Below are 54,438 nucleotides of genomic sequence, written 5' to 3' on the forward strand. Positions count from 1 at the left end.
GGCGATCCCGACAGCGGTGCCCGCCGACGCCGCGATCCCCGTCATCCGCTGGGGCCAGTTGGTCGAGGTGACCTTCTGGTCGACGGTGCACGAGAGCAGCGGCACGGTGCTGCGCCTCCTGGAGCACCACGACGTCGTCAACGGCGCCGGACGCATCACCTACGCGCTGCACCAGGGCACACCGGACGAGCTGGGCCACGCGATCCCGCTCGTCGAACACCCCGATGTCGCCCACCTCGCCGAGCTGCTCGACGAGACCGGCTCGCAGCCGACCGGCCTCGACCGGCTCGACGTGGTCCGGATCCCCAACGCCGGACCGCAGAGGCTCTGGCGCAAGCTGGGGCCGCTCAAGTACCACGGCCGCTCGGACATGGACGGAAACGAGCCGGTCTTCGACCAGATCGACGGCTCGTGGACGTCGTGGATGCGGGACATCCGCAACGGCGCCGGCCGCATCACCGTGCCGGAGTACATGCTCCAGTCCAACGGGCCCGGACACGGGGCGACCTGGGACCCCGACCGCGAGGTCTACTCGGCCATCAACGCCTTGCCCGACCAGGGCCTTGGGCTCACCGTGTCGCAGTTCGCCATCCGCTACGTCGAGCACAAGGCGACCATCGACGCCCTCATGGAGGTCGCGATGCGCCACGCCGGGCTGTCATCGCAGACCATGGGCGAAGAGGGCGACGTCGCTGTGACGGCCACCGAGGTCCAGGCCCGCGAGCGGCACAGCTTCGTGACCCGTGGGGATCGGATCACCACCTGGGGGCCCGCGCTCGCCGACTACGTCGAGCTGCACCTCGCCCTGGAACGCATCCACTTCGCCGGACCGGACGAGGAGCGCCCGAACGTCGAGTTCGGCGACAGCGTCACCGAGTCGCCGGAGCAGGTGGCCCGCACCGTGCAGCTCCTCGACGCCGCCACCGCCGTGTCCATCGAGACCAAGGTCCGGATGGTGCACCCCGACTGGGACCAGACGCAGATCGACGAGGAGGTCGCCCGGATCAAGGGCGACCAGCCGGCCCCCATCGAGGTCGGGGGTGCCCTCGGTGCCCTGGCCGGTAACCAGCCGCCACCGGCCGAGGGCGAGGGCGACGAGGAGGAGCCACCACCGGCCGAGGAGCAGTAGCGGATGGCGCTCACCGGAGACCAGATCGAGGAGATCAGCCGGGGGGCGGTCGACCTCTACCGCAACGCCGAGTCGGCGATCCTCGACGAGGTCACGCGCAGGCTCGCCGCTGGCCAGGACGCCCCCGACTGGGCCGTGACCCGCCTCGGTGCTCTCGCCTCGCTGCGGACCGCAGTGGAGCGGATCCTCGGCCTGGTCGCTGGCGAGTCCGCCGGCCGCCTGCGGGAGCTGCTCGCCGACGCGTACCGGACGGGTCAGGGCATCGCCACCCGCGACCTGCCCGCCCAACTGCTGCCCCGCGATCCGGACGCCGCTGCGGCTGCGCGGGCGGCCGGAACCGTACCGCGGATCGCCGTGGTGGAGAACCTCGCCGCTGCGCTCGTCACTGACATCGAGGCGAAGCACTCCAGCGTGCTGCGGCGGGTGCTCGACGTCTACCGGACGGTCATCGCCCAGGCGACCGGGGTCAGCGTGGCAGGTGGCATGACCCGACGGCAGGCCAGCCAGTGGGCGTACGCGCGGCTCGTCGACCAGGGCGTGGTGTCGTTCACCGACGCGGGCGGGCGCCGCTGGAGGCTGTCCAGCTACGTCGAGATGGCCACCCGGACCGTCACCCAGCGCGTCGCCGTACAGGGCCAGACGGACCGGCTCACCACGCTGGGCGTGGACACCGTGATCGTGTCTGACTCGCCCCGTGAGTGCCCGCGCTGCCGTCCGTGGGAGGGCAAGATCCTGAGCATCTCCGGCGGTGTGCGTGGCCGGGTGGCGCTGCCCAGCATGGTGGGCGACGGCACGGTGACCGTGGACATCGCCGGGAGCGTCGACGAGGCGCGGGCAGCAGGGTTGCAGCACCCCAACTGCACGCACAGCCTCCGGTCGTACCTGCCCGGCGCGACCCGACGCCCGACCCAGCCCACGCCCAACCCGGCGGGTTACGCGGCCAAGGAACGCCAGCGGGAGATCGAGCGTGGCATCCGCCGGTGGAAGGAGCGCCAGACCGCCGCCCTCACCCCCGAGGCAGCGGCAGCGGCCGGCGCGAAGGTCCGCCAGTGGCAGGGTGCGATGCGCGACCACCTTGCCGCCAACCCGGAGCTGAAGCGGCTGCCGTACCGCGAGCAGATCGGCGCCGGCAACCAGCCCCGCCCCGGACCCACCCGGGCCGCCACCCCACCGGCCACCCCCGCCCCGAGGCCCTCCCTCGCGGACCGGGTCGCGACCGGCGAGAAGAGCAGAGACCCCCTCGGCGGCGGCGTCATGGCAGACACCTACCGCGTCCGCCTCAACGACGGCACCAGCGCCGTCTACAAGCGGGCCAAGGACTCCTCCGGCCGTCCTGCCGTCGAGCAGCAGGACGCCGAGGAACTGGGGGCACTGGTGGCCCGCGCGGTGGGTGTGCGTGCGCCGGAGATCCACCGCGCGTCGCGCACCGAGGTGTACATGTCGTACCTCGACGGCCAGGTCTTCGCCGAACTCGACGATGCGGCAGCGGGCGCGTTGCAGCGCAGCGATGAGGGAGCCCGCCTCGGCCTCGCCGACCTGCTCATGGGCAACACCGACCGGAACAGCGGCAACCTGCTGGTCGACCGTGGCCGCATCGCCGCGATCGACCACGGTGGCGCCTTCGAGTGGCACCCCGAGTACAACCGGCCGAGCGGGACGCCGCAGTTCCGGGACGACTGGTGGTCCGCCTACGGCTCATCCGACACGGAGCAGTGGCACGCCAACCCACTCTCGGCCGACGACATCGCTCTGCTGCGCCAGCGTCTCGACGACTTGCGGGCAGAGTTCGATCGGCTCGGCCGAGCCGACTGGTGGGCCGCGATGATGGAGAGGCTCCGCGCCCTTGAGGCGCACGCCACCGGCCAAGGACTCCTCTCATGATCATCGAATATCGCGTGGTCAGCACCGGGAAGGTGCTCGACCGCATCACCGGCGACAGCGTCGACGAGCTGGTGTACGAGACCGGGCAGGCACGTGACGTGGTTGCCCAGATCACGCGCCGGCTACCCGATCGGCAGCGCATGGCTGCCCTCGCGTCCTGGTCGAACGGATACGTGCAGCTCGTCGCTACCTAGGCCACCCCGGCAAGGCCGGGGTCAGCAACACCCACCTCGACCAGCCTCAAGGAGGCCACGTCATGCACCGCACCCGACGCCGCACCCTGCTCGCCATCGGCGGTCTGGCCTACCGTGGCCCGGCTCGCCGGGACGACCCGGGCGGCCCTACCGGCAGCGGCTCCACCGAGGGTGGCAGCGGCTCCACCGACGAGGGCGGCCAGGGCAGTGAGGGCGGCCAGGGCGACGACTCCGGCAGCAAGACGCCGGAGATCAAGGGCGAGTTCGACCCCGAGCGGCATGCTCGGGCGCTCGCAGCCGCTCGCGAGGGCGAGAGGAAGGCCAAGGCCGAAACCAAGGTCGAGCGGGAGCGTGTCGCCGCGATCCTCAAGGCTGCCGGGCTCACCCCCGACGGCAAGGAGGACCCGGCCGAGCAGCTCAAGGCCGCCCGTGAGTCCGCCGACAAGGCGACCGCCAAGGCCCGGCAGACCGCCGTGGAGCTGGCCGTCTACAAGTCCGCCGGCAAGGCCGGCGCGGACCCGGACGCCGTACTCGACAGCCGCGGCTTCCTCGCCGCCGTCGCCGACCTCGACCCCGAGGACGGCGAGTTCAACGACAAGGTCACCGCCGCCATCAAGGCCGCAGTGAAGAGCAACGCGAAGCTCGCCGCAGGTACCGCCGGCCAAGGGTCCGGAACCGGTCGCCAGGGAGCCGACCACACCGGAGGTAGCGGCGGACGTAGCCGCTCGACCTCCCTCACCGACGCCGTCAAGCGCAAGCTCGGCGGCTGACCCAACCGGAGGTAGAACCTCATGCCTGTAACCCTGGCCGAGGCGTCGAACAACGCGCAGGAGGACTTCGACGCCACCGTGATCGACGAATTCCGCAAGGAGTCGACGATCCTCGACACCCTCACCTTCGACGACGCGGTCAACCCGGCCGGCGGCGGCGCCACCATGACCTACGGGTACCGGCGGCTCGCCACGCAGGCCACCGCGGCGACCCGTGAGCTGAACACCGAGTACCAGGCCCAGAACGTCACCACGACCAAGCACTCAGTCGAACTGGCGGTGATGGGTGGCGCGTTCACGATCGACCGGGTGATCGCCCGGATCGGTCCGGCCGCATCCGGTGCCGTCGCGCTGAACATGGCCCAGAAGGTCAAGGCCACCAGGACCCGCTTCGCCGACGAGGTAATCAACGGGGACACGAACGTCGACGCCCACGGCTTCGACGGACTCGACAAGGCCCTGGTCGGCACGTCCACGGAGTTCCGGCCCAGCGCGGTGACGAACTGGTCCGACCTGGACACCGACGCCAGCGTGAAGCACAAGGCCCTCGACGATCTCGACGAGTTCCTCAGCCTGCTCGACGGCACCCCGACGATCCTGCTCGGCAACCGGCGGCTCCTGGCCAAGGTCCGGGGCATCGTCCGCCGGACCGGCATGTACGTGCGCGACCCGATCCAGGGGCTCATCGGGGCGAACGGTCGGCCGATCACCCGCGAGAGCTACGGCGGGATCATCTTCGCGGACCCGGGCGACAAGGCCGGATCCAGCTCGCCAATCATCCCGGTCGAGACCCGCACCGTGGGGGTTTCGACGACCAACCTGACCGACCTGTACGCCTACCGCGTCGGTCTGGACGGCTTCCACGGTGTCACCACCGTCGGCTCGCAGCTCGTCGCGACGTGGCTGCCCGACTTCTCGACGCCGGGTGCGGTCAAGTCCGGCGAGGTGGAGCTCGGCCCGGTCGCGGTCGCCCTCAAGGCGACCAAGGCGGCGGCCGTCTGGCGGAACATCAAGGTGGCCTGACATGCAGCGATACAAGATCACCGCACCGGTTAAGACGGCCACCGGCACGGTCGCCGGTGTCGCCCTGGTCGACGGCCAGGGCGACACGGACAACGAGGGCGCTCTCGCGTACTTCCGCCGGCACGGCTACAAGGTCGAGGAGATCACCGAGGTGCCCGCGCCGGCCATCGAACCGGCACCGGAGGTCCCGGCGGAGCCCGACGGCGGGACTCCCGAGGGCCAGGGCCCCGTGCTCGCCGAGCCGCCTTCCCGGTCGGCTTCCAAGGCGGCATGGGTTACCTACGCCACCTCCGAGGCCGGCGGCAACCGCTTCTCCGTCGAGGACGCCGAGAAGCTCACCCGCGACCAGCTCGCCGAGAAGTACCTCGGCCCGAAGGAGGACTGACCGATGACGGTCCACGGCGAATACACCGGCGTCGTCCGCGACCACCCCGCGCTCGGCGGCATGCCGGCAGCCCCGGTCGCCAACGTGGCCGCCGCGAACGCGGACGGCACCTACGGCACCGAGGAAGCCGCGCTGATCAACGAGCTGAAGACGAAGGTCAACGCGCTACTCGCCTCGCTGCGGGCTGCTGGGGTCCTGAGCGAGTGATTCGTGGGGGCGGTCGCGTCGCACCGGCCGCCCCCGCCCAACCCGGGAGGAAGGCGCATCATGGCAGCTCAGGGCGTCGTCCCCGGTGGAGACCCCGGCAAGCTCGACCGCGACAACAGGCCGACCGGCGTACTCGCCGGAGTGCTGCTTCGGCTGATCCTCGACCACAACCCGGCCACCGACGAGCCCGACATCCTCCAGGTCGGCCGGAACCTCACCGGTACGCCGGACGGCGACGAGTTGGCCTTCTGGCTCAACGAACTGGGCTACGTCCGCCTACAAGCGCTGCTGTCCCGGCTGTGGGAGCACCTCCTCGTGCTCATCACCAGGCCGGGAGCATCTGGCCTCATGCTGCGGCTGGAGCGCCGCGAGGCCAACGGGACCCGGACGTACATCGGCGGCATCGACCCTCTGGCCCGGTGGATCACGAGCCTCCAGCCGTGGACGCCGATCACCGCGATCGACCCGGGCGCGACCGGCCGCTACTCGATGACCGTGACGGCCGGTGTGGCGCCGCTGAGCGCCTGCTGGGACGCGGACGCGACCGCCAGGTTGCAGGGCCGGGTGTACGTGCCAGCCGGATCAGTAGCCGGTGACACCCTGTTCACGCTGCCCAGCGGCTTCGCCCCGGTCACTCACAACCGTCTGCTGCCGATCCCCACGAACACCGGAATCGCGGCCCCGTGCGAGATCCTCACCTCCGGGGCGGTGGTGATCCGGCGGACGCAGGCCGGAGAGATGCACCTCAGCTTCGATGATCAAACTTTCAAGCGGGTGACGACATGACGGTTGTGCAGGGCCGCAGTTCCACGCTGACGGCCACCTACCGGCGCGGCGACGGAACCCCCGTCGACGTTGACGACGTCACCCTCACCATCGCCCCGGCCGCTGGCGGCACCCCCGTGCTCGGCCCGACCGGGACGGGCATCGGCCACCCGGCCACCGGCGTCTACGCCTACATCTGGGCGGTGCCGGTCGACCTGGCCGCCGGCAGCTATCTGGCGCTGTGGGAGGGCACGTACCTGGGTGCGGCGGCAACCGCGCAGGAGATCGTGACGGTCCGCGCCGCACCGGTGGTGGGCGCGTACGCGAGTGTCGACGACCTCAACGAACTGCTTGGCCGCACCCCGCTGAACGCGGCGCGGCTGCTGGTGCGGGCGAGCCGGGACGTGGACCGGGCGCTGCTGTGCGCGGTGTACGACGCGACCGATCCGGCCGTGGTCGAGGCGCTGCGCGAGGCGACGTTGGAACAGGTCGCGAGCGGGCTGGATTCGGGTGACGTGACCGGCACCGGTGCTGCCCCGCCGACGAGTTCGTTCTCCGTCGGCAAGGTCAGCGTCGTGCGCGGCGGGCAAGGCGCGGGCGGATCGTCTGCCCAGGCCAGCAAGATTGGGTCGCTGTGGCCGCAGGCGTGGCAGGTCCTTCAGGCCGCCGGCCTGACCGGACACGGGCCGCAGACGTGGTGACGCCGTGAACTGGGCCGAGTTCATCGCCGCGCACATCCCTGCACCGGCGATCGTCACCATCGAGCCGTACGCGGGTGCCGGGGCGTACGGCGACGTCTACGGCGCACCCGTCGAGGTGACGCCGTGCATCGTCGAGGAGACGCGGCGGATGGTGCGGGTACAGACGCAGGACGCCGCCGGCAGCGAGCAGGTCAGCTCGACCACGGTGCTCGCCCCGCTCGATACCCCTTGCCCCGCCGGGAGCCGCGTCACCTGGAACGGCAGGACCGCCACGGTCCTGGCCGTCGCCCGCGTCGAGGCCCACGGCCTGCCCCTGCCCGAGCACCTGGACATCTCCCTGGAGTGAGCGTGGCCGACGAGGTCCGGATCGAGTGGGACGGCGACAAGGTCCTGGCCGCCCTGAAGGGTGCGAGCTTCCAGGGTGCCCAGCTCGCCGCCGAGCATCTGCTCCAGGTCTCCAGCGGCCTGGCACCGCACGAGGAGGGCGACCTGGAGCGCAGTGGCGAGGTCAGCGGCGACCCGGGCACCGGCGCCGTGGCCGTCTCCTACGACCGGCCGTACGCCGTCCGACAGCATGAGGATCAGACCCTCAGGCACGACCAGGGCCGGAAGGCGAAGTACCTGGAGGACCCGATGGGCACTGAGCGGGCCACGATGCTGGCCATCATCGCCAAGACCGCCGGCAAGCCGCTGGGCGGCACCTGATGGCCGGCGAGGGCTGGACCTCCCGCCTACTCGTCGGCCTCGCCGGGCACCTCGACGCCGCCGACGTCGGCACGTACCGGGCCGCCGACGCATACCAGCCAGACGAGACGGCCATCGTGATCCGCGGGGTGCCGCAGGCGCCAGACCGGCTGATTACCCTCGCCCCGTACCCGATCGGATCGGCCACCCCCGGCCTCGCGGACCACCAACTGGCCGTGCAGATCCGGATCCGGGCTGGCCGGGATCCGCGCGAGTGTGACGACCTGGCCGACGCCGTATTCGACCTGCTCGACGGGGCGTCCGGGCTCGTGTTCGGCGGGATCGCCGTGGTGCAGATCTGGCGCCAGTCGTACACCTCGCTCGGCGACGACAGCAACGGCCGCTGGTCGCGGTCGGAGAACTACTACCTGGACGCGATGCGTCCGACCAGCAACAACTCGAACTGAGGAGCACGCCGTGACCCAGCCCACCGACCGCACGACCCTGCTGGCCCGGCGTCTCCGGGTCGACATCGACATGGGCACCTTCCCGGCCGTCAACTACCAGGAGCTGGTCGGCCGCCGAGAGCTGAACCCGATCAGCGAGACGCGCGCCCAGGACGACGAGGGCTACGAGGACGACGGTGCCGCCCGCGAGGCCACCACCGGTTACTCGTGGCGGCTGGAGCTGAAGCTCTCGCACTCGACGAACGCGGCTGGGACGTCGCTGAACCCCGTGCACGCCTTCCTGCGACAGAAGCACCTCCTCGCCCAGACGCAGAACGTCGCCGCCGGCGAGTTCGGGGTCCGCTGGTACGACAAAGACGGCCTCGCCAGCGGCGAGGAGTTCGCCGGCCGCTGCTACGTCAAGCAGTGGTCCCGCGATTCCAACGCCAGCCCGGACCTGGAGGTGGTGACCGTCGTTCTACAGGGCCAGGGCCAGCGCGTCCCGATCACCAACCCGAACGCCGACCTCACCCCGGCGATCACCGGCCTGATGCCGGCCACCGGCGACGATGGCGGGGGCTACCACGTTTCGATCTTCGGGCAGCACTTCAGCGGAGCCACCGACGTCGACTTCGGCGCCAACGCGGCCGACGACTTCACGGTGGTTTCCGACAACCACATCGTGGCGACCGCGCCAGCCGGCACCGCCGGCACCGTGCGGGTCACTGTGGAGACACCGGAGGGTGTCAGCCCGAACGTGCCCGCCGACGACTTCGTGTACACGGCCTGATGGCGGCCCGGCTCTCCGGGCTCGGGAAGTACTTCGCACCCGGCCTCGTCCTGGCTGATGTACCCGGCCGGGACGGGGTCGAGCGCGAGTACACCGTGCCCCTCGCGTCCGCCGAGCTGGGACTCTGGTGCCAGACCATCGCCAACGCCACCATGCAGATCCACCGCGCCAGCACGCCGGAGGACATCCAGCAGGCCGTCACCCTCATCGAGGACCTGCCCGAGATGGACGACCGGACCTCGCTGGAGCGGCGGGTCCTCGGCGACGCCTACGAGCAGATGGTGGCCGACGGGGTTTCCCACCAGCACATCGCCTACTGCGCGGCCACCACGTACGCGTGGATCCTCGGCGGGGACGAGGCCGCCGAACGGTACTGGACGTCGGGGGGCGTTCCGGGGGAAGCGGTCGGCCCGGCGATGAACCGGGCCGACCGCAGGGCCAACCAGAAGGCCGGATCCTCCCCGACCACGAGTACGGGCGAGGCGACTACGACCCCGCATCTGGCCTCTGGAGCTGGTACGAACTCCCGGAGGGGCGGACGGGGTCGGGGACGTCGTGGGGGGAGATCCTCGACCACTGGGAGCTGATCGAGGCCGACATCCACTCCGAGTACGGGGTGGACCTCGACGAGCCGGGGATCCTCCAGCAGCGCACCTGGCGGTGGCTGTCGGCCCGCATCGCCGGGCTGCTCTCGGCGGACACCCGGTTGGCTCGGGCACTGTCGCCCCCGCCGGAGATGCCCGTCAGTAGGTAGGGCAGATGTGCTTCTTGACCGCCGCGAGGATCTTCTTAGCCTTCGCGTCGCCGAACCCATTCGGGTGGTCAGGGCCGGTGAATCGGGCGTTGACGAACATCAGCAGCTTTGCCTCGTCGTCCGGCCACTCCTTGATGCTGGAGCACTGGTCACGACCCCGGTTGATGATCCGGTCGGGGTCCTTATCACCCACGATGTCCGGGTCGATCTTCGTGAGTGCGGCCAAGTAGGCGGCGGCGGTCTCCTCGTCCGGCTTCGGCGGTATGCCCGCTGCCGCTGCGGCCTTCTCGACCGCGTCGGAGCTGATGACGCTTGGCGCCGCCGCCTCGGGGGTGGCGGTCTCGCTGCTGCCGCAGCCTGCCAGCGCAATCAGCAGCACCGCTGCCGCCGCTACTCGCCGTGCTTTCACTCGGACCTCCTGTATGGGGCGGGGATGACCGAGGCACGGTACCCGCCGGCTAGTGGCCGGGCCGTCCGCAATCCGACAGCAGGAGGTGATCATGGCTCTCAAGCTCGGCACCCTGGTCGCCTACCTGCGCGCCGACGACACCCACCTCTCCCGGGGTCTCGCGGCCGTGGACGGCAAGATGCGCCAGGCTGGCCAGAAGGCCCGTCAGTACGCGCCGATCGTCGGCGCCGCACTGGCCGCCGGCATCGGCGCCGGGTTCGTCAAGGGCCTGGACCTGGAGGAGGCGCAGGCCAAGCTCACCAACCAGGTCGGTGACCCGGCGCTGGCGGAGCAGCTCGGCAAGGTCGCCGGGCAGGTCTACAGCCGGGGCTTCGGCGAGAGCGCCGCCGAGAACATGGACGCCGTCCAGGCCGTGGTGAGCAGCAAGCTCGCCAACATCAACGACGCGGGCGCCGTCGAGCGGATGACCGTGCAGGTCCAGGCGTACGCGAAGACGTGGGGCACCGACGTGGCCCAGGCCGCGAAGTATGCAGGCGTCGTCCTCGGGTCCGGGCTGGTGGCGGACGCCGAGGAGGCGATGGACCTCATCACCGTCGCGTCCAGCAAGGTGCCACGCGAGCTGCGCGAGGACGTGCTCGACGCCGCCGACGAGTACAGCCAGTTCTTCCGGACCTTGGGTTTCAGCGGCGAGCAGGCGTTCTCGATCCTGGTCAAGGGTGCCGAGAAGGGCATGTACGGGATCGACAAGGCCGGCGACGCGATCAAGGAGTTCACGCTCCGGGCGACCGACATGTCGAAGTCGTCCGTCGAGGCGTACGAGTCGATCGGCCTCGACGCCGAGAAGATGTCGAACCGGATCCTGGCTGGCGGCAAGACGGCGAAGGGTGCCTTCGACCAGATCGTCACCGGACTGCTGGGGATCAAGGATCCGACCGAGCAGGCCAACACGGCGATCGCCCTGTTCGGCACCCCCATCGAAGACCTCAACGTCCAGGACATCCCTCAGTTCCTCAAGAGCCTGAAGGCGGGCGAGAACGCTTTGGGGGACGTCTCGGGAGCCGCCGACCGGGCCGGTCAGACCCTGGAGCAGACCAACAAGCAGAAGCTGGAGGCATTCAAGCGCCAGGTGCAGTCCGCCCTGATCGACAAGGTGGGTCAGGCCGTCCCCTACCTGGAGAAGGTGGGTAAGTGGGCCCTCGACAACGCCGGCACGCTGCTCACCATCGGCGCGGTCATCGGGGGGCTGGCGGTCAGCATCTACGCCGTCCGGGGTGCCATCGCGGCCTGGAACGCGGTGACGGTGATCTGGACGGCCGTGACGAAGGTTGCGACGGCCGCGCAGTGGCTCTGGAACATCGCCATGGCGGCGAACCCCATCGGCCTGGTCATCGTCGCGATCATCGCCCTGGTCGCCGGCATCTGGCTGCTCTGGGAGAACAGCTCCGCCTTCCGCGACTTCTGGATCATGATCTGGGACGCGATCGTCGCTGCCGTGATGTGGGCCGTCGACGGAGTCGTCTTCATCGCCACCTGGCTGTGGGACAAGCTCTCCACCGGGGCGAAAGCCTGGTGGGCGCTGTTCTCCGGCGTGTGGCGCAAGGCCGGTGAGCTGGGCCGTCGAATGCTCGACTGGATCATCGATAAGGCGATCGCCTTCAACAAGTTCATGACCGGCCTGCCAGGGAAAATGGCCGGGAAACTGCGGTCGCTGTTCGACCCGCTCAAGAGCGGATTCAAGAACGCCCTGAACTGGATCATCGGCCGGTGGAACAACTTCAGCCTGACCCTCGGCGGCGGCTCAATCATGGGCATGAGCATCCCGTCCGTGACGCTGAACACGCCCAACATCCCGTACCTGGCCAACGGCGGCCGCATCATCCGTGACGGCCTCGCCGTAGTCGGTGAACGCGGACCCGAGCTGCACCACCTCAAGGCCGGCGCCGCAGTGCAGCCTCTGGCCCCCGGCAGCCGGTTCGGTGCCGCAGCCGCGGAGTTCCTGCGGATCCTGCTCACCGGCGAATTCAAGATCCGAGGCTCCGACCTCGTATTGGTGCTGCGGGAGCAAGTGGCCACGAAGGGCGGCAACGTGCAACAGGTCATCGGCAGCAACAGGTAGGAGGCAGGGTGTCGTACGCGACCGGTGACAGCCTCAAGGTCCGGATCCGGATCGCGTTCGGGGCCGTGATCACCGACAACCCGAGCACCTGGACGTGGACCGACGTCACGCAGTGGTGGCACGTCCCGGACGACGTGACGATCACCTGGGGCCGATCGTCCGGCGCCGAGCAGGCCGAGCCATCCACGCTCTCGTTGACGTTCAAGAACGACGGCCGCTTCACCGCCTACGACGCTCGATCGCTGTGGTGGCCGCACGTCCGCAAGTGGACGCCCATCACGTACGACATCGACCTCGGCGACGGAGCAGGCTGGCGCAACCGGTTCAGCGGCTACGTCCGAAAGTGGCCGCTGACCTGGCCTGGCGGGTCGGATCGGATGGCGCTGGCGAAGATCGCGGCGGTGGGGGTGCTGGGTCGGCTTGGCCGGTCTCGGTTCCCGCTCCAGTCCGCGCTACGCCGCTACCTGCCCGGCACCAACCCGGTCGCGTGGTGGCCCCTCGAAGACGGCAGTGAGTCGACGCAGGCCGCGTCGGGCATTCCCGGCGGCCGGCCGATGCGAGTGCGGGTCGGGCAGATCCAGTTCGATGCGGACGGCCCGCCCGGGGCGGCTGGCGCCGCGATCCCGTCGACCGACGTGGAGTCCACCATCTCCGGTGACGTGGTGGGCGCGAGCGCGACAGCCTGGCAGGTCGCGGTGTGGTTCCGGGCCTCGGTCGATGCGCCCGGCAGCTACGCGGGTGTGATGCCGGTCCGCGTCGAGACGCCGAACATGTACTTCGAGCTGTTCGGCCAGGCCAACACAGCCAGCACCGTGGTGGTGGGTCTGTTCGGGACAGGGCCGTCGGAGTACCTGTCGTCCACTGGCCCGACGCCCCTGGACGGACGTTGGCACCTGGTCCAGTTCCGGGTCTCGCAGGTCGGGGGTAACGCCGCCGTCGTCCTGGTCCTCGACGGTGTGCAGGTCGCGTCGAACACGTTCACCGGCTACACGGTCGGCCCGGTGACTCGCATCGACACGCTCGGCAAGATGCTCGGTGGCGTCGGCGCCGTGTTCAACGTGCGCGACGTCGCCGTATCGCACATCAGCGTCCACAACGGCGCGTCTGTCGTCAGCCAGTACGTCGCCGGCACCGGCTACACCGGGGAAACATCAACCGCCCGCCTGGCCCGCCTTTGCGCCGAGCTGGGGGTGCCATTGACGGTCACGCCCGGCCCGGACCCGGCCGAGGCGATGGGACCGCAGCGGCCGGCCACCGCGATGACGCTGTGGCAGGAGTGCGAGACAGCCGACGTCGGCCTGATCGACGAGGCGGGGTGGGGGCTCGGCTACCTGGCCCGGTCCGCCCGCTACAACCCCGCCCTCGCACTGGCCTTGGACGCCGCGCTCGGCCAGCTCGGCGAGGACTTCGAGCCGGTCGACGACGACGACGCCCACCGCAACGTGTGGGTCGTAGAGCGGGTCAACGGTTCTTCGGCCGAGGCCCGCGACGACGACTCGATCCGCTACCAGGGTGAGATCGGCACGTCGGTGCAGGTCAACATCGCATCCGACCTGCGGCTGGGCGACCACGCCGGCTGGCGACTGCGGATGACCACCCCGCAGGAGCCGCGGTATCCGGCGCTGTCGTTCACCGTGTCCGCCCGCCGGGAGTTGTCCGCGCAGTGGGTGCAGTGCCGGCCGGGTAGCCGGGTGCAGGTGCTTCACCCGCCGCCGCAGCATGTGCCCGGTGGCGTGGACCAGTTGATCGCCGGGGCCACGGAGGTGTACCGGGGCCGGCGGTGGTGGCAGGTCACCCTGAACGTGGAGCCGGCCAGCCCGTGGCTGGTGGCGGAGGTGGACGGCGGACAGCGGGTCACCAGTGAGACGAGCACGCTCGCCACGGGGTACGCCGCGACCGGCACGGGCACGCTGTCGCTGGCCTTCAACGCCACGCAGGGCCGCTGGACGACCGACCCTGCCGACTTCCCCCTCGACCTCCGCGTCGGTGGCGAACAGGTCCGCGTCTCGGCGATCACCGGAACCTCCAGCCCACAGACCGCCACGGTCACAGCGCGGGGCCTGAACGGGGTGCAGAGGTCCTGGCCATCGGGCGCCCAGGTGGACGTGTGGGATCCGGCGGTCGTGTCGCTATGAGGAGTGTGTGATGGGCCAGTTCCCTGCTGGAGCACGGATCCCCACAGCCAAGCTGAACGACCGGCATGTCCAGGCACGCCAGTCGGCCGGTCTCCAGAGCATCGGCAACAACTCCGAGACCATCCTGAACTGGGATGTCATCGACAGCATCGATGGAATCACCTGGTCCGGTGGCACGGCGGTGGCGGTACCGATCTCGGGCCTGTGGACGGTGAGCTGCACCGTCCGATGGACGGGCAACGCCACCGGATACCGCCGGATCGCGATCTACGTCAACAGCACGCTGTTCGCCGACCAGGCAGCACCGGCCATCCCGGTCAATCACCCCCTGAACGTCGCCTTCACCGCGTACCTGGCGGCCGGGCAGACCATCGACGCGCGGGCCCTGCAAACCAGTGGCGGGTCGCTGGGCTTCGCCGTCACCAGCAGGACCCCCAACCTCATCATCACCAAGCAGTAGGAGGCCCGAATGTCGTGGACGCCGGTCGGTGAGGGCCGCTGGACGTGGTCCGCTGACGACGATGTGCACCTGCTGCTTCATGAGGCGGGGCTGCTGTGGGAGCTGCATGTGCTGTACGGGCGGGCGCACCTGCACCGCTACGTGCCGAACGGCCCGGTGCTGGCCGTGCAGCCGTTGGATGACGCCACCTGGCGGGGCACGCGGCAGCTTTCGCCGCCGCCGTCGAGCGAGGAGGAGGGCTGGCAGGCGCTGGCCGCCGCTGCTGCGGAACCCGAGCCGGGCGAGGAGCCGTCATGACGCGTGCACCCGCCAACCTGCTGGAGGTCCGCAGCCTCCTGCTGAAGCACCTCAACCGTGACCCGAACCGGGTGCGTGACGAGGACCTGGAGCCGGCCGAGGTCGGGATCGTCGGCGACTCGGCTCACCGCGGCGGCTACCACTGCGGCGAGGACCGGGTGGTTCCGAACGACTACTCGGTGGTCGAGTCGTCCCGGGATCGGACCGGTCTGACCTTGGACGCCGCCGCGCTGGACGTCGGCATGTTCGAGTGGCGAGACGGGCTCGGCCGCCTACACAACCTCCAGACCTTCTCGGTCTGGTGTGTCGCCCAGTGCGTCGCCGGCGCGACGGACACCCGGGACATTCGAGAGATCATCTACAGCCCGGACGGCAAGGTGGTCCGCCGCTGGGACCGGCTCGGCCGGCGCTCGACCGGCGACAGGAGCCACCTGTGGCACACCCACTTCAGCTGGTTCCGTGACTCGATCAAGGCGGGGCGTGACCAGACGCCGCTGTTCCGCCGGTACCTGACCACCATCGGCCTGCTGACCTCGGAGGACGACGTGAGCGACTACGTACAACACGGCGACCGGAACCAAGGGGTGTACCGGCTCCAGTATCGGCTCAACCGGCTCGGATTCAGCGTCGGACCGAAGGGCGCCGACGGCATCTATGGCGACGCGACCACGGCGGCGGTCGTCGCATTCGAGAAGTCGCTCGACAAGGACTACAAGGGCGACGGCAGGTCGGTCAACGCCGCCACCTGGACCCGCCTGGACGACGCCCGCGCCGTGCAGCTCATCCGGCAGCACGCTCCCCAGCCGCCCGCGCCGAGCATCGACTACGCCGTGCTGGCCCGGGCTCTCGACCTGCACGGCCTCGCCGCAGCGGTGCCGGTGCCGACGCTGGCCGCCCAGCTCGCCGCGTCCCCCGAACTGGCGTGGGCGCTGACCAACGAGTTGCTCACGCGACTGACCAAGCGACTGGTCGCGGTCGAGCCGGCGTCGTGACGGCAGCGTCCGACGCCGCTCGTCCGCCCGCCGGAGACGGAGGCAACTTCCTGTTGTGGCGAGAGGTGGACCGCCTGGACCGGCGTGTCGATGAGCTGACCGTGCGCGCAGAGCGGCTGATCTCCGAGGCACGCGCCGAGCTGGCCACCGACATCGACCGCACCGCCACCCGCCTGGAACGCCTCGACGAGCACGGCTCACGCGGCGTCGAGGCGCTACGGCTGGAACTACGCAGTCTGCGCAACGACCTGGAGGCGCACGAGGGCATGCACGCCCAGGCGGCCCAGGAACAGAAGGCGGCGCGGCGGTGGACGATCGGCCTGGTCGCCGGTCTGATCGCCCCGCTGTACCCGCTGATCATCACTGCGGTCGTCCGGTGACGGCCGCGACTTCGAGAGTCTCAGGAGGGTTCGACATGCAGAGCAACACCCCCAATCCCGACAGCACCGAGCCGGTGATGTCGGCTGGTGCCATCACCGCTGCGGTGACCGCCGTGCTGACGCTGCTGGTCGCGTTCGGCCTGGACCTCACCGAGGGGCAGACGACCGCGATCCTGGGCGTGGTGGCGGTGGTCGGGCCGATCGTGGCCGCGTGGTGGGGTCGCCGGTCGGCGTACGCACCGGCCACAGTGGCGCGTCTGCTGCGCCGGTAGACTCCACGGCGCGGTGCCGGCGGTACGCGACCGACGGGACCGACCACGTGCAGACGGCCCCGCTCTCCCTGGTGGGAGGGCGGGGCCGTTCGGTGTGTCCAGGCAGGCGAGGCGAGGGAAAGCGGTTTCCGGTGGGGTAGGGCTGGGGATCCCCCTCCGGCTCAGTAGTAGTCGACCCAGTCGGCGGCGGCCCGGGTCGTGCTGCACGTGGCGTCCGGTCCGCTGTGGACCACCTCGCCGTTCTGCGTGCAGTAGAGGTAGCCCGGGCCGATGACGTCGTGGCCGCAGTCGGCGCAGGGGCCGCTGTTCTCGCAGTCGGGGCAGGTGGGGGCGGTCTTGTGGATCTCGGCGGAGCAGAACTTGCGGCCGGGGGCCCAGGTGTAGGTCTCGGTCATCGTCATCGTCGCCATTTCGGTTCCTCCCTCGCTTGCCTGTACCCATAGTCTAGTGGGTACCCACTAGACGCGCAAGTGGGTACCCACTAGATTTCTGGGCGGGGACCCACTAACCTGGCCCGCATGACGCTCCCCGACCCCATCGCGGCCCTCGCCCACCTGCCCACCGACCCGGCCGACCGGGCCCGCGCCCTCGGTGCCGCCCTGGAGGCCATCCCCGGCTTCCAGGCAGCTCTCCGCGCCGAACGCGCCGAGGCCGTCACCGAGCTGAAGCAGGGGCGCACCTGGGACCAGGTCGGCGAGGAACTCGGCCTGCACCCGGCCCGGGCCTCCCAGATCGCTCGGGGAGTCACCGGCGGCACCAAGCGCAAGCCGGCGGCCGAGGAGTAGAGGAGCGCGCTTTCCTGCCCCACGTAAACGCCGGCGGCCCCGCTCCCCTCGCAAGGGGCGGGGCCGCTTCGCGTACGCGGGTCAGCTCGCGGCGGCGATCCGCTCGGCCCGCACGTCCCGGATCCGCCGCTTCGCCGTCGCCTCGCTCACCTCGAACTCGTCCATCACCTGCCGCACGATCTCGGCGTACGGGTGGCCACGGTCGAGCATCCGGCCGATCACGTCCTCCGGCGTGGCCGGCTCCTCGTCGACCAGCTCCAGGTCGAGTTCCTCGTCCCGTTCCTGGGCTGGCTCGGCGGCGCGTACCCGGCGGCCGTCGCGTTCCACGATCCGCCCCCACCAGCCGGTGTCACGACCGGTGTCATCGGTGTCAGACACCTCGCTGACCTGCGGTTTGACACCAGAATCGATGTCACCGTCGTCGGCGGGGGAGGGGAGGGCCCCACGCTTCTCCAGCCACCCGTAGTGGATGGTCGCCCCAGCGATGTAGAGAACGGCGACGACGAGCAGGGCGACCGGGCCACCCCAACCTCGGGTCGCCTCAGCGGCAGCAGCAAGGGTCAGCATCAGGCGGCTCCGAACAGGAGGGCCGGCAGAGGTGCAACCAGCCAGGTGAGTAGGTCGATCGATCCCCGGGTCAGGTCACCGACCAGGCCGCCCGGCAGGTCGGACAACATGCCGAGGAGGATCGCGGCGATCCACAGCCGGGTGTTGATCCGGTAGAGCGGGCTCTGCGGGAACGTGAGAGTGGCGAATCGGCCGAGCTTCTTGCTGGCCTTGACCGGCAGGAGGCAGCCGATGGTGTAGATCCACAGCAGGCCGACGAGGGCACCGAGGATCGCGTTGATGGAGGCGCCCGCGATGTAGGCGCCGCCGGTGGCGTCGAGGAGCTTCTCGATGAACGCGGTGGCGGTCCCGACGGTCCACTGGTCGAGTGGCGACTCGTTGAAGCCCTCGTAAATCGCGGGGACGGCGAGGAAGAACGCCAGCCGGTCGCGCAGGCTGTTGGGGCCGACGCTCATGTAGTCGACGACCAGGGCGAGCAGCAACAGCACGGCCACGGCGGTCGGGGACATGGTGTGTTCCACTACGCCCCCGTCCAGTCGAGGATCTTGACGCCGGTGGCGGCGTCCCGGACCTCCAGGCGCGGCGAGTCCATCGGTTCGTTGGCGTCCAGGGCCGCCCGGGTGAGCGTCTGGAGCTGCTGGCTGAGGATGGTCGCGTACCCGGGGATGGACAGGTCGAGGATCACGACGTGTCGCCGGTCGTGGAGGACCTCGTACTGGCCGTCGAAGATGTGAAGCCGGTAGGGCAGAGCGGCCATCAGGCGTCCATCTCCTGGTGCGCGAGGACGGGGAAGAGGCCGAGGCCGAGCAGCACCATGGCGCCCGCTGCGGCCCAGGCGATGCCGGTCTCGCCGGCCAGGATGGCGGCCAGCGCGGCGACGAGGGCACCGAGGACCGTGCTGGCCAGGGTGAGGGCGATGGGCGTCCAGGGCACGTAGCGGGCCGGGAGGACGACCGGGTCGATGTGGGCGGCGCGCATCTCGGCGACGCGGGTGGCGACGGCGGGCAGGTCGGTCGCGGGCACGGTGACGGTGCGGCCGGCGAGTGCCCGCGCGGGCGAGTCGGGCGGCACGGTGCCGCGGATCAGGTGGGGCATGATGGGTGTCTCCTTCGGGAGGGGCCCGGGGCGCGGCGTGCTGTCCAGGCGTGAGCCGCGCCCCGGGCGACTACTGGGCGTTCTGGCGCTTCCACTGGCCGGCGTACGTCTTGCCGACCCCTGCGAGGGCGGCCAGAGCGCGGTCGGACGGTGCCCGCCCGTGCTCGGCCAGGTAGGTGTCGTAGGCGGCCCGAGTGCGCTCCGCCTCGGTGCCCACGGGCACGGCCCGGGGTGCCCGCCGACGGACGGCTCCGGTCACGCGGGCAGCCACCGAGGTTCGCTTCACGCGGGCGGTCGCGGGCACCTCGCCGCTGCCCGCCGGTACCGGGCTCGCGGGCACCTCGCGGGCAGGGCTGTGTCGGGCGATCCAGTCGGCCGGGATCTCGTCGGGAATCTGCGCGGCGATGCCCGCGGGCATCCGGATCCCGCCGACCTCCCGCAGCTCGCCCACCTGGCGGCCCAGGTCGCTGGCGACCATCCGCGCCGACAGGCGGGTCTCGTCCATCAACTGGCGCTCGGCGGCGGTCGGCAGGACTGCCGGACCGCGCTGGATCTCCTCGATGAGCCGGCGCATGACGGCGGAGTCCGGCCGAACCGACGACACCACGACGTGGGCGACCGCGTACCGGCGGCGGGCCGCGTCGATCACCTGCTCCTGGGTCTGCTCGGCGCGGGCGGTCAGCATCCGGGCGCCGAGCCAGGACCAGGGCCACCGGCCGCCCGCCCACCGCATGGCCCTGGCGAGGCGACGTACCTGCCACTCCTCGTGCTCGTCGCGGACGTCCTGCTCGGCCGGGGCGAGCGCGCCGACGGCGACGAGGACAGCGCGGGGGGTCCAGCGGAACCGGGACGGCGTACCCGAGCGGCGAGTGACGCGGAGCAGGGCCAGGTACCAGAGGCAGGTGCCGAAGACCACGACCACGGCTCGGCCCACGACGGCCCCGAAGGTCTGCCCGGCGAGGACCGCCAGGACGCCGCCGAGGATGGAGAAGAGCCAGAAGAACGGGCCGGCGGGGCCGAACCCGACGTTGGGCTTGCCGTCCTTGTCCTTGCCCTTGCCGTGGTCGTAGATCATGCCGACCGTCACCCAGGTCGCGGCCTCCAGGAAGACGGAGAAGGCGGTGGCCTCGTGCTCGGGCAGCTTGAAGACTGTGGTGCAGAACTCCCAGGTGCCGGTGACGACGGCCCAGGTGACACCGGCCTGCACGACGACCTGGCCGAGAAGCAGCTTGAAGTTCGGGGCGGCCCCACGGATGGCGCGGACGACGGTCGCGACGAGGCGGAAGACCGCGATGAGCAGGGCCACGATGAGGGCCGCCGCGAGTCCGGCCGCGACGACGACCAGCCAGGGCTCGGTGGCCCAGGTGGCGGCAATCCAGGCGGTGAGGTGCTTCATGCCGGTCATCATGACGCGTCTGTCGCGTCTGGCGCAACTGTCGCGACATGGCTAGCGTGTCGAGCGTGGCTATGACTGGCGTGTTAGTCGTGCGATCATCCGGAGGCAGACATCGGCGGCCGGGGGAGCGCGACTTGAGTAGCGGCGAGTGGATGAGCGTCCGAGAGGCAGCCGCCGCCCTGGAGGTGTCCGACCGCACCGTGCAGCGATCCCTCGCGGACGAAGAGCAGCGCGCAGAGGAGTGGGGAGCCGAGGGCGAGGGCTGGCGGTACAAGCCGCTGTCTCGCCGTGGCATCTACCAGCTCCGCCGGACCGAGGTGCTGAAGAAGGCCGGCAAGCCCGGAGCCTGACCAGGCGTAGAGACGCCCCCGGCCACTGGCCAGGGGCGTTTTGTCGTGTCAGCGCGCGTGGGGCGGGGTCCACAGGTGCTCGCCCACCAACCGCAGGTACCCGTACGCGACCATCAGCGGCCAGCACTTCCAGGCACAGTTGCAGATCGGGCACCAGTCGCGGCGATCGGCGGTGGGCCAGTGGTCGGTGATGATGACGCGGGCGGAGAGGACGAGCCGGGCGCGGACTTGGGCGACGACGTCAACCACGAGCCGCCTCCAGCCAGCGTGCCTCGGCGGCATCCGTGATCGGTTCCGCCCAGTCCAGCTCGCGGCACCCGTCCGTGGTGCAGCTCGGGCAGTGCCGGCGGTCGCGGTGCCGGGCCACCACCACGGCGGCGAGCTGCTCGACGTCGGCCTGTGGCGGCTCGTCGTACATGCTTGTCATCGCAGCCACCCGACGAGTGCGCCCAGGGCGATGACGACGATGCAGGCGATCACACGCCACCGCTCGTACAGGGGGGCCGGGGGGAGGTCCTCGGTCGGCCAGGGCCGGCGCTCGCGGTCACCATCCGGGACGGGGCGCGACGGCGGGTACGGGTCATCCATCGGTGCCTCCCCAGCAGTAGGAGGGATGGGGGTCCGGCCGGGCACGACGGGGGCGCGCCCGGCCGGCGGGGCCTCGCTGCTGACGAAGGACCCCGATGGACTGAACTTAGGAACCTAAGTGACCTAAGTCAACCCAGGAACCTACGGTGTGTTACCGGCGCTGGCAGGCTGGTGGGGCTGACGAAGGGCCCTGCCATGCCACCGCACCGCCGCAAGCCGTTGTACGAGCACGTCATCGACGACATCACCGCGTCGATCAGGGGCGGCACCCTCAAGCCGGGCGACAAGCTGCCGACCATTGCGCAGCTCGCCGAGCAGTACGGGATCTCCGATACGCGTATCAAGTTCGCGTTGCGGATCCTCGGCGAGCGTGGGCTGGTCGAAACACACCAGGGCAAGGGTGCGTTCGTGGCGGCCAACCCGCCGCAGTAGGTGAGCCGGTGGACCGGTCCACCTGTCCACAGGTGGGCTAGCCCACTCCTCCCTACCGTCCGGAACGTGATCCAGCCCAGGGGCGCACCGGCGTGGCAGCAGCTCGCCGCGATGCTGCGTGACCGGATCGAGTCTGGCGAGTGGCCGCCTGGGTCGCTGCTGCCCCCGCACCCGCGAATCGGGCACGAGCACGGCGTAGGGAAGTCCACCGTGCAGCGGGCCATCGCGGAGCTGCGTGCGGCTGGTCTGATCGACCTGGAGCGCGGCATTGGCATGCGGGTCCGGGAACCAGCCGCCCGGGAGCGGGTGGTGGCGCCGCGCGGGTCGGTCGTCCGGGCAAGGATGCCCACCCCTGAGGAGCGGGTCGCACTCGATATCGCGGAGGGTGTGCCGGTCCAGGTGGTGATCATCGGCGGCCGGGAGCGTGGACCTTACCCGGCTGATCGGGTGGACCTCACCGTCTCATGATCGACGATCTTGGGGCGAGGTGGAGCGGTGCGACTCTCGAATTAGTGACGGTCGCTGAAAGCAATTTGCATATCGCGCAAAGTCGCAGCGCTGAAAACTGCATCGAACGGTATCTAATCCGGCCGCACCGGGCGTAGTGGCCGTCGCACTACAGGTGCGGGATCCCGTCTCATCAGCCACTATGGCCCCTCCGGTCTCACAACCGGGACCAGTGGAGATCGCCGCCGTGGGGGAGGCGACCACCCAGGGCGCACCCCTGCCCGCGCACACCGCCTCGTGGGACCCCTCAGCACTGATCTCGCCGCACCGAAGCGAGGAGTTGCCCCATGCACCACCGACCACTGACCATCGCCGGCTGCGTCACAGGCACCCTGGCCCTGGTCCTGCTCGCCTGGCTCGTCTACCACGGAATCCGCTTCGATCAGCCGATGACGACCCGCATCGCGGTACTGGCCACGGCGGACGTCATGCTCGGGATGGCCAGCCTGGGGCTGCTCGGTCACGGTGCCGCCTGGGCTCGCGGCCACGTCGACGGTGTGCGGGAGACCGTCGACCGGCTCGCGGCTGCCCTCCCCAAGAGCCCGACCGCCTGACCTGTCCCCACGCTGTCCCCACGCGATGCGCAACGGCCCTCCGGAGATCACTTCGGGGGGCCGTTCTGACTGCTCAAGAGGGGTGCGCCCGGCAGGATTCGAACCTGCGGCCTTGGGATTAGAAGTCCCCTGCTCTATCCGCTGAGCTACGGGCGCGCTGTGGTATCGCGCGAGAAGGGTACCGCCGCACCGGCCCGGCGCGACGGAACGGGTGCCCGGTCAGCGTCGCACGCGCCATGGACCCCGCGCACCTGCGAATCCACGGCGTCGGCAGACCCGGGCGGACCCGGGGCCAAGCGAGACGGCGGCCCAGGCGGCCGATGGATCAGGGGGTGGCGTGCGAGGTGGACTCGCTGTCGGCCGGGCGGCGCGGGGCCGGTGGCGCAGGGGGCGTCGGTCCGGCGTCGAGGAAGGCGTCCGCCCAGCGGCCCACCTCGGTGAGGACCTTGTCGCGTACGGCGGGGCCGGACAACGTCAGGTCGTGCAGGCCGCCGTCGAAGCGGGCGAGCGTGACGTGCTGGCCGAGGCGGGGAGCCCAGCGGACCATGTGTTCGACGTCGAGGACGGCGTCGGCGAGGGTCGCCGAATCGTGCCACTTGACGCCCCGGAACGAGCGGGTCGAGCAGGCCAGCAGCACCGGCACCGGGATGTCGAGTCCGGCGCGCAGGCGTCGTTGGCCGGTGCGGACGGCGTTGAGCCATCCGGCCCGGACGGGGAATCCGGCGAGCGGCTTCCAGGCCAGGTCGTACGTCCATTCGCCGCGATGGTCGGCGTGCAGGCTCTCGCCGTACACGGTGCCGAGGCCGAAGGGGAGGACGCGGTGGGGTGCCCGACGGCCCAGGCGCGCGACGGCGGCCGCGAGGGGGCGACGCACGACCCAGGGGGCGTTGAGGTCGAAGAAGGGGCTGTTCAGGAAGATGCCGTCGACCAGCCCGGTGTCGCGGCGGGCGTCCGCCCAGAGCGAGACGATCAGCCCGCCGGTGGAGTGGCCCATGGCCAGCAGCGTGTCGTGTTCGTCCTCGGTGCGGATGATCTGGGCGGCGGCGTCCAGTTCGGGGAAGTAGTCGGCGAGGTCGCGGCAGAAGTTGGCGGTCTGGTGGGGGAGCAGGCTGCGGCCGTACTTGCGCAGGTCGAGCGCGTAGAAGTCCCAGCCACGGGCGGCGAAGTAGTCGGCCACGTGGGTCTGGAAGAAGTAGTCGACGAAGCCGTGCACGTAGAGCACCGCGCGCCCGGTGGGTCGCTCGGCCCGGCGGCGGACCAGGGTCGCGACCACCGGTCCCTCGTCGTCGCGGCCAAGGTCGATGGTGTGCCGCTCGTAGGGCGGTCCCAGCACGTCGGGTTCCACCGGACCGACGGTACGCCGGGAAGCTACCGCACGGTAGTAGCCCCCGCCCAGCGTGGGACGGGGGCTACGACCGTGCGGCGGGTCAGTCGCCGTGGGCGTCCCGGTCGGTCGGTTCGTGCGAGGTCGAGGCCCGCCCACGATCCGGCCCGTACGGCGAGACCTGGTCCACCGGGACCGTCCGGTGCTCCTGCTTGGTCGCGGAGCCACCCCCCGGGATCGGCCCGTCGCTGTCCTGGACCAGCCGGGTCTCGCCGCTGCGGCGCATCTCCGGTTGCTGCACGTTGGGCATGCCGTTCACCTCTCCCTGTTCAGCACCGCCGACCGGACGGGTGTCCGGACGGCGACACGGTCACCTCTCGTCGGTCTTCGTCCCGGCGGCGGCCAGTTCCTCGGCCAGTTCGTCGACCGGGGTCGGCTCGCCGGGCGGGGGCGTGACCCGCAGGTGCTTGTTGTTGCGCGGCTCCTGACGGGTCTTGGAGTCGTTGAGCTTGCGACGCAGGTCGTCACGGGCGTCGTTGAGCGCCGCGCGCAGGTCCTCCTCGGAGGAGGTCGTGACGATCTTCTGTCGGCCGGCGATCCAGCACTCCAGCGTGACCCGCTGGCCCTTGGCCTCCCGGTCCTTGACCGAGAGTTCGAGTTCGGTGGAGTCGGCGTGGAAACCGGCCAGACGGGCGTCGAGCGTGGCGAACTGGACCACGATCCAGTCCCGGTCGGCCTGCGAGAATCCGGCGCCCATTCGCAGGCACTTGTCGACAGTGGCCGGGTTCTCGCTCATCGCCGCACCTGACCAGGGACGCGGGCGGAACAAGCGATGGTCATCATCATGATCGCTGACCTTTCGTTCGACGTCGCAGGTGCGGTTGGCGATTTCCTACCCAGGCGGACCGGTCCGGAACCTGACGGTTTCCTGTGCGATCCGATCGTCCGCCGCCGGGCCCGCGCCGGGCAGGGGCGGTCGGCCTAGCACATCGGGACCTTGATCAGGCGTTCGTCCACAGGCCGCCAGGTTGTCCACAGGTACGACCGGAGGGGCTGCTCGGGTGGGCCGCGTGGCGCGAGGCTGGGCGGCGAGTCGGTACCAGCCGACCCGGATCTCCGCTGGAGGAACGATGTTCGATACCTACGTGACGGTCGTCGGGAACGTGCTCACCGCCCCCGAATGGCGTCGCACCACGCAGAGCAACACGCTGGTGGCCAACTTCAAGGTCGCCTCCACCGCCCGCCGTCTCGACCGGGACAGCGGGCGCTGGGTGGACGGCAACAGCCTGCGCGTACGCGTCAACTGCTGGCGGAAGCTCGCCGAGGGAGTGGCCTCGTCGGTGATGGTCGGGGACCCGGTGGTGGTCTGCGGTCGCCTCTACACCCGCGACTGGACCGACGACGCCGGCAACCACCGCACCCTCTACGAACTGGAGGCGGTGGCGGTGGGTCACGACCTGTCCCGGGGACGCGGGCGCTTCCTGCGCAACAAGCCGAACCTGGCGACCAGCACCGTCTCCGACGTCGAGACCGAGCAGCGGGTGCACGGCGAACTGACCGAGGCCGTGTCGGACGACGACGCGCCCGCCCTGCCCGAGGACGGGCCGCTGGACGACGACTTCGAGCTGTCCGAGTACGTCCCGGCGGGCACCGGTTACCCGCAGCACCTGGGCGGGACCGACCCCTTCGACGACCTGCCCGGCACGGGCGACGTCACCGGGACGGACGGCCACTCCGGCACGGACGGCCCCGTCGGCACGGGCGGCCCCGTCGGCACGGGCGGTCACACCGCTGCGGGCGGCCTCGCGGGCGATCCCCCGAGCACGGGCGACTTCTCGGCCACGGGCGATCTCCCGGGCACGGGTGACGGCACGCCGGGTGGGTCCGAGTCGGGCGAGCGGGGCGACGCCGCCGAGGGGTCCATGACGGCCTCCCCGGACGCCTCGGCTGAGGCCGGCAGCGGGGCGGCGGCGACCGGGCGTGGCCGGCGGGGGCGGGGTCGACTGCCGCAGCCCGTCTGACCTGGGCGGGGCGGTCGAGCAGCGGTTCCGGTGGCCGGGCTCGGCTAGGCTGGCCGGCCGGAGGTGGTGCGGGTGCGGCATACGGGCGCAGTGGCGAACGCGGCGGGACTCGTCGCCGGGTACGCGCTCGACGCGTACTTCGGTGACCCACGTCGCGGCCATCCCGTCGCCGGCTTCGGCCGGGCCGCCGCCGCCCTCGAACGTCGGCTCTACCGGCCCGACCGGCTGGCCGGTGGCACCCACACCGCGCTCTGTGTCGGCGGGCCGGTGCTGGCCGGGGCCGCCCTCGCGTACGCGACCCGGCGGCAGCCGTTGGCCCGTGCGGCGCTGGTGGCCGCCGGCACGTTCGCGGTGCTGGGCGGGCAGAGCCTGCGGCACGAGGCGAGGACCATGGGACGGGCGCTGCGCGGCGGGGACCTGCCGGCCGCCCGGGCACGGCTCGGGCACCTGTGTGGTCGGGACCCGTCGACCCTCGACGAGTCGGAGCTGGCCCGGGCCACGGTCGAGTCGGTGGCCGAGAACACCTCGGACGCCGTGGTCGCCCCGCTCTTCTGGGGTGCGGTGGCCGGGCTGCCGGGCCTGCTCGGCTACCGGGCGGTGAACACCCTCGACGCCATGGTCGGTCACCGCAACGCGCGCTACGCCCGGTTCGGCACCCCGGCCGCCCGCCTCGACGACCTGCTGAACCTGGCGCCGGCCCGGCTGACCGGCCTGCTGACCGTCGCGCTGGCACCGGCCGGCAAGGGCGACCGGGAGCGGGCCTGGCGGGTGTGGCGTCGGGACCGCGACGACCACCCCAGCCCCAACGCCGGGCAGTGCGAGGCGGCGATGGCCGGTGCGTTGGGCGTCCGGCTCGGTGGGCGCAACGTCTACTTCGGCCGGTCCGAGGTGCGGCCCTTCCTCGGCGACGGTCCCCGTCCCGAGGCACGGCACCTGCCTCGGGCCGCCCGGATCTCCGGTGCGGTCGGACTGGCCGCGCTCGGCCTCGCGGCGGCGTACCCGCTGACCGCCGGCCGGCTGGTCGGCGCGGTGGCCCGACGCCTCACAGGCACACGGTGAGCGGTGGCCTGCTGGTCGCCGGGACCACCTCCGACGCCGGCAAGAGCGTGCTCACCGCCGGCATCTGCCGCTGGCTGCACCGCGAGGGCGTCCGGGTGGCACCCTTCAAGGCACAGAACATGTCGAACAACTCCGCCGTGGTCGTCGGGCCGGACGGCCGGGGCGGCGAGATCGGGCGGGCGCAGGCGATGCAGGCGGCGGCCTGCGGGCTCGCCCCGGACCTGCGGTTCAATCCGGTGCTGCTCAAGCCGGGCAGTGACCTGAGCAGTCAGGTGGTGCTGCTCGGCGAGGCGGTCGACACGATGACCGCCGGTTCGTTCCGGACCCTGCGTCCCCGGTTGTCCGAGACCGCGTACGCGGCGCTGGCCGAGTTGCGGTCGACGTACGACGTGGTGGTCTGCGAGGGGGCGGGCAGCCCGGCGGAGATCAACCTGCGCGACGGCGACTACGTCAACATGGGGCTGGCCCGGCACGCCGGGTTCCCGACGATCGTGGTCGGTGACATCGATCGGGGCGGCGTGTTCGCCGCCATGTTCGGCACGCTGGCCCTGCTCGAACCCGCCGACCAGGCCCTGATCGCGGGGTTCGTGGTCAACAAGTTCCGGGGCGACCTCGGCCTGCTGGCCCCCGGGCTGGAATCGCTGCGGCAGCTCACCGGCCGCCCGACGTACGGCGTCCTGCCCTGGGCGCTGGACCTGTGGCTGGACGCCGAGGACTCGCTCGCCTACGGCCGGGTGCTGGGTCGCCCGGCCGCCCCGCGCGGCACCGAATGGCTCGACGTGGCCGTGGTGCGGCTGCCCCGGATCAGCAACGCCACCGACGTGGAGGCGCTCGCCACCGAGCCGGGCGTGCGGGTCCGGCTGACCGTCGAACCGGCCGAACTGGCCGCCGCCGACCTGGTCGTTCTGCCCGGCTCCAAGTCGACCGTCGCCGACCTGGCCTGGCTGCGTGAGACCGGCCTCGCCGACGCGATCACCGCGCACGTCGCGGCCGGACGACCACTACTCGGCATCTGTGGCGGCTTCCAGATGCTGGCCCGCGCCATCCACGACCCGGTGGAGAGCCGCCGGGGAAGCGTCGACGGCCTCGGACTGCTGCCCGTCGAGATCACCTTCGACCCGCGCAAGACCGTCCGCCAGGCGGCCGGCACCGCCGCCGCCGGGGAGCTTCCGGTCCGGGGCTACGAGATCCACCACGGGTACGTGTCGACCACCGACCCGGAGTCGACGCCGCTGCTGCGGGACGCCGACGGTGCCGGTGAGGGCATGATGCGGGGAGTCGTGCACGGTACGCACTGGCACGGCACCTTCGAGTCCGACGAGTTCCGCCGCTGGTTCCTCGACCGGGCCGCCCGCCTGGCCGGTCGGACCGGCTTCCGGGTCGCCCCGGACACGTCCTTCGCCGCCGCCCGCGAACGCACCCTCGACCTGCTCGGCGACCTCGTCGAGGAACACCTCGACACCGCCGCCCTGCGTCGGCTCGTCGAGTCCGGGCCCCCCGCCGACCTGCCCTTCATCCCGCCCGGCGTACCCGGCTAGTCACCGGCCGGGCGTCAGCGCCTCGCGATGCCGGCGGTCAGGAACGAACGTCGGCGATCAGTAGCGGACGTCGGCGGGCTGGTCGGAGAAGGCCATCCCGGCCGAGCGCCACGCCTCCACCCCGCCGATCATGTCGGTCGCCTTGTGCAGGCCGAGCGCGCGCAGGCTGGCCGCCGCCAGGCTGGAGCTGTAGCCCTGGCGACACACCACGACGATCTCCATGTCGTAGGTGGTGGCCTCGGGGATCCGCCAGTCGCTGGCCGGGTCGAGCCGCCATTCCAGGACGGTCCGGTCGATCACGATGACACCGGGCAGGTCGCCCTGCTCCCGCCGCTGCCCTTCGGTGCGGGTGTCGATCACCAGGGCACCCCGGGCGGCGGCCTGCACCGTCTCCTGTGGGGACAGCCGGTTCATGCCCGAGCGGGCCTGCTCCAGCAACGCCTCGACGCCGGGACTCATCACGGAATGGGACACGCCACGATCATGCCGTGTGGCTTCTCGGCAGGCGGTCCGAAGCGGTGCGGGACAACCCGATCGGTAACGTCGGTGTCCGTGGTGGCGGTCTTCGAGTCGTACGCCGGACTGGCGGGGCGGGTGCTGGCGGCACCGGCCCGGTTGGGGCGTACCCGGTTGGTGGCCGTGGACGGGCCGAGCGGGGCGGGCAAGACGCTGTTCGCCGCGCGCCTGGCCGACGCCCTCGGCGGCATCGGGCCGCAGGCGGTACGGCCGCCGGTGGTGCACACCGACGACCTGCTCGACGGGTGGGACGACCAGCTCACCTTCTGGACGCGGCTGGAGCGGGACGTGTTGCGGCCGGTGCGGTCCGGCCGGGTCGGGTCGTACCGGTGCTACGACTGGGTGCGCCGGTGTTTCCGACCCGAGCCGGTGTCGGTGCCGGTGGAAGCGGTGCTGATCGTCGAGGGGGTCAGCACGTCCCGGGCCGCCGCCGGGCCGGACCTGACGCTGGCCGTCTTCGTCACCGCGCCGCACCCGTTGCGGCTGGCGCGGGCGGTGGCGCGCGACGGCCCGGGGATCCTGCCGGAGCTGCGTCGGTGGCACGACACCGAGCAGGCGCACTTCGCCGCCGACGACACGCAGAGGCGGGCCGACCTGGTGGTCGACGGTGACCCCGGGTTGCCGCACGATGACCGTCACTACTATCTGGCTCGGCGGGGAACCGCAGGTGGGGGCGGCATACCATGCCGGTCATGAGCACACCGATCATGACCGAGTCCGAGTTGCGGGAGGCCCTGACCCGGGAACTGCCCGGCGTCCGGGCCGACCTGGAACGCCTCGTCCGTATCCCGGGCATCGCCTTCGAGGGATTCGACCACTCGCACGTGGAGCGCTCCGCCGAGGCGGTGGCCGAGCTGCTGCGGGGCTGCGGTCTCGACGTCGAGATCGTGCGGGCCGGCGGCCAGCCCGCGGTGATCGGCCGCAGGGCCGCCCCGCCCGGCGCGCCCACCGTCATGCTCTACGCCCACCACGACGTGCAGCCGGTCGGGGACCGGGCGCTGTGGGAGTCCGACCCGTTCGAGCCGGTCGAGCGGGACGGCCGGCTCTACGCCCGGGGTGCCGCCGACGACAAGGCCGGCGTCATGGCGCACGTCGCCGCGTTGCGGGCCTTCGGTGACCGCCTGCCCGTGGGCGTGGTGCTGTTCGTCGAGGGGGAGGAGGAGTACGGCTCCGACTCGTTGGAGCAGCTGCTCGCCGACCACCGGGACGCGATCGCCTCGGACGTCATCGTGATCGCCGACTCGACCAACTGGGACGTCGGCGTGCCGGCGCTGACCACCTCGCTGCGCGGTGTCGTCAACTGCTTCGTCGAGGTCCGCACCCTGGACCACGCGGTGCACAGCGGGATGTTCGGCGGAGCCGTGCCGGACGCGCTCACCGCGCTGGTCCGCTTGCTGGCCACGCTGCACGACGACGCCGGGAACGTGGTGGTGGAGGGGCTGGTCGGTCGGAACGAGGCAAGCGTCGACTACCCCGAGGACCGGTTCCGGGCCGAGGCGGGGCTCGTCGAGGGCGTACGCCTGATCGGCTCCGGCCGGATCACCGACCGGCTCTGGACCCGGCCCGCGCTGGCCGTGCTCGGCATCGACGCCCCGGCCACCGCCGAGGCGCCGAACGCGCTGGTGCCGGCCGCCAAGGCCAAGCTGAGCCTCCGGCTGGCGCCGGGCGACGAGCCGAAGCAGGCGTACCTCGCGCTGCGCGACCACCTGGAGCGGCACGCGCCGTGGGGTGCGCAGGTCGACGTCACCTTCGAGCACGACGGCGCACCGTGCGTCATCGACGCCTCCGGCCCGGTCTTCGACGCGGCGCGCGCGGCCTTCCGCGCGGCCTGGGACGGCACCGACCCGGTGGACATCGGCGTCGGCGGGTCGATCCCGTTCATCGCCACCTTCCAGGAGATGTTCCCGCAGGCGGCGATCCTGGTGACCGGTGTGGAGGATCCGCACGCGCGGGCCCACGGGCCGAACGAGAGTCTGCACCTGGGCGAGTTCGCCCGGGTCTGCCTCGCCGAGGCGTTGTTGCTGGCCAAGGTGGCCGAGGCGGGCGCGGCCCCAACTCGGTGAACGTCGCGCGAATGGTGGCGGTTTCCGGCGTGTCGGACGCGTCACTGTTGTAGCCTCTCGAACATGCGTACGAACGAGGTGATGGCCCCGCTGGAGGCCGCCGTCAGCGCTCTGGGAGACGTCGACGTCTCCGCGTGGCCCGAGGCCACGCTCAAGGAACAGCTCGCCGAGCTGTCCGCCGCCCTGGTCGCCGTGGACGCGTCGTTGTCCCGTATCGCCGAGGAGGTCCGCGCGCGCGGCCTGCGGGTCGAGGAACCGGTCCCGGCCTGACCCGCCGGAGCAGCTCCCGCGCAGGTGACACCCGTTGTCGGGGGTGGCTGGCAGGATGAGGTCGTGCGTTTCCTCGACCTGGCTGCCACCTCCGCAGCCGTCGGTGCCGTCAGTGGCCGACGGGCCAAGGTCGAGCTGCTCGCCGACGCCCTGCGCCGGCTCGACCCGGACGAGGTGGCGGCGGGAGCCGGTTGGCTCGCGGGCGAGCTGCGCCAGCGACAGACCGGCGTCGGCTGGGCCGCGCTGCGCGACCTGCCGCCACCGGCTGCCGAGGCGACGCTGACCGTGGCCGGGGTCGACGCGGCGATCGACGAGATCGCGGCGGTGCACGGCGCGGGCTCGCAGGCCCGCCGCCGGGACCTGGTGGCCGCGCTCTACACCGCCGCCACCGCCGAGGAGCAGCGCGTCCTGACCGGCCTCTTCCTCGGCGAACTGCGTCAGGGCGCCCAGGCCGGGCTGCTGGCCGACGCGATCGCCCGGGCCGCCGAGGTGCCGGTCGGCGCGGTACGCCGGGCCCTGCTGCTCGCCGGTGACCTGCGGGCGGTCGCGGTGGCCGCACTCGACGGCGGTGCCCCGGCGTTGGCCGAGTTCGGGTTGCGGGTCGGGCGACCGCTGGCGCCGATGCTGGCGCAGAGCGCCGCCACGGTCGACGAGGCGCTCGCCGCCACCGGCACACCCGCCGTGGTCGACGTGAAGCTGGACGGCATCCGCGTCCAGGTGCACCGCAGCGGCGAGGACATCGCCGTCTTCACCCGCAGCCTCGACGAGATCACCGGCCGGGTGCCCGAGGTGGTCGCCGCCGTCCGCGCCCTGCCCGCCCGCGAGTTGGTGCTCGACGGGGAGGCGATCGGGCTGGACGCCACCGGCCGCCCGTTGCCGTTCCAGCAGACGTCGAGCGCCGCCGCCCGGCGGGCCACCGGGGCATCCGTCGCCCCGGCGGTCCGTGCCGCCGCCGCACGGACCGGTGAGACCGTGCTCGTGCCGTACTTCTTCGATCTGCTGCACCTCGACGGCGCGGATCTGATCGACCTGCCCGGTCGCGAGCGGTGGGCCGCGCTCGCCGCCACCGTCGACGCGTCGGTGCTGGTCGGGCGGATCGAGGTGGACGGGCCGGAGCAGGCCGGCGCGGCATTCGCCGCCGCGCTCGACGCCGGCCAGGAGGGCGTCGTGGTGAAGTCGCCCGACGCGCCCTACGACGCGGGTCGGCGCGGTGCGGCCTGGGTGAAGGTGAAGCCCCGGCACACCCTCGACCTGGTGGTGCTCGCCGTCGAGTGGGGCAGTGGTCGGCGCAGCGGCTGGCTGTCGAACCTGCACCTCGGGGCGCGGGATCCGGCCACCGGCGGATTCGTGATGCTCGGCAAGACCTTCAAGGGCCTCACCGACGAGCTTCTGCGGTGGCAGACCGAACGGTTCCTGGAGCTGGCCGTGGAGCGCGGGGACTGGGTGGTGCGGGTCCGGCCCGAACAGGTCGTGGAGATCGCCTTCGACGGGGTGCAGACCAGCTCACGCTATCCGGGCGGGGTGGCGCTCCGGTTCGCCCGGGTGGTCCGCTACCGCGACGACAAGACCGCCGCCGAGGCCGACACCATCGACGCCGTACGCGCCATCCACGCCGGCCGCGCGGGCGGCTGACCGGCTCAGGCCGGGCTGGTCGGGGCAGAGCTGCTCGCGGCGGTGCTGGTCGGGGCGGTGCTGGTCGGGGCGGTGCTGCTCGGGGCCGGTTCGGCGGCCCGGTCGCGCGGGCGGTCGTCGTCGGGCACACCGGCCAACCGGCGGGCCTCCCGGCGGGCGATCCAGCCGTAGCCGAAGAGCGTCATCGCCGCGAAGATCCACCACTGCACGACATACCCGAGGTTCTGCCAGTTGTTGGCGTGCCCCACCGGCACCGCCCGGAAGACCGGGTCGGCGGCCGGGGTCTGCTCGTCGAGCAGCACGTACGCCCCGTGCACCGGGTACGGCAACTGCGCGGCGAGCTGCGGTACGGCGACCCGGCGGGTCTCCAGCCGGCCCTCCCGTCGGGCCACGTTGCCGGAGCCGCTCTCGCTGGCGTGCACCCGGCCCTCGACGGTCACCTCACCGGCCGGCGCCGCCGGCACCTCGGGCTGGGCCATCGCGCCGCCGGGCGCCGGTGGGATCCAGCCCCGGTTCACCAGGACGGCGGTGCCGTCGGCCAGCACCAGCGGGGTGAGCACCTCGAAGCCGACCTTGCTCTCCACCGTCCGGCCCCGGACGAGGACCACGTTGTCGGTGTCGTACCGGCCGGTCGCGATCACCCGGATGAAGGTCCGGTCCTCGGCCGGTGCCGGGCCGACGCTGCCAGCGCCGCCGGTGGGCGCGGGCACCGCCTCGCGCAGCGGCATCGGGTCCATCCGCAACCCGGCGTCGATGCGTTCGTTGACCGCCGTCCGACCGTGGTAGCGGTCCAGTTGCCAGTTGCCGAGCATCACCATGATCGTGGCGAGGACCAGGGTCAGCGCGAGGATGCCCAGCCAGCGCGGCGTCAGCAGGAACCGGTACACGCCACGAGGCTACCCGTATGACCGTCGCCACTGCGCCGCCCCGCCCGTCGACGTGACGGCCGGGAGAGGGCCGATCGACGACGGAGCGTGTCGGTGCCGGGGCGGTCCGCTCCGGTCGGGCGCATCGAAGTGGGTCGGGACGGCGGGCGGCGCCTACGGGCGACCGGCGTGGGTTATCGTCACGCGCACGGGGCGCGCCGACGGTCGGCACGCTCTCCGCTCGCGAGGAGTCGATGATGACCGTCGTGCCGCGTCTGGTGCTCAGTGCCCCCTCGTCGGGGCACGGCAAGAACGCGTTGGCGATCGGCATCCTCGCCGCGCTCGCCGATCGCGGTCTCGACGTGGCCGGATTCAAGATCGGCCCGGATCCGGTCGACGCCGCCTACCTCGGGCTCGCCGCCGGGCGACCCGGGCGCATCCTGGATCCTCGGCTGATGGGCACCGACCGGCTCGCGCCGCTGCTGCTGCACGGTGCCGCCGACACCGGGCTCGCCGTGGTGCAGGGCAGCATGGGCCTCTACGACAGCCTCAGCGGACGCTGCGAGACCGAGTCGACCGCAGCGGTCGCCACCGCCCTGCGCAGCCCGGTGGTGATGGTGGTCGACGTCGCCGCGATGGGCCAGTCGGTGGCCGCCCTGGTGCACGGCTTCCGGGCGTACGACGAGCAGCTCTGGATCGGGGGCGTGATCCTCAACCGGGTCGCCTCCGCCCGGCACGAGACGCTGCTGCGCGAGGCGCTCGACGACATCGGCATACCGGTCTACGGCGCGCTGCGCCGCCAGGACCTGCCGGCCGTGCTGCCGAGCCGCCGGCACGGGGTGATGCCGGTGCTGGAGAACGGCGGCGAGGCCGCGCGGGCGGTCCGCCGGCTCGGTGAGGCGGTCGCCGCCACCGTCGACCTGGAACGGCTGCTCGGGCTGGCCCGGTCGGCCCCCGCACTCGCGGTGTCGCCGTGGTCGCCGCACCCGGAAGGGGCCGCCGCACCGCCGGTGCCGGCCGGTGCCGGACGGCCGGTGGTGGCGGTGGCCGGTGGGCCGGGCGGCAGCTTCAGCCACGCCGAGACGGTCGAGCTGCTGCGGGCCGCCGGTGCCGACGTGGTCACGCTCGATCCCTTCGTCGACGAGGTGCTGCCGGTCGGCACCCGGGCGTTGGTGGTCGGCGGCGCGCTGCCCGAGTCGTACGCCGAGCAGCTCTCCGCCAACCGGCGGCTCTGCATCGCGGTGGCCGAGTTGGCGCGTACCGGTCGACCGGTCGTCGCCGAGGGGGCCGGGCTGCTCTGGCTGGCCCGGGAACTCGACGGGTTGCCGATGTGCGGGGTGCTCGACGCGATCGGCAGCATCCGGGACGGTCTGGTGGTCGGGTACCGCGAGGCGACCGCCCAGAGCGACAGTGTGGTGGCGACCCGGGGCGAGGTGGTGACCGGGCACAAGGAGCACCGCGCGGTGCTCACCCCCCGGGGCGGGCCCCGTCCGGCGTGGGGCTGGGCGGGTGGCGCGCCGGAGGGCTTCGTCTGGCGCGGCGTGCACGCCTCCCAGCTCGTCCCGCACTGGGCCGCGTACCCACGGATCGCCGGGCGTCTGGTGGCCGCCGCGGTGACCGAGCCGGCCGCGATCCCGGCCGGTCCCGACCTGGGTGTCCCGATCACGCCCGCCGGTGTGGTGGCGGCCGAACCGGCCGCCGGAGCACCGGCCTGAGCGGCGCTCCGGCGCGTGTCGGGAGTCAGCCGACGATGCGGTCCGACGGGGGTGTGAAGTCCCGCGTCGGGGTGCCCTTGAGGGCGTCGCGGAGCGTGTTCGAGACCGCCGCGATGGGGATCTGCGACTGGCCGTCGCCGACCGCGTTGAACGGGTTGTCCGGGTCGGAGATGAAGCTGGCCGCCGCCAGTTCCGGGGTGTAGCCGACGAACCAGGCCGACCGGGTGCTGTCCGTGGTGCCGGTCTTGCCGGCCACCGGGCGGCCCACCGTGCCGCGCACGCTGTCCGCGGTCGACCAGCCACCGCAGCTTCCCCTGGCCGGGGTGTCCCCGGTGGGGCAGCGGGCGGCGTCGGTCGCGGCCCGCGCCGCGTCGGCGTTGACCACCTGGCGGCAGCGCGGCTTGGCGATCTCGCGTTGGATACCGCCCGGGGTGGTGAACATCGCGGGCGTGCCGTCCCGGTTGTAGATGGCGTTCACCGGGATCGCCTCGCAGTAGCGTCCGTCGGCGGCGATCGCCGCGTACGCGTTGGCCATCTCCAGCGGGGTGGCGTCGGAGACGCCGAGCGTGAACGCGCCCCACTTGTTCGCCTTCGCCGGTGAGGCGTGGTCGCGGTCCACGTCGGTACGCCAGCGCAGCCCCAACTGCTCGGCGAGCCGGACGGCCTTCTCCGCCCCGACCTGCTCCTCCAGCCAGACGAAGTAGGTGTTCACCGACTTGCCGAAGCCGGACCACATGGTCTGCGTACCGCTCATCGCGCCGCTGGCGTTCGACGGCTGCCAGCCGTCGTAGACCTCGGAGCGGTAGCTGTGCGGGGCGTTGAAGCTGGTGTTCAGCGTCATGCCGGCGTCCAGCGCGGCCAGCATCGGGAACATCTTGAACGTCGATCCGGCCTGGTAGCCCGGCAGGTCACCGCCGCCCATCAGCGGGGCCACCGTGTTCGGGTAGTTGGCCCGTACGTTCGGGCCCGCCTCCGGGTTCGAGCTGAGCGGGTTCTCGTTCACCTCCAGCGAGTAGGTGCGGTTCACCGCCATCGCCTTGACCCGCCCGGTGCCGGGCTCGGAGACCACGATGCCGTTGGCGAACGGGCTGCCGGTGTTGCCCTCGGTGCCGACGTTCTTCTCCGCCGCCGCCTGGACCTTCGGGTCCATGCTGAGCACGATGCGGTAGCCGCCCCGCCGCAGCTTGTCCAGGCGTTCCAGGCGGTTCTTGCCGAACGCGGGCTGTGCGCTCCACCAGTTCTTGAGGTAGTCGCAGAGGAAGCCCCAGCTGTTCCACTTCTCCGGGACCGCCGCGCAGTCGTTGGGCGGGTAGGTCAGCCGCAGCCGGATCGGTTCGCCCTTGGCCGCCTCGGCGGAGTCCGGCGACAGGTAACCCAGCCGCGTCATGTTGTCGAGCACGTAGTTGCGCCGGGTGGTCGCGTCCTTCTGGTCGGAGCTGGCCGGGTCGTACTGCGACGGGGACTTCACCAGGCCGGCGAGGGTGGCCGCCTCGACCGGGGTGAGTTCCTTCGGCGTCTTGGAGAAGAAGATCTCGCTGGCCGCGTAGATGCCGTACGCGCGGTGACCGAAGTACGCCGAGTTGAGGTAGCGCTCCAGGATGTCCTCCTTGCCCAGCTCCTTCTCCAGGTCGACCGCCATCCGCATCTCCTTGACCTTGCGGATCGGCGTCTGCGCGGTGGCCTCCTGCACCTCCTTGGGCGTGGTGGCGCTGTCCCGCAGCGCCATCCGCACGTACTGCATGGTCAGCGTGGAGGCGCCCTGGGAGACGCCGCTGGAGCGGGCGTTGGCCACGAAGGCGCGGGCGACGCCCTTCGGGTCGACGCCGTGGTGCTGGTAGAAGCGGTTGTCCTCGGCGGCGACGATCGCCTGCTGCATGTGCGGGGAGATGTCGGCCAGCTTGGTGTACTGCCGGTACTCCTCGAAGAACATGGTCAGCACGGTCTTGCCGTCGGGCGCGTACAGGTAGGAGGTCTCGGCGGGCAGGGCGGTGGCCAGCAGGCGGGTCTTGCTCTCCACGGCGTGCGCGGTGGCCTTGGCGCCGAGGCCGGTCACGGCGACCACTGGGTACGCGACGGCGGCGACGACGACACCGGCGATCAGTCCGGCGCGGAGGAGAGGAACGAGTCGACCTGCGGCGGCAAGGGGTCGATTACTCACACCGATAAGTTATGACATTTCCGATTCGCACATGAGAAATACTCATGAAGTGATCAGTGGTGATGCGGAGCACTCCACGGGCTGCTGTCGCCCGCGCCGCCTTCCCGGCAGGATCGCGGGCATGCACGGTCCGCTCACCGGAGCGTCCCACCCGACACCCGAACCCGACCTGGCGCACCACGGTGACGCGGAGGTCGGCGACGGCCTGGTCGACCTCGCCGTCAACGTCCGGCGCGCCCCCATGCCGGCCTGGCTGGGCGACCCGATCAGAGCCGCCCTGGACGACCTCGCCGGATACCCGGACCCGCGTCCGGCCCGCGCCGCCGTCGCCGCCCGGCACCGCCGCCCACCGGAGGAGGTGCTGCTCACCGCCGGTGCCGCCGAGGGCTTCGTGCTGCTCGCCCAGGCGCTGCGCGGAGTACGCCGACCCGTGGTGGTGCACCCGCAGTTCACCGAACCGGAGGCCGCGCTGCGGGCCGCCGGGCACACCGTGGAACGGGTGCTGCTGGACGCGGCCGACGACTTCCGGCTGCACCCGGATCGCATCCCGGCCGACGCCGACCTCGTCATGATCGGCAACCCGACGAATCCCACCTCGGTGCTGCACCCCGCCGCCGACCTGGCCGCCCTGGCCCGCCCCGGCCGGGTCCTGGTGATCGACGAGGCGTTCGCCGACACCACGGCCACGCCCGGCGTACCCGGTGAACCCGAGTCGCTGGCCGCCCGACGCGACCTGCCCGGCCTGCTGGTCGTGCGCAGCCTCACCAAGACCTGGGGACTGGCCGGACTCCGGATCGGCTACCTGCTCGGCGAGGCGACGCTGCTGGCGCGGCTGGCCGCCGTACAGCCGCTCTGGGCCGTCGCCACCCCCGCCCTGGCCGCCGCCTCCGCCTGCGCCACCGACGTCGCGGTCCAGGCCGAGCGCGCCATCGCCGCGCAACTCGCCGACGACCGCGCCTACCTGGTCGACCGGCTGTCGACCCTGCCGGGCGTACGCGTCGCCGGCCGTCCGGCCAGCGCCTTCGTCCTGGTGCAGCGGCCCGGTGCCGACCGGCTCCGCGCCGACCTGCGCGAACGCGGCTGGGCCGTACGCCGGGGCGACACCTTCCCGGGACTCGGACCAGACTGGCTGAGGATCGCCGTACGGGATCGGGCGACCACGGACGCGTTCATCGAGGTGCTGGCGGAGATCCTGGAGGCATGATGCTGGAGACCACCATCGCGGCGATCGGCCCGCTCGACGAGCCGGCGATGACCGCGGCCCGCCAGTTGCAGGCCCGGCTGACCAAGCCGGCCGGCTCGCTGGGTGCCCTGGAGGAGCTGGCCGTACGCCTCGCCGGCCTGGCCGGCACCTGCCCGCCACCGCTGCCGACCCCGGCCGCAGTGGCGATCTTCGCCGGAGACCACGGGGTGCACGCCCAGCGGGTCAGCCCCTGGCCGCAGGAGGTCACCGGGCAGATGGTCGGCAACTTCCTGGCCGGCGGTGCCGTGGTCAACGCGTTCGCCCGGCAGGCCGGTGCCTCGGTCACCGTGGTCGACGTCGGCGTGGCCACCCCGCTGCCCGCCCCCGACCCGACCGACGCGGACGACAACGGCGGGCTGCCCCGACTGGTCACCACCCCCGTACGCCGAGGCACCCGGGACCTGACCGTCACCGCCGCGCTGACCCGCGAGGAGACCACGGCGGCGATCGAGGTCGGCATCCGGATCGCCGGGGAACTGATCGACGCGGGCGCGAGAATCCTGCTCACCGGGGACATGGGCATCGGCAACACGACACCCGCCGCTGCCCTGATCGCCGCCCTCACCGGGGTCGACGCCGCCGAGGCGACCGGTCGGGGCACCGGCGTCGACGACCCGACGTACCACCACAAGATCGAAGTGGTGCGGGCCGCGCTGCACCGACACGCCCCCGACCCGGACGACCCGCTGGGAGTGCTCGCGGCCGTCGGCGGGCTGGAACACGCCGCACTGACCGGGTTCGTCCTCGGTGCCGCCGCGCGACGCGTACCCGTGCTGCTGGACGGCGTGATCGCGGTCTCCGCCGCGCTCGCCGCCGCGGCCCTCGCCCCCGACGCGGTCGGCGCGATGATCGCCGGTCACCGCTCCGCCGAGCCGGGCGCCACGGTCGCGCTGCGCCGGCTCGGTCTCGACCCGCTGATCGACCTCGGCCTGCGGCTGGGCGAGGGCACCGGCGCCCTGCTGGCCCTGCCCGTGGTCACCGGCGCGGCCCGCGTCCTGCACGAGGTCGCCACCTTCGACGCCGCCGGGGTGGCCGAGAAGTGACCGCGAACCCCTATCCGCTCGGACTGCGCCTGGCCGGCCTCCCGGTGGTCGTGGTGGGCGGGGGAACGGTGGCCACTCGCCGGGTACCCGCCCTGATCGACGCCGGGGCGGACGTGCTGCTGGTGACGCCCGAGATCAGTCCGGCCCTGCGCGCCCACGCCGACGCCGGACGGCTGCGCTGGGCGGCGCGCCGGTTCGTCCCTGAGGACCTCGACGGCGCCTGGCTGGTGCAGGTCGCCATCGACGACCCGGTCGCCGCCGCCACGGTCAGCGCCGCCGCCGCCGAACGCCGGATCTTCTGCGTACGCGCCGACGACCGTACGGCGGCGACCGCCTGGACCCCGGCGGTGACCCGGCACGGTCCGGTGACCGTCGGCGTCCTCGGCGGCGGAGACCCACACCGCGCCATGGCCGTCCGAGACGCCATCCGTACCCTCCTGCACGTAAGGAAGGGCACCTTATTAACGCCTCCGGTAGAGGAAGGGCCCCTTGTTAACACCCGGACGGGTCGGGGCGGCGCTGTCGCCCTCGTGGGTGCCGGGCCGGGCGACGCCGAGTTGATCACCCTGAAGGGATGGCGTCTGCTCACCGAGGCCGACGTCGTGGTCGCCGACCGCCTGGTGCCCGGCCTGCTCCTGGACGAGCTGCGCTCCGGCGTCGAACTGGTGGACGCCTCCAAGATCCCCTACGGACCGTCCCGCACCCAGGAGGAGATCAACCAGATCCTGGTCGACCGGGCGCGCGCCGGGTCCTTCGTGGTCCGGCTCAAGGGCGGCGACCCGTACGTCTTCGGCCGGGGCGGGGAGGAACTGCTGGCCTGCGCGGAGGCCGGCGTACCGGTCACCGTGGTTCCCGGCGTGACCAGCTCCATCGCCGCCCCCGCAGCGGCCGGCGTCCCGGTCACCCACCGGGGCGTGGCCCACGAGTTCACCGTGGTGTCCGGCCACGTCGCGCCCGACTCACCGGACTCGCTGGTGCGCTGGGAGGCCCTGGCCGGTCTCCGAGGCACGCTGGTGATCCTGATGGGGCTCAAGAACCTGCCGGCGATCACCGCCACCCTGCTGGCACACGGGCGACCCGCCGACACCCCGGCGGCCGTGGTCCAGGAGGCCACCACCGGCTCGGAGCGGGTCGTGCGCGCCACGCTGGGCGAGGTCGCCGCCGCCGTCGCCGACGCGGGACTGCGCCCGCCCGCCGTGGTCGTACTCGGTGACGTGGTCACTGCTCTCGACCTGTCCGAGTGAAGGCGACTGGCCGGCACCCCGAGTGGGATGCCGGCCAGTAGGTCGGTGTGCAGGTCGCCTCTCGGCGAGTGGCGCGACGCGGCTCCAGCCGAACTGGTATTCCGCGACGGCATTTTAGGTGAGGCCCGGGGACACTGGATCACACCGACGCCCGGTACAACCGCGCTCCACCGCTCGTTGTTCCCGGTCGCGCGGCGGATTCTGCTTGCCGGCTTGTTCGTGTGCTTGCTTGCTTTTTTGTAAGGAGGGGTCCCCTGCTAACGCCTGGTGTATAGCAGGGGACCCCTGCTTACATCCCACCCCGCCGTACACCGCAAGTCGTGCGGGGATCCGGGGCGCGGGACAGACGCTGCCGGCCGGTACCCGTGGTGGGTACCGGCCGGCAGCGTTCTTGCTCCCCCATGTTCGAGGAAAGTCTGGATCGGTGTGGGGTCAGCTGTTCCAGTGTGGGGTCAGCTGTTCCAGTGCTCGGCGACCAGGTCAGCGGCCTGCTGCTCCCACTGGGCGTAGTGATCCGGGAACGCCGACACCTGGACGGTCTGGGCGGCGACGGTCAGGGGCATGTCCTGCCAGCCGTCGACCTGCTTCAAACCCTTCAGAAAGGCCAGGGTGGAGTACTCGGGGTCGGTGATCTGCTCCACCGTGCCCCAACCACTGGACGGGCGCTGCTGGAACAAGCCCTGCGAATCGTGATCGTTGCGGTCACCGAGGTGACCCAGGTTCTCCAACTTCGACTCCTGAAACGCGGTGCCGATCGCGATGACGGCGGCACGCTCGTCCATACCGGCCTTCTTCGTCGCCGCGATGATCGCCTTCGCGTTGCCGACCTGCTCATCGTCCAGATCGATACGCGACTGGGCACCCTGCACACCATGCGGAATCAACTTGCCGCTGTCGGGCTTGTCCGCCTGCACCGCCACCAGCGAACCCGTGACGGGGGTGGCGTCAGCCTGCATGATCGGACCAGCGAACACACCACCGGCAAACGCGAGACCGGCAACACCGAGAACACTCTTACGCAACAGCTTCGAGTTCATCACAAGCTCCATTCGGGGGTAGACGCCACCCACAGGGGGATCGAGAGTGACGCGAACGCCGTCAGGCGCTAGAAGAAAGGGGAAATCCGACGGCAACACGGGCCCGAGAAGGGGAATCACCGGACCAGGCTTTGCGGCGCCGGGTCAATACACAACCACCTGCCAGCCCGCATCATTCCCCGGCCATCCACCAGCCTGACGCGGCGCCGGGACCAGGTATAACCACCGACCGGGCCAGACCATTCCGACACCCGCCCGCCATCCTGCGCCGAGGCGAGAGTCCAACCGCCTGCGCGAGGTTGGGGTCCTGCGCGGTCAGCCACCCGATGACAACGCCCCCGACCCCACCCCGATTCCGCCCAGCACCGATCCGAATTCGACTCATAGCGGACACGGCCGCCATCCAGGCAGAAATCCCCGACGCGCGCTGCCTCCCGTGCTGTCCCGCAGGCCCGTCCGCGCCAGCCCCGCAAGGCCCGACCGGCCGCAAGGTCAGTCGTTGATCAAGGAGTTTGGTGCGTATGGGCGGCGAATCCGGATTGAAACTTCTTGATCAACCGGGAGGTCATCCCGAGCCATGCCCGAACCATCCCAGGGCGGGACTGGTGAGTGATATGCGGGGCAGGGCGGGGTGGGACGTGGGAGAGACTGTGGAGCGCCTGGGAGGACGCAGTGGGGACGGCGGAGCGGCCGGAGACCTTGGGTCTCCGGCCGCCCGTGTGCGCGTACGTGGGCTACTGCTTGAGCATGTTGTCCAGCAGCAGCGCGCAGCGGATCACGCCGAGGTGGCTGTACGCCTGGGGGTGGTTGCCCAGGCCGCGCTCGGCGAGCGGGTCGTACTGCTCGGGGAGTAGTCCGGTCGGGCCCGCCGTGTCGATCATCTGGAGGAACAGTTCCTCGGCGTCGGTACGCCGACCGGTGCGCAGGTACGCCTCGATCAGCCAGGACGTGCAGATGTGGAAGCCGCCCTCCCGCCCGGGCAGGCCGTCGTCCCAGTGGTAGCGGTAGACGACCGGGCCGCTGCGCAGGTCCGCCTCGATCTTGAGCACGGTGGAGAGGAAGCGCGGGTCGTCGCCGGGCAGCAGCCCGGACAGGCCGATCCACAACGACGAGGCGTCCATGTCCTCGTCGCCGTACGCGACGCTGTACGCCTCGGCCTGCTCGTGCCAGCCGTGTTCGAGGACGTTGGCGCCGATCCGGTCGCGCAGTTCCACCCACTCGGCGCGGTCCTCGCCGCCGTGCTGGCGGGTGACGTGCAGTGCCCGGTCGACGGTCATCCAGCACATCACCTTCGAGAAGATGTGGTGCCGGGGAGGCAGACGCGCCTCCCAGATGCCGTGATCGGGCTCGTGCCAGCGGCGACGGACCGCCTCGACCATGTTCTCCAGGACCCGCCACTCCTCGGGGCGGACCGATCCTCGGGCGTCGGCGGTGGCGGCGATCAGGTCGGCGATCGGGCCGAACACGTCGAGCTGGAGCTGGTGGTTGGCGAGGTTGCCGACGCGTACGGGCCGGGAGCCGGCGTAGCCGGGCAGCGTGTCGATGACCGCTTCGGCGCCCAGTTCGTACCCGTCGACGGTGTAGAGCGGGTGCAGCCGCTCGGGGTGTCCGCCGGTGCGCTCGACGCATCCGTCCACCCAGCGCAGGAACGCCTCGGCTTCGGTGATCGAGCCGAGGTCGACCAGGGCGCGGGCCGTCATCGCGGCGTCGCGCAGCCAGCAGTAGCGGTAGTCCCAGTTGCGGACTCCGCCCAGTTCCTCGGGGAGCGAGGTGGTGGCGGCGGCGAGGATCGAGCCGGTCGCCTCGTGGCAGAGCCCGCGTAGCGTGAGCGCGCTGCGGGCGACCAGGTCCCGGGCCGTGGTGGGCAGGCGTAGCGAGGCGACCCAGTCCTTCCAGGGCCGTTCCGCGGCGGCCTGGCGTTCGTGGATCGGCAGCCGGTGGTGTTCCAGGCTGTGCGTGCCGAAGCGCAGCTCCAGCACGACCTGCCCGCCGAGCGCCGAGAGGTCGACCACCGCCTTGGCGGTCGAGTACCCGCCGTCGTTGCCGACCTCCCACTGCACGCCGGGGGAGTAGAGCGCGATGGGTTCGTTGGAACCGAGCACCAGCAGGCCGTCGCCGACCGGCTGGAGCTGGACCGCGACCTGCGCGAACTCGGGCCGGGGAGCGAACTCCACGCGGACCCGACCGGTGCCGGCCAGCACCCGGATCAGGGTGGAGTCACCGGAGATGATCGCGGGACCGTCCGGTGTGGCCTTCGGGTCGGGCTTGTCGAGCCAGTCGGTGACGGTCAGCCCGGACCAGCGGGTCTCCACGGTCATGGTGCCGGACCGGTAGCGCTGGCCGAGGGGGATGCCGCCGCGTTCGGGGGCGACGCTGAAGTGACCGGCCGGGCTGCCGCCGACCAGGTCGGCGAAGATGGCCGCCGAGTCGGGCTTGGGGTTGCACAGCCAGGAGACCTTGGCGTCCGGCGTGAGCAGGGCGACGGTACGCCCGTTGGCCAGCATCGAGTGCCGCTCGATCGGCACCGCGCGCTCGCCGAACAGCCAGTGCCGTCGGGTCTCCAGGAGCAGTCCGAGCGCGCGGGCGGCCTCGATCGGCTCGTCCACCCGGTAGCCGGCCTTGGTCTCGCCGGGCCCGATCTTGATGCCGACGTCGGGGCCGTGCAGGTTGCCGAAGGCGTTCTCGTCGGTGATGTCGTCACCGATGAAGAGCACCGCGCTGGCGGAGAGCTGGGTGCGGAGCTGGTCGACCGCGGTGCCCTTGTGGGTGGCCACCACGGACAGCTCGATCACCTCCTTGCCCTGGGTGACCGTCACGTCCGGCCAGGTGGCGGGACCGTTGCGGACCGCCTCGATGGCCGCGCCGGCGATCTCGGGGGCCACCCCACGGGTGTGCACCGCGACGCTCGCCGGTTTGCGCTCCAGGCGTACGCCCGGGTGGGTCGCGGCGATCTCGCGCAGCGCGTCCCGCAGCCGGGTGCGGACCGCGATCAGCTCGGGGGAGAGCCGCTCGACGAACCCGATGTCGAACTCGGAGCCGTGGCTGCCGACCAGATGGACCTCGCTGGGCAGCCGGGAGAGCGCGGCCAGGTCGCGCAGCGCGCGACCGGAGACGACGGCCACGGTGGTCTGCGGCAGCGCGGCCAGGGCACGCACCGCCGCCACCGACTCCGGCAGCGGTACGGCCTTGCTCGGATCCTCCACGATGGGGGCGAGCGTGCCGTCGTAGTCGCAGGCGACGAGGAGCTGGGGGACCCGGGCGATCCGGCCGATGGCGGACCGGAGCTCCGGGTCCATGGTGCCCGCCGCCGGGGTGATGATCTCGTTTGAGCCGGCGTTCACGCCGCCTCCATGTCAGGCACACCTAGTTCGGTGAGGAAGGACTTCGCCCAGTGCCCCACGTCGTGGGTGCGCAGATGGCGTTGCATAGTCCGCATACGGCGACGAGCCTCCGGCTTCTCCACATGCACGGCCCGTAGCAGAGCGTCCTTGACCGCGTCGGGGTCGTGCGGGTTGCACAGGAACGCCTGACGCAGCTCGGTGGCTGCGCCGGCGAACTCACTGAGTACGAGCGCGCCCCCGTGGTCCGCCCTCGACGCGACATACTCCTTGGCCACGAGGTTCATTCCGTCTCGCAGTGGAGTCACCATCATCACGTCAGCGGCGGCGTACATCGCAGCCAGTTCGGTCCGACTGTACGACTGATGCAGATAATGCACCGCAGGCACACCGACCCGCCCAAATTCGCCATTAATCCGACCAACCTCGCGCTCGACCTTGACGCGAAGTGCCTGGTAGTGCTCGACCCGTTCGCGGCTCGGCGTGGCGACCTGCACCATAACGGCGTCGGGGACTGTCAACTTTCCGTCAGCGAGCAGTTCGCGGAAGGCCTTGAGTCGCAGTTCGATGCCCTTGGTGTAGTCGAGCCGGTCCACGCCGAGGATGATCGTCTTGGGATTGCCCAGCTCCTCGCGGATCTCCTTGGCCCGGGCCTGGATCGCCGAGTCGGCGGCCAGTCGCTCCATCTCCTTGGTGTCGATGGAGATGGGGAACGCGCCGGCCTTGACCTGCCGACCGTCCACCTGGATCATCTGGCCCTCGTACCGCAGGCCGAGCAGGTGGCGGGCGAGCCGGACGAAGTTCTGCGCGGCCAGCCGCTGCTGGAACCCGACCAGGTCGGCGCCGAGGAGTCCGCGCAGGATCTCGGTGCGGAACGGCATCTGCATGAACAGCTCGATCGGCGGGAACGGGATGTGCAGGAAGAACCCGATCCGTAGGTCCGGCCGGAGTTCCCGGAGCATGGCCGGCACCAGCTGGAGCTGGTAATCCTGCACCCACACCGTCGCGCCCTCGGCCGCGACCTCCGCCGCGGCCTCCGCGAAGCGCGCGTTCACCAGGCGGTACGCCTCACGCCAGCGCCGCTTGTAGGCGGGCGTCTCGACGGCGTCGTGATAGAGCGGCCAGATGGTGGCGTTGGACTGGCCCTCGTAGTACCGCTCCAACTCCTCGGCGCTCAACGGCACCGGGTGCAGGCGGATGCCCTCCAGGTCGAACGGTTCGGGGGCCGCGCCGGTGCCGCCGGCCCAGCCGACCCAGGTGCCCTGATGCTCGGCGAGGACGGGGTGCAGTGCGGTGACCAGCCCGCCTGGGCTGCGTCGCCACTGTCGGCCCTCAGGTGTGCTCACCTCGTCGACCGGCAGTCGATTCGCCACTACGACAAAGGAGCTACGGACGGTCACGATCGGCCACCTCCGGGTGCTGACGGGTCCACCGCGATGAGCGTACTGAGCGTAGCTGCGGCGTCTGTTCCCCCGTGCCGGAGTCACCTACCCTTCCCAGACTCCGTCAACCGTGAACGTGATCATGGTGACACGGCCCGCCGCCTGCCCCGACGGCCTGGGCTGCCGCGTGTCGGGCCGGTGGCCTACCCGATGGCGTCGGGCGGGGCGATGTGGGCGCGGGGCGGCGTACCTGTCAGGATTGACGATGGCGTGCGCGTGGCCGGCTTCCGGCCGGCGGCGGGCGGTCAACCGGCCCGCACCCGCACCACACGACATTCGGCGATCACCACCGACGGAGGGTAGCCCGTACCGTGGCCCAGTACATCTACGTCCTGGAAAAGGCGCGCAAGGCGCACGGCGACAAGGTCGTGCTCGACAACGTGACGCTGAGCTTCCTGCCGGGGGCCAAGATCGGTGTGGTCGGCCCGAACGGCGCCGGTAAGTCCAGCCTCCTCAAGATCATGGCAGGGCTGGACCGGCCGAGCAACGGCGAGGCCCGGCTGATGCCCGGCCACACCGTCGGGCTGCTGGCCCAGGAGCCGCCGCTCAACGACGCGAAGACCGTCCTCGGCAACATCGAGGAAGCGGTCGCGGACACCAAGGCCAGGCTGGAGCGGTTCAACAAGATCGCCGAGCAGATGGCGACCGACTACTCCGACGAGCTGATGGAGGAGATGGGCCGGCTCCAGGAGGAGCTGGACCATGCCGACGCCTGGGACATCGACTCCAAGCTCGAACTCGCCATGGACGCGCTGCGTTGCCCGCCGCCGGACGCCGACGTCACCACGCTCTCCGGTGGTGAGCGTCGCCGGGTCGCCCTCTGCAAGCTGCTGCTGGAGGCCCCCGACCTGCTGCTGCTCGACGAGCCCACCAACCACCTGGACGCGGAGAGCGTGCAGTGGCTGGAGCAGCACCTGGCCAAGTACGCCGGCACCGTGCTGGCGATCACCCACGACCGGTACTTCCTGGACAACGTGGCCGGCTGGATCCTGGAGCTGGACCGTGGCCGGGCTGTCGGCTACGAGGGCAACTACTCCACGTACCTGGAGAAGAAGGCCGCCCGGCTCGCCGTCGAGGGACGCCGCGACGCCAAGATGAAGAAGCGCCTCACGGAGGAGTTGGAGTGGGTCCGCTCCAACGCCAAGGCGCGGCAGACCAAGTCCAAGGCCCGGCTCGACCGGTACGACGAGATGGCCGCCGAGGCGGAGAAGACCCGCAAGCTGGACTTCGAGGAGATCCAGATCCCGCCGGGTCCGCGTCTGGGCAACACCGTCATCGAGGCGCACAACCTGACCAAGGGCTTCGGCGACCGGGTACTCATCGACAACCTGTCGTTCTCGCTGCCGCGCAACGGCATCGTCGGCATCATCGGCCCGAACGGCGTCGGCAAGACCACGCTGTTCAAGACCATCGTCGGGCTGGAGCAGCCGACCGACGGCTCGGTCAAGGTCGGCGAGACCGTCTCGCTGTCGTACGTCGACCAGAACCGGCAGGGTCTGGCCGGTGACAAGTCGGTCTGGGAGGTCGTCTCCGACGGGCTGGACCACCTCATGGTGGGCAAGGTCGAGATGCCGTCCCGCGCGTACATCGCCGCGTTCGGCTTCAAGGGGCCGGACCAGCAGAAGCCGACCAAGGTGCTCTCCGGCGGCGAGCGTAACCGGCTCAACCTGGCGCTCACGCTGAAGATCGGCGGGAACGTGATCCTGCTCGACGAGCCGACCAACGACCTGGACGTGGAGACGCTCTCCAGCCTGGAGAACGCGCTGCTGGAGTTCCCCGGCTGCGCCGTGGTGATCTCCCACGACCGGATGTTCCTGGACCGGGTCGCCACGCACATCCTCGCCTGGGAGGGCGACGACGAGAACCCGGCCAAGTGGTTCTGGTTCGAGGGCAACTTCGAGGCGTACGAGAAGAACAAGATCGACCGGCTCGGCGCCGAGGCGGCCCGGCCGCACCGGGTGACCTACCGCAAGCTGACCCGCGACTGATCGGGGCGGATCGTCGTGGCTGACCGGTTCGTCTACCACTGCACCCTGCGTTGGTCCGACCAGGACGCGTACGGTCACGTCAACAACGCCCGCTTCCTCACGCTCTATGAGGAGGCGCGGGTGGCGTTGATGTTCGCCGGTGCCCAGGCCCAGGGGATCGACTCGTTCACCAACGGCGTCGTGATCCGCCGGCACGAGATCGACTATCTGCGCCCGGTCGACTTCGCCCTGCACCGCGCCACCGCCGAGGGCGCGCCCACGGTGCGCATCGACCTCTGGGTGGAGCAGATCCGCGCGGCCTCCTTCACCATCGGCTACGAGATGTACGACGGGGACCTGCTGGTCAGCCGGGCGCGTTCGGTGCTGGTGCCGTTCGACCTGGCCCAGCAGGCGGCCCGTCGGCTGACCGAGCAGGAACGGGCCTTCCTGCTCGGGTACGCCCTCGACGGCGGGACACCGTGACCGGATCGCGGGGCGACGTCGACGGTCACGGGATCGTCGACGTCGCCGACGCGGGGGCCTTCCTGTCCCGGCTGGTCCGGTTCGAGAGCACCGCCCTGGTCCGGTTGCGGCCGGCCGGTGCGCCGGGCCGTACCTCCCTCTGGGCCCGGCTGCCGTGGGGCGTCCTGGCGGCGCGCACGGTGGCCGGCGCGGGTGCCGGAGACGCCACGGTGGCCGCCGGGAGTCTGCTGGCCGAACTGACGGCCGGTGGGAGCGCGTTGCCCGCGCGACAGGACGCGCAGTGGCGCTGGGCGTTGCCGCCGGCCGGGAGCCGGTGGGTGGAGACGCTGCCGGGCGGGGAACTGCGCCGACTCGCCTCGGCGGCGGCGGGCACGCTGCGCGAGGCCGCCGCGCACGGGGTGGCCGGTCGGGCGGTCGGGCAGCGGGCCCTGCGCGACGCCCTACTGGACCACGTGGCGGTGGTGGTCACGCCGGACGACGAGCCTGGCCGTCCGGTGGAGGTGACCCAGCGATTGGTGCAGGGTCTGGTTCGGATGGGTTTCCTGGGTGCTGCCGGGGATTCGCCGGAATCGGGCGCGGTCCAGGTCCGTGCGGCTGGCCGATGGGTCGGGCTGGTGGGACCGTATGGAGCTGTCTGGTCGCAGAAGGCCACGGATCTGGTCGTACGGCCCTCCGTGGCTCATGCGAACGGATGACCCTCGGTCATCCTTCTGGGCTGGGGCTGCCGTTGGGGGGGTGCTTCGTTCCGGCTGTCCGGGTACCGTCCATCCTCGGATCCAACCCACCGTAGGCGACTGGATCCGCTGGGGAGTGAGGTGCGCGAGCGATGCCGTGGTGGTCATGGCGCCCCGGTCCCGCCAGTGGCGGTGACCCGGAAACTCGAAGCAGGATCACGGTGGAGGGCACGGTCCGGGTCGGGCCGCCTCCGCCCCGCCAACCGGGGGACGACCGGTCGGGCGGGGAGCATCCGTTGATCGCCGACATGCCGGCAACCGTCGAACCGGTCACCCTGGGCCGGGTCTGCGATGCGCTCGACCTGCTCGACGTGCGCTATCTCGCCGACGGCGACGGCAACCTGTTGGCCATGTGGGAGCGGCACGCGGTGCTGGTCACGCTGGAGGGGCCGGAGGACGAGATCCTCGTGCTCCGGGCCAGGCCGCACGCGACCGTGCCGCCGGACTGGGCGGACCGGGCCTACCGGGTGGTCAACGAGTGGAACCACACCCGACGCTTCTGTAAGGCGTACGTGGGTGACGCCACCGAGCGGGGCCAGTTGCCGATCTACGCCGAGTTGCAGGTGCCGCTCGCCGCGGGGGCCCACGACGCCCTCCTGGTCGAGCTGCTGGACTGCGGGGCGGCAGTGGCCACCAGCTTCGTCGACTGGCTGCACGACGAGGGAGCGCTGCTCTGAGCCGGTACGGATGCGGCCCGCCGGACAGGTGGCGGGCACGTACCCCGTGCCGGGTGACCACGGCTCATGCCGGCGCGGCCGGGTCCTCCATCACGTTGACCATGAAGAGGGCCGCCCGCTCCAGGTAGGTCCAGAGTTCGGTCTCGATCGTCGGCGGCAGGTCGAGAGTGTCGACCGCCCGGCGCATGTGCCGCAACCAGGCGTCGCGTTCGGCGGCGCCGATCCGGAACGGCGCGTGCCGCATCCGCAGTCGGGGGTGCCCCCGCTGGGACGAGTAGGTGTTCGGGCCGCCCCAGTACTGCATGAGGAACAGCCTCATCCGGTCGGAGGCCGGGCCCAGGTCCTCCGGGTACATCGGCCGTAGCAGCGGATCGGTGGCGATGCCGGCGTAGAACTCGTCGACCAGCTTGCGGAACGTGGGCTCGCCGCCGACGGCCTCGAAGAGCGTGACCGTCTCGCCGTTGCGCTCGGACTCACCTGCGGGATTCACCGTTCCATCCTGCCAGGCCCCATCGACCGTCGGCCCGCCTGGGACGGCCGGCCGGGGGTGGTTCAGCTCACCGCGTGCTGCGGCCGCCCCGGACCCACCTGTTCGGAGCCGGGCGCCTCCGGCCCGGGAGCACCGCCCTGAGCGGGGGCGGCACCGGCTCGCCGGGCCGCCTCGACGGAGGCGGCCACGGCCCGGTGGTCGGGCCAGCGGAGCGCCACGATCGACATCAGCAGCACGCCCGCGACGCTCCACACCCCGACCACGACGGGGATCGGGAAGCGTTCGGCGAGCAGCCCGGTCACCAACACCGCGGCGCCCTGGATCACCTGCACGCCGGTGGCCATCACGCCGAAGGCGCGGGCCCGGAAGCCGTCCGGCAGGGCCTGCACGAAGAGTCCGTTGGCGACCGGCAGCATGCCGGCGACCGCGAAGCCGGAGACGGCGGCGAGCAGGGCCACCATCACCGGAGAGGGGTCGAGCAACGACGGCACCAGGGCCAGCGGCGCGAAGACGGCCAGCGGGCGCATCAGGGCCAGTCGACGGGCCGGCCCGACGAGCCGCGCGATCAGCAGGCCGCCGAGGATGAAGCCGAGCGGGTGCGAGGCCATGATCATGGCTTGCGCCAGGCCGGTGTTCATCCCGTCCGCGCTCTCGTTCGCCCAGGCGGCGGCGAGCCCCTCGGGCACGATCGAGAAGAGCATGGCGCTGAAGACCAGGACGGCGATCGCCCGCAGCACCGGCGTCCGGAAGACGATCCGGAACCCGTCGCCGGTCTCGCGTAGCAGGTGACTGCGGTGGGCGGTGCTCATCGCCGGGGCCCGGTCGCGGACGCCGACCCGGACGAGCAGCGCGGAGAGCGCGAAGGCGACCGCGTTCATCAGCAGCGCGGCGGTCGGGCTCACCGTCGCCACGACGGCGCCGAGCAGATAGCCGACCACCTGGGCGGCCTGCCCCACGCTGGCGTTGATCGAGAGCCCGACGACGAGCCGGTCGCCGGGCAGGATCAGCGGCATCAGGGCGGACCGGGCGGCCTGACTCGGCGGGTTGGCCAACGTGGTGGCGAACAGCAACGCCAGGATCACCGGCACCGGGATGCCCGGGATGGCGATGAGCAGCATCAGCGACATGCGGATGAGGTCGCAGACGACCATCACCTGCCGGTACCGGTGTCGCTCGGCGACGGTGGCCAGCAGGGGCCCGCCGATCAGCCAGGGCAGGTAGCTCACCGCGAAGGCGGCGGCGGAGAGGGCGACGGACTGGGTCGTCCGGTAGACGAGGAGGGTGACCGCCGCCTTGGCGACGTAATCGCCGATCCAGGTCAGCGTGTTGGCCGCGAATACGGCGCGGTACTCACTCTGGGCGAAAACTTCACGGAAGGTGGCCGGCCCTTCCGGAGAAGGTCGCTCGTCGGACACCTTCGCCTCCATCGTTCCGGTGGCGGGTCACTCGTGATGACCGTGCCGGAACCATCGTCAGATCTGCAGATCAGCGAGGACGTGACCGCGCTTGGTAGCGCGTGAACCGGATTCTGCCCGATCGTCTGACAACTGGCTAGGGCGAACGGGTGGACGGTCGCATCTCCGACTGAACGAACGGACGATACCCGAGGGGCCACTCGGCCGCGACCCCCGTCACGCCGCTCAGGTGGCACCCCCCTGACCGGTCTCACTATCGGAACGAGTAGGTAGCCCGGGATAGAGCCGCCCCACCGCGATCCGCGCTGTGATGCCGGAGTTCTCCAGCGCCTCGGCGAGCCGGCGACGCAATTCCCGACCGACGGCGAACTGTCCCTCGGCGGTGGTCTTGACCACCGTCCGGATGACCGTGCCCTCCACCGTCACCTGCTCGACGCCGAGCACGTCCGGTGGCTCCACGATCGACGCGGCCAGCTCCGGGTCGACCGCGACCGAGGCGGCGGCGGTCCGCAGCACCGCCATGGCCTCCTCGGTGCCGGCGAAGCCGATCGGCAGGTCCACCACCACCAACGCCCAGCCCTGGCTCTTGTTGCCGACCCGGACGACCTCGCCGTTACGGATGTACCAGAGCACGCCCCGACCGTCGCGCACCGTGGTGACCCGTAGCCCGACCGCCTCGACCACGCCGGTCGCCTCGCCGAGGTCGACGTTGTCACCGACCCCGTACTGGTCCTCGATGAGCATGAAGAGCCCGGCGAGCAGGTCCTTCACCAGGCTCTGCGCGCCGAAGCCGAGAGCCACACCGGCGATGCCCGCGCTGGCCAGCAGCGGTGCCAGCTCGAAACTGAACTCCTTGAGCACCATCAGCACCGCGATGCCGTAGATGAACGCCGTGCTGATGCTGCGCAGCACCGAGCCGATCGCCTCGGCGCGCTGTCGGCGACGTTCCGGCACGAACTCGCCGGGTGCGGCGGTCGCGGTCGGGATGCGCTCGCGCAACGGGCGGAGCATGGTGGGCACCCCGGCGTCGCTGGTGGTGCGGACCAGTCGGCGGAGCGTACGGTGCACCAGCCACCGGGCGGACATCGCGAGCAGCAGG

The 54,438-nt window shown here is 71.5% G+C and carries 61 protein-coding genes, 1 tRNA gene and 2 pseudogenes (2 of these 64 running past the window's edge); 42 read left to right on the forward strand and 22 right to left on the reverse strand.

Going from position 1 to position 54,438, the window contains the following annotated elements:
* The 15 genes from ACFYTT_RS21485 to ACFYTT_RS21555 form a co-directional block, all read left to right on the forward strand.
* A protein-coding gene (locus ACFYTT_RS21485) for a phage capsid protein (RefSeq protein ID WP_387261463.1) crosses the window boundary here: on the forward strand, nt 1-1,129 show its 3' portion. Its footprint begins 452 nt before the window's first position; the window shows 1,129 of its 1,581 coding nt (coding positions 453-1,581); its start codon lies off the left edge, out of view; its stop codon occupies nt 1,127-1,129.
* Between the two features lie 3 nt (nt 1,130-1,132).
* Nucleotides 1,133-3,010 (forward strand): phage minor capsid protein, encoded by a 1,878-nt coding sequence (locus ACFYTT_RS21490; protein WP_387261466.1) that lies wholly within the window; start codon nt 1,133-1,135, stop codon nt 3,008-3,010.
* Complete coding sequence (locus ACFYTT_RS21495) at nt 3,007-3,204, forward strand: hypothetical protein (RefSeq protein ID WP_387261469.1); 198 nt, start codon at nt 3,007-3,009, stop codon at nt 3,202-3,204. Before ACFYTT_RS21490 ends, ACFYTT_RS21495 begins: the two co-directional genes overlap by 4 nt.
* 62 nt (nt 3,205-3,266) lie before the next feature.
* Entirely contained in the window at nt 3,267-3,974 is a 708-nt protein-coding gene (locus tag ACFYTT_RS21500; protein WP_387261472.1) for a hypothetical protein, read from the forward strand.
* Nucleotides 3,975-3,995: 21 nt separating this feature from the next.
* Nucleotides 3,996-4,997: a major capsid protein gene (locus ACFYTT_RS21505; RefSeq protein ID WP_387261475.1), complete on the forward strand. Its 1,002-nt coding sequence runs from the start codon at nt 3,996-3,998 to the stop codon at nt 4,995-4,997.
* 1 nt (nt 4,998) lies between these two features.
* Complete coding sequence (locus ACFYTT_RS21510) at nt 4,999-5,382, forward strand: hypothetical protein (protein WP_387261478.1); 384 nt, start codon at nt 4,999-5,001, stop codon at nt 5,380-5,382.
* A gap of 3 nt (nt 5,383-5,385) precedes the next feature.
* Nucleotides 5,386-5,589 carry a hypothetical protein gene (locus ACFYTT_RS21515; RefSeq protein WP_387261481.1) on the forward strand — a complete coding sequence of 68 codons (204 nt, stop codon included), beginning with the start codon at nt 5,386-5,388 and terminating at the stop codon, nt 5,587-5,589.
* Between the two features lie 60 nt (nt 5,590-5,649).
* Entirely contained in the window at nt 5,650-6,375 is a 726-nt protein-coding gene (locus tag ACFYTT_RS21520) for a hypothetical protein (protein ID WP_387261484.1), read from the forward strand.
* Nucleotides 6,376-6,665: 290 nt separating this feature from the next.
* On the forward strand, nt 6,666-7,055 hold the full coding sequence (locus ACFYTT_RS21525) for a hypothetical protein (protein WP_387261677.1): 390 nt from the start codon (nt 6,666-6,668) through the stop codon (nt 7,053-7,055).
* A 4-nt stretch (nt 7,056-7,059) separates the two neighbouring features.
* The gene (locus ACFYTT_RS21530; RefSeq protein ID WP_387261487.1) at nt 7,060-7,401 is read left to right on the forward strand and encodes a hypothetical protein; all 342 of its coding nucleotides are present in this window, start codon (nt 7,060-7,062) and stop codon (nt 7,399-7,401) included.
* Between the two features lie 2 nt (nt 7,402-7,403).
* Nucleotides 7,404-7,760, forward strand: a complete 357-nt coding sequence (locus tag ACFYTT_RS21535; protein ID WP_387261490.1) for a hypothetical protein — start codon at nt 7,404-7,406, stop codon at nt 7,758-7,760.
* The gene (locus ACFYTT_RS21540) at nt 7,760-8,206 is read left to right on the forward strand and encodes a minor capsid protein (protein ID WP_387261494.1); all 447 of its coding nucleotides are present in this window, start codon (nt 7,760-7,762) and stop codon (nt 8,204-8,206) included. Before ACFYTT_RS21535 ends, ACFYTT_RS21540 begins: the two co-directional genes overlap by 1 nt.
* A 10-nt stretch (nt 8,207-8,216) precedes the next feature.
* On the forward strand, nt 8,217-8,975 hold the full coding sequence (locus ACFYTT_RS21545; protein ID WP_387261497.1) for a phage tail tube protein: 759 nt from the start codon (nt 8,217-8,219) through the stop codon (nt 8,973-8,975).
* The gene (locus tag ACFYTT_RS21550; RefSeq protein ID WP_387261500.1) at nt 8,975-9,562 is read left to right on the forward strand and encodes a hypothetical protein; all 588 of its coding nucleotides are present in this window, start codon (nt 8,975-8,977) and stop codon (nt 9,560-9,562) included. The genes ACFYTT_RS21545 and ACFYTT_RS21550 overlap by 1 nt, the downstream gene beginning before the upstream one ends.
* A gap of 29 nt (nt 9,563-9,591) precedes the next feature.
* A complete protein-coding gene (locus tag ACFYTT_RS21555; RefSeq protein ID WP_387261503.1) occupies nt 9,592-9,729 on the forward strand; it encodes a hypothetical protein in 138 nt (45 codons plus the stop codon).
* Here ACFYTT_RS21555 and ACFYTT_RS21560 read toward each other — a convergent pair.
* Nucleotides 9,719-10,138 carry a hypothetical protein gene (locus ACFYTT_RS21560; RefSeq protein WP_387261506.1) on the reverse strand — a complete coding sequence of 140 codons (420 nt, stop codon included), beginning with the start codon at nt 10,136-10,138 and terminating at the stop codon, nt 9,719-9,721. The two genes, ACFYTT_RS21555 and ACFYTT_RS21560, sit on opposite strands and share 11 nt — an antisense overlap.
* Before the next feature lie 91 nt (nt 10,139-10,229).
* Between ACFYTT_RS21560 and ACFYTT_RS21565 the strand changes: the two genes are divergently transcribed.
* From ACFYTT_RS21565 to ACFYTT_RS21595, 7 genes are all read left to right on the forward strand, one after another.
* Nucleotides 10,230-12,254: a phage tail tape measure protein gene (locus ACFYTT_RS21565; RefSeq protein WP_387261509.1), complete on the forward strand. Its 2,025-nt coding sequence runs from the start codon at nt 10,230-10,232 to the stop codon at nt 12,252-12,254.
* Nucleotides 12,255-12,262: 8 nt separating this feature from the next.
* The gene (locus ACFYTT_RS21570; RefSeq protein WP_387261513.1) at nt 12,263-14,389 is read left to right on the forward strand and encodes a hypothetical protein; all 2,127 of its coding nucleotides are present in this window, start codon (nt 12,263-12,265) and stop codon (nt 14,387-14,389) included.
* Nucleotides 14,390-14,399: 10 nt separating this feature from the next.
* Nucleotides 14,400-14,849 carry a hypothetical protein gene (locus ACFYTT_RS21575; protein WP_387261516.1) on the forward strand — a complete coding sequence of 150 codons (450 nt, stop codon included), beginning with the start codon at nt 14,400-14,402 and terminating at the stop codon, nt 14,847-14,849.
* 9 nt (nt 14,850-14,858) lie between these two features.
* On the forward strand, nt 14,859-15,146 hold the full coding sequence (locus tag ACFYTT_RS21580; protein ID WP_387261519.1) for a hypothetical protein: 288 nt from the start codon (nt 14,859-14,861) through the stop codon (nt 15,144-15,146).
* Nucleotides 15,143-16,138, forward strand: coding sequence for a peptidoglycan-binding protein (locus ACFYTT_RS21585; RefSeq protein WP_387261522.1), 996 nt, complete (start codon nt 15,143-15,145; stop codon nt 16,136-16,138). Before ACFYTT_RS21580 ends, ACFYTT_RS21585 begins: the two co-directional genes overlap by 4 nt.
* Before the next feature lie 101 nt (nt 16,139-16,239).
* Complete coding sequence (locus ACFYTT_RS21590) at nt 16,240-16,518, forward strand: hypothetical protein (RefSeq protein WP_387261525.1); 279 nt, start codon at nt 16,240-16,242, stop codon at nt 16,516-16,518.
* A gap of 35 nt (nt 16,519-16,553) precedes the next feature.
* Nucleotides 16,554-16,790: a hypothetical protein gene (locus tag ACFYTT_RS21595; protein ID WP_387261528.1), complete on the forward strand. Its 237-nt coding sequence runs from the start codon at nt 16,554-16,556 to the stop codon at nt 16,788-16,790.
* 161 nt (nt 16,791-16,951) lie between these two features.
* Here ACFYTT_RS21595 and ACFYTT_RS21600 read toward each other — a convergent pair whose 3' ends face one another.
* Nucleotides 16,952-17,200, reverse strand: a complete 249-nt coding sequence (locus tag ACFYTT_RS21600; RefSeq protein WP_387261531.1) for a hypothetical protein — start codon at nt 17,198-17,200, stop codon at nt 16,952-16,954.
* Nucleotides 17,201-17,308: 108 nt separating this feature from the next.
* Between ACFYTT_RS21600 and ACFYTT_RS21605 the strand changes: the two genes are divergently transcribed.
* Entirely contained in the window at nt 17,309-17,575 is a 267-nt protein-coding gene (locus tag ACFYTT_RS21605; RefSeq protein ID WP_387261533.1) for a hypothetical protein, read from the forward strand.
* 81 nt (nt 17,576-17,656) lie between these two features.
* On the opposite strand, the gene ACFYTT_RS21610 is transcribed toward ACFYTT_RS21605, so the two are convergent.
* The 5 genes from ACFYTT_RS21610 to ACFYTT_RS21630 form a co-directional block, all read right to left on the reverse strand.
* Nucleotides 17,657-18,142, reverse strand: coding sequence for a hypothetical protein (locus ACFYTT_RS21610; protein ID WP_387261535.1), 486 nt, complete (start codon nt 18,140-18,142; stop codon nt 17,657-17,659).
* Nucleotides 18,142-18,651: a hypothetical protein gene (locus ACFYTT_RS21615; protein ID WP_387261538.1), complete on the reverse strand. Its 510-nt coding sequence runs from the start codon at nt 18,649-18,651 to the stop codon at nt 18,142-18,144. The genes ACFYTT_RS21610 and ACFYTT_RS21615 overlap by 1 nt, the downstream gene beginning before the upstream one ends.
* Before the next feature lie 11 nt (nt 18,652-18,662).
* Nucleotides 18,663-18,899 carry a hypothetical protein gene (locus ACFYTT_RS21620; RefSeq protein ID WP_387261540.1) on the reverse strand — a complete coding sequence of 79 codons (237 nt, stop codon included), beginning with the start codon at nt 18,897-18,899 and terminating at the stop codon, nt 18,663-18,665.
* Entirely contained in the window at nt 18,899-19,237 is a 339-nt protein-coding gene (locus tag ACFYTT_RS21625) for a hypothetical protein (protein ID WP_387261543.1), read from the reverse strand. The genes ACFYTT_RS21620 and ACFYTT_RS21625 overlap by 1 nt, the downstream gene beginning before the upstream one ends.
* 70 nt (nt 19,238-19,307) lie before the next feature.
* Nucleotides 19,308-20,633, reverse strand: a complete 1,326-nt coding sequence (locus tag ACFYTT_RS21630) for a hypothetical protein (protein ID WP_387261546.1) — start codon at nt 20,631-20,633, stop codon at nt 19,308-19,310.
* Between the two features lie 152 nt (nt 20,634-20,785).
* On the opposite strand from ACFYTT_RS21630, the gene ACFYTT_RS21635 reads away from it, so the two are divergent.
* Nucleotides 20,786-20,983, forward strand: coding sequence for a hypothetical protein (locus tag ACFYTT_RS21635; protein ID WP_387261549.1), 198 nt, complete (start codon nt 20,786-20,788; stop codon nt 20,981-20,983).
* A 48-nt stretch (nt 20,984-21,031) separates the two neighbouring features.
* Here the strand turns inward: ACFYTT_RS21635 and ACFYTT_RS21640 are convergent, their stop codons facing one another.
* Complete coding sequence (locus ACFYTT_RS21640) at nt 21,032-21,232, reverse strand: hypothetical protein (protein ID WP_387261552.1); 201 nt, start codon at nt 21,230-21,232, stop codon at nt 21,032-21,034.
* Nucleotides 21,225-21,410 (reverse strand): hypothetical protein, encoded by a 186-nt coding sequence (locus tag ACFYTT_RS21645; protein WP_387261555.1) that lies wholly within the window; start codon nt 21,408-21,410, stop codon nt 21,225-21,227. The genes ACFYTT_RS21640 and ACFYTT_RS21645 overlap by 8 nt, the downstream gene beginning before the upstream one ends.
* A gap of 356 nt (nt 21,411-21,766) precedes the next feature.
* On the opposite strand from ACFYTT_RS21645, the gene ACFYTT_RS21650 reads away from it, so the two are divergent.
* From ACFYTT_RS21650 to ACFYTT_RS21660, 3 genes are all read left to right on the forward strand, one after another.
* Nucleotides 21,767-22,003, forward strand: a complete 237-nt coding sequence (locus ACFYTT_RS21650; protein WP_387261558.1) for a winged helix-turn-helix domain-containing protein — start codon at nt 21,767-21,769, stop codon at nt 22,001-22,003.
* A 66-nt stretch (nt 22,004-22,069) separates the two neighbouring features.
* Complete coding sequence (locus tag ACFYTT_RS21655) at nt 22,070-22,471, forward strand: GntR family transcriptional regulator (protein WP_387261561.1); 402 nt, start codon at nt 22,070-22,072, stop codon at nt 22,469-22,471.
* Nucleotides 22,472-22,797: 326 nt separating this feature from the next.
* Complete coding sequence (locus tag ACFYTT_RS21660; RefSeq protein WP_387261564.1) at nt 22,798-23,064, forward strand: hypothetical protein; 267 nt, start codon at nt 22,798-22,800, stop codon at nt 23,062-23,064.
* Between the two features lie 83 nt (nt 23,065-23,147).
* Here the strand turns inward: ACFYTT_RS21660 and ACFYTT_RS21665 are convergent.
* The 4 genes from ACFYTT_RS21665 to ACFYTT_RS21680 form a co-directional block, all read right to left on the reverse strand.
* Nucleotides 23,148-23,220: transfer RNA gene (locus tag ACFYTT_RS21665), tRNA-Arg, on the reverse strand.
* Between the two features lie 169 nt (nt 23,221-23,389).
* Nucleotides 23,390-24,409, reverse strand: coding sequence for an alpha/beta hydrolase (locus ACFYTT_RS21670; protein WP_387261567.1), 1,020 nt, complete (start codon nt 24,407-24,409; stop codon nt 23,390-23,392).
* An 82-nt stretch (nt 24,410-24,491) separates the two neighbouring features.
* A complete protein-coding gene (locus ACFYTT_RS21675; RefSeq protein ID WP_161594905.1) occupies nt 24,492-24,698 on the reverse strand; it encodes a hypothetical protein in 207 nt (68 codons plus the stop codon).
* 60 nt (nt 24,699-24,758) lie between these two features.
* Nucleotides 24,759-25,184: an HPF/RaiA family ribosome-associated protein gene (locus ACFYTT_RS21680; RefSeq protein WP_131051752.1), complete on the reverse strand. Its 426-nt coding sequence runs from the start codon at nt 25,182-25,184 to the stop codon at nt 24,759-24,761.
* Between the two features lie 334 nt (nt 25,185-25,518).
* On the opposite strand from ACFYTT_RS21680, the gene ACFYTT_RS21685 reads away from it, so the two are divergent.
* The 3 genes from ACFYTT_RS21685 (at nt 25,519) to ACFYTT_RS21695 (ending at nt 29,006) form a co-directional block, all read left to right on the forward strand.
* Nucleotides 25,519-26,409: a single-stranded DNA-binding protein gene (locus ACFYTT_RS21685; protein ID WP_387261571.1), complete on the forward strand. Its 891-nt coding sequence runs from the start codon at nt 25,519-25,521 to the stop codon at nt 26,407-26,409.
* 72 nt (nt 26,410-26,481) lie between these two features.
* On the forward strand, nt 26,482-27,468 hold the full coding sequence (locus tag ACFYTT_RS21690) for a cobalamin biosynthesis protein (protein ID WP_176095056.1): 987 nt from the start codon (nt 26,482-26,484) through the stop codon (nt 27,466-27,468).
* The gene (locus ACFYTT_RS21695; RefSeq protein ID WP_387261573.1) at nt 27,465-29,006 is read left to right on the forward strand and encodes a cobyric acid synthase; all 1,542 of its coding nucleotides are present in this window, start codon (nt 27,465-27,467) and stop codon (nt 29,004-29,006) included. Before ACFYTT_RS21690 ends, ACFYTT_RS21695 begins: the two co-directional genes overlap by 4 nt.
* 57 nt (nt 29,007-29,063) lie before the next feature.
* On the opposite strand, the gene ACFYTT_RS21700 is transcribed toward ACFYTT_RS21695, so the two are convergent.
* A complete protein-coding gene (locus ACFYTT_RS21700) occupies nt 29,064-29,465 on the reverse strand; it encodes a rhodanese-like domain-containing protein (RefSeq protein ID WP_387261679.1) in 402 nt (133 codons plus the stop codon).
* A gap of 93 nt (nt 29,466-29,558) precedes the next feature.
* On the opposite strand from ACFYTT_RS21700, the pseudogene ACFYTT_RS21705 reads away from it, so the two are divergent.
* The 4 genes and pseudogenes from ACFYTT_RS21705 to ACFYTT_RS21720 form a co-directional block, all read left to right on the forward strand.
* Nucleotides 29,559-30,237 (forward strand): annotated as a pseudogene (locus ACFYTT_RS21705) (uridine kinase); the annotation flags it as partial.
* Nucleotides 30,230-31,585, forward strand: a complete 1,356-nt coding sequence (locus ACFYTT_RS21710; protein WP_357210954.1) for a dipeptidase — start codon at nt 30,230-30,232, stop codon at nt 31,583-31,585. The pseudogene ACFYTT_RS21705 and the gene ACFYTT_RS21710, both read left to right, overlap by 8 nt.
* Nucleotides 31,586-31,648: 63 nt before the next feature.
* Nucleotides 31,649-31,855 (forward strand): hypothetical protein, encoded by a 207-nt coding sequence (locus ACFYTT_RS21715; RefSeq protein ID WP_131055226.1) that lies wholly within the window; start codon nt 31,649-31,651, stop codon nt 31,853-31,855.
* Nucleotides 31,856-31,918: 63 nt separating this feature from the next.
* Nucleotides 31,919-33,487: an ATP-dependent DNA ligase gene (locus ACFYTT_RS21720; protein WP_387261575.1), complete on the forward strand. Its 1,569-nt coding sequence runs from the start codon at nt 31,919-31,921 to the stop codon at nt 33,485-33,487.
* Between the two features lie 83 nt (nt 33,488-33,570).
* Here ACFYTT_RS21720 and ACFYTT_RS21725 read toward each other — a convergent pair.
* Nucleotides 33,571-34,374 (reverse strand): annotated as a pseudogene (locus ACFYTT_RS21725) (SURF1 family protein); the annotation flags it as partial.
* Nucleotides 34,375-34,610: 236 nt separating this feature from the next.
* Here ACFYTT_RS21725 and ACFYTT_RS21730 point away from each other — a divergent pair.
* Nucleotides 34,611-36,068: a cobyrinate a,c-diamide synthase gene (locus ACFYTT_RS21730; RefSeq protein ID WP_176095052.1), complete on the forward strand. Its 1,458-nt coding sequence runs from the start codon at nt 34,611-34,613 to the stop codon at nt 36,066-36,068.
* A gap of 25 nt (nt 36,069-36,093) precedes the next feature.
* Here the strand turns inward: ACFYTT_RS21730 and ACFYTT_RS21735 are convergent, their stop codons facing one another.
* Entirely contained in the window at nt 36,094-38,226 is a 2,133-nt protein-coding gene (locus ACFYTT_RS21735; protein WP_387261578.1) for a transglycosylase domain-containing protein, read from the reverse strand.
* A gap of 121 nt (nt 38,227-38,347) precedes the next feature.
* Here ACFYTT_RS21735 and cobC point away from each other — a divergent pair, with 121 nt between their 5' ends.
* The 3 genes from cobC to cobA are packed head-to-tail and all read left to right on the forward strand — an operon-like array spanning nt 38,348 to nt 41,756.
* Nucleotides 38,348-39,430 (forward strand): Rv2231c family pyridoxal phosphate-dependent protein CobC, encoded by a 1,083-nt coding sequence (gene cobC / locus ACFYTT_RS21740; protein WP_387261581.1) that lies wholly within the window; start codon nt 38,348-38,350, stop codon nt 39,428-39,430.
* Nucleotides 39,430-40,512 (forward strand): nicotinate-nucleotide--dimethylbenzimidazole phosphoribosyltransferase, encoded by a 1,083-nt coding sequence (gene cobT / locus ACFYTT_RS21745; RefSeq protein WP_387261683.1) that lies wholly within the window; start codon nt 39,430-39,432, stop codon nt 40,510-40,512. Before cobC ends, cobT begins: the two co-directional genes overlap by 1 nt.
* Nucleotides 40,509-41,756: a uroporphyrinogen-III C-methyltransferase gene (gene cobA / locus ACFYTT_RS21750; RefSeq protein ID WP_387261584.1), complete on the forward strand. Its 1,248-nt coding sequence runs from the start codon at nt 40,509-40,511 to the stop codon at nt 41,754-41,756. The genes cobT and cobA overlap by 4 nt, the downstream gene beginning before the upstream one ends.
* A gap of 452 nt (nt 41,757-42,208) precedes the next feature.
* Here the strand turns inward: cobA and ACFYTT_RS21755 are convergent, their stop codons facing one another.
* From ACFYTT_RS21755 to ACFYTT_RS21765, 3 genes are all read right to left on the reverse strand, one after another.
* Complete coding sequence (locus ACFYTT_RS21755; protein ID WP_387261587.1) at nt 42,209-42,793, reverse strand: hypothetical protein; 585 nt, start codon at nt 42,791-42,793, stop codon at nt 42,209-42,211.
* 734 nt (nt 42,794-43,527) lie between these two features.
* Nucleotides 43,528-46,089: a trehalose-phosphatase gene (gene otsB, locus ACFYTT_RS21760; RefSeq protein WP_131055138.1), complete on the reverse strand. Its 2,562-nt coding sequence runs from the start codon at nt 46,087-46,089 to the stop codon at nt 43,528-43,530.
* A 41-nt stretch (nt 46,090-46,130) separates the two neighbouring features.
* The gene (locus tag ACFYTT_RS21765) at nt 46,131-47,531 is read right to left on the reverse strand and encodes a trehalose-6-phosphate synthase (protein ID WP_131055133.1); all 1,401 of its coding nucleotides are present in this window, start codon (nt 47,529-47,531) and stop codon (nt 46,131-46,133) included.
* A gap of 353 nt (nt 47,532-47,884) precedes the next feature.
* On the opposite strand from ACFYTT_RS21765, the gene ettA reads away from it, so the two are divergent.
* The 4 genes from ettA (at nt 47,885) to ACFYTT_RS21785 (ending at nt 51,434) form a co-directional block, all read left to right on the forward strand.
* Entirely contained in the window at nt 47,885-49,561 is a 1,677-nt protein-coding gene (gene ettA / locus ACFYTT_RS21770) for an energy-dependent translational throttle protein EttA (protein WP_131055134.1), read from the forward strand.
* Nucleotides 49,562-49,576: 15 nt separating this feature from the next.
* Entirely contained in the window at nt 49,577-50,023 is a 447-nt protein-coding gene (locus ACFYTT_RS21775) for a thioesterase family protein (protein WP_350700255.1), read from the forward strand.
* Nucleotides 50,020-50,718, forward strand: coding sequence for a hypothetical protein (locus ACFYTT_RS21780; RefSeq protein WP_387261591.1), 699 nt, complete (start codon nt 50,020-50,022; stop codon nt 50,716-50,718). The genes ACFYTT_RS21775 and ACFYTT_RS21780 overlap by 4 nt, the downstream gene beginning before the upstream one ends.
* 131 nt (nt 50,719-50,849) lie before the next feature.
* Nucleotides 50,850-51,434, forward strand: a complete 585-nt coding sequence (locus tag ACFYTT_RS21785) for a YbjN domain-containing protein (RefSeq protein ID WP_131056278.1) — start codon at nt 50,850-50,852, stop codon at nt 51,432-51,434.
* Nucleotides 51,435-51,498: 64 nt separating this feature from the next.
* On the opposite strand, the gene ACFYTT_RS21790 is transcribed toward ACFYTT_RS21785, so the two are convergent.
* The 3 genes from ACFYTT_RS21790 to ACFYTT_RS21800 form a co-directional block, all read right to left on the reverse strand.
* On the reverse strand, nt 51,499-51,924 hold the full coding sequence (locus ACFYTT_RS21790; protein WP_131056276.1) for a globin: 426 nt from the start codon (nt 51,922-51,924) through the stop codon (nt 51,499-51,501).
* 62 nt (nt 51,925-51,986) lie between these two features.
* Nucleotides 51,987-53,351, reverse strand: a complete 1,365-nt coding sequence (locus ACFYTT_RS21795; protein WP_357210868.1) for an MFS transporter — start codon at nt 53,349-53,351, stop codon at nt 51,987-51,989.
* Between the two features lie 213 nt (nt 53,352-53,564).
* Nucleotides 53,565-54,438 carry the 3' portion of a mechanosensitive ion channel family protein gene (locus tag ACFYTT_RS21800; RefSeq protein WP_387261594.1) on the reverse strand. The gene runs 188 nt beyond the window's last position, so only the last 874 of its 1,062 coding nucleotides appear in the window; its start codon lies off the right edge, out of view; it ends in the stop codon at nt 53,565-53,567.

The sequence above is a fragment of the Micromonospora sp. NPDC003816 genome (assembly GCF_042874705.1).
Classification (GTDB): Bacteria; Actinomycetota; Actinomycetes; order Mycobacteriales; family Micromonosporaceae; genus Micromonospora.

Excerpts from the sequence above, each read along its gene's own strand:
- ACFYTT_RS21490 (WP_387261466.1), top strand. The coding sequence starts at position 1,133 with ATGGCGCTCACCGGAGACCAGATCGAGGAGATCAGCCGGGGGGCGGTC.
- ACFYTT_RS21495 (WP_387261469.1), top strand. The coding sequence starts at position 3,007 with ATGATCATCGAATATCGCGTGGTCAGCACCGGGAAGGTGCTCGACCGC.
- ACFYTT_RS21500 (WP_387261472.1), top strand. The coding sequence starts at position 3,267 with ATGCACCGCACCCGACGCCGCACCCTGCTCGCCATCGGCGGTCTGGCC.
- ACFYTT_RS21505 (WP_387261475.1), top strand. The coding sequence starts at position 3,996 with ATGCCTGTAACCCTGGCCGAGGCGTCGAACAACGCGCAGGAGGACTTC.
- ACFYTT_RS21510 (WP_387261478.1), top strand. The coding sequence starts at position 4,999 with ATGCAGCGATACAAGATCACCGCACCGGTTAAGACGGCCACCGGCACG.
- ACFYTT_RS21515 (WP_387261481.1), top strand. The coding sequence starts at position 5,386 with ATGACGGTCCACGGCGAATACACCGGCGTCGTCCGCGACCACCCCGCG.
- ACFYTT_RS21520 (WP_387261484.1), top strand. The coding sequence starts at position 5,650 with ATGGCAGCTCAGGGCGTCGTCCCCGGTGGAGACCCCGGCAAGCTCGAC.
- ACFYTT_RS21540 (WP_387261494.1), top strand. The coding sequence starts at position 7,760 with ATGGCCGGCGAGGGCTGGACCTCCCGCCTACTCGTCGGCCTCGCCGGG.
- ACFYTT_RS21550 (WP_387261500.1), top strand. The coding sequence starts at position 8,975 with ATGGCGGCCCGGCTCTCCGGGCTCGGGAAGTACTTCGCACCCGGCCTC.
- ACFYTT_RS21565 (WP_387261509.1), top strand. The coding sequence starts at position 10,230 with ATGGCTCTCAAGCTCGGCACCCTGGTCGCCTACCTGCGCGCCGACGAC.
- ACFYTT_RS21575 (WP_387261516.1), top strand. The coding sequence starts at position 14,400 with ATGGGCCAGTTCCCTGCTGGAGCACGGATCCCCACAGCCAAGCTGAAC.
- ACFYTT_RS21580 (WP_387261519.1), top strand. The coding sequence starts at position 14,859 with ATGTCGTGGACGCCGGTCGGTGAGGGCCGCTGGACGTGGTCCGCTGAC.
- ACFYTT_RS21585 (WP_387261522.1), top strand. The coding sequence starts at position 15,143 with ATGACGCGTGCACCCGCCAACCTGCTGGAGGTCCGCAGCCTCCTGCTG.
- ACFYTT_RS21595 (WP_387261528.1), top strand. The coding sequence starts at position 16,554 with ATGCAGAGCAACACCCCCAATCCCGACAGCACCGAGCCGGTGATGTCG.
- ACFYTT_RS21600 (WP_387261531.1), bottom strand. The coding sequence starts at position 17,200 with ATGGCGACGATGACGATGACCGAGACCTACACCTGGGCCCCCGGCCGC.
- ACFYTT_RS21605 (WP_387261533.1), top strand. The coding sequence starts at position 17,309 with ATGACGCTCCCCGACCCCATCGCGGCCCTCGCCCACCTGCCCACCGAC.
- ACFYTT_RS21610 (WP_387261535.1), bottom strand. The coding sequence starts at position 18,142 with ATGCTGACCCTTGCTGCTGCCGCTGAGGCGACCCGAGGTTGGGGTGGC.
- ACFYTT_RS21615 (WP_387261538.1), bottom strand. The coding sequence starts at position 18,651 with ATGTCCCCGACCGCCGTGGCCGTGCTGTTGCTGCTCGCCCTGGTCGTC.
- ACFYTT_RS21620 (WP_387261540.1), bottom strand. The coding sequence starts at position 18,899 with ATGGCCGCTCTGCCCTACCGGCTTCACATCTTCGACGGCCAGTACGAG.
- ACFYTT_RS21625 (WP_387261543.1), bottom strand. The coding sequence starts at position 19,237 with ATGCCCCACCTGATCCGCGGCACCGTGCCGCCCGACTCGCCCGCGCGG.
- ACFYTT_RS21630 (WP_387261546.1), bottom strand. The coding sequence starts at position 20,633 with ATGAAGCACCTCACCGCCTGGATTGCCGCCACCTGGGCCACCGAGCCC.
- ACFYTT_RS21635 (WP_387261549.1), top strand. The coding sequence starts at position 20,786 with ATGAGCGTCCGAGAGGCAGCCGCCGCCCTGGAGGTGTCCGACCGCACC.
- ACFYTT_RS21645 (WP_387261555.1), bottom strand. The coding sequence starts at position 21,410 with ATGACAAGCATGTACGACGAGCCGCCACAGGCCGACGTCGAGCAGCTC.
- ACFYTT_RS21650 (WP_387261558.1), top strand. The coding sequence starts at position 21,767 with ATGCCACCGCACCGCCGCAAGCCGTTGTACGAGCACGTCATCGACGAC.
- ACFYTT_RS21660 (WP_387261564.1), top strand. The coding sequence starts at position 22,798 with ATGCACCACCGACCACTGACCATCGCCGGCTGCGTCACAGGCACCCTG.
- ACFYTT_RS21675 (WP_161594905.1), bottom strand. The coding sequence starts at position 24,698 with ATGCCCAACGTGCAGCAACCGGAGATGCGCCGCAGCGGCGAGACCCGG.
- ACFYTT_RS21680 (WP_131051752.1), bottom strand. The coding sequence starts at position 25,184 with ATGAGCGAGAACCCGGCCACTGTCGACAAGTGCCTGCGAATGGGCGCC.
- ACFYTT_RS21685 (WP_387261571.1), top strand. The coding sequence starts at position 25,519 with ATGTTCGATACCTACGTGACGGTCGTCGGGAACGTGCTCACCGCCCCC.
- ACFYTT_RS21700 (WP_387261679.1), bottom strand. The coding sequence starts at position 29,465 with ATGAGTCCCGGCGTCGAGGCGTTGCTGGAGCAGGCCCGCTCGGGCATG.
- ACFYTT_RS21710 (WP_357210954.1), top strand. The coding sequence starts at position 30,230 with ATGACCGAGTCCGAGTTGCGGGAGGCCCTGACCCGGGAACTGCCCGGC.
- ACFYTT_RS21715 (WP_131055226.1), top strand. The coding sequence starts at position 31,649 with ATGCGTACGAACGAGGTGATGGCCCCGCTGGAGGCCGCCGTCAGCGCT.
- ACFYTT_RS21730 (WP_176095052.1), top strand. The coding sequence starts at position 34,611 with ATGACCGTCGTGCCGCGTCTGGTGCTCAGTGCCCCCTCGTCGGGGCAC.
- cobC (WP_387261581.1), top strand. The coding sequence starts at position 38,348 with ATGCACGGTCCGCTCACCGGAGCGTCCCACCCGACACCCGAACCCGAC.
- cobT (WP_387261683.1), top strand. The coding sequence starts at position 39,430 with ATGCTGGAGACCACCATCGCGGCGATCGGCCCGCTCGACGAGCCGGCG.
- ACFYTT_RS21755 (WP_387261587.1), bottom strand. The coding sequence starts at position 42,793 with ATGAACTCGAAGCTGTTGCGTAAGAGTGTTCTCGGTGTTGCCGGTCTC.
- otsB (WP_131055138.1), bottom strand. The coding sequence starts at position 46,089 with ATGGACCCGGAGCTCCGGTCCGCCATCGGCCGGATCGCCCGGGTCCCC.
- ACFYTT_RS21785 (WP_131056278.1), top strand. The coding sequence starts at position 50,850 with ATGCCGTGGTGGTCATGGCGCCCCGGTCCCGCCAGTGGCGGTGACCCG.
- ACFYTT_RS21795 (WP_357210868.1), bottom strand. The coding sequence starts at position 53,351 with ATGGAGGCGAAGGTGTCCGACGAGCGACCTTCTCCGGAAGGGCCGGCC.